At 72.0% G+C, this 56,514-nt stretch carries 56 protein-coding genes, 1 pseudogene and 2 riboswitches (1 of these 59 running past the window's edge); of the genes and pseudogenes, 28 read left to right on the plus strand and 29 right to left on the minus strand.

What is annotated here, in order from left to right:
- On the plus strand, window positions 1-118 hold the 3' end of the coding sequence (locus O3597_RS09785; protein ID WP_281603917.1) for an ABC transporter permease subunit. It extends 881 nt beyond the left edge of the window; the window shows 118 of its 999 coding nt (coding positions 882-999); its start codon lies off the left edge, out of view; the stop codon is at window positions 116-118.
- On the plus strand, window positions 115-1,098 hold the full coding sequence (locus O3597_RS09790) for a carbohydrate ABC transporter permease (protein ID WP_164449851.1): 984 nt from the start codon (window positions 115-117) through the stop codon (window positions 1,096-1,098). Before O3597_RS09785 ends, O3597_RS09790 begins: the two co-directional genes overlap by 4 nt.
- Before the next feature lie 71 nt (window positions 1,099-1,169).
- On the opposite strand, the gene O3597_RS09795 is transcribed toward O3597_RS09790, so the two are convergent.
- Window positions 1,170-3,518 (minus strand): TIM-barrel domain-containing protein, encoded by a 2,349-nt coding sequence (locus O3597_RS09795; protein ID WP_281603918.1) that lies wholly within the window; start codon window positions 3,516-3,518, stop codon window positions 1,170-1,172.
- 166 nt (window positions 3,519-3,684) lie between these two features.
- On the opposite strand from O3597_RS09795, the gene O3597_RS09800 reads away from it, so the two are divergent.
- Both O3597_RS09800 and O3597_RS09805 read left to right on the plus strand, forming a co-directional pair.
- On the plus strand, window positions 3,685-5,706 hold the full coding sequence (locus tag O3597_RS09800) for a beta-galactosidase (protein ID WP_281603919.1): 2,022 nt from the start codon (window positions 3,685-3,687) through the stop codon (window positions 5,704-5,706).
- A 158-nt stretch (window positions 5,707-5,864) separates the two neighbouring features.
- Window positions 5,865-7,046, plus strand: coding sequence for a phosphotransferase (locus tag O3597_RS09805; RefSeq protein ID WP_281603920.1), 1,182 nt, complete (start codon window positions 5,865-5,867; stop codon window positions 7,044-7,046).
- 61 nt (window positions 7,047-7,107) lie between these two features.
- On the opposite strand, the gene O3597_RS09810 is transcribed toward O3597_RS09805, so the two are convergent.
- Window positions 7,108-7,758: a LysE family translocator gene (locus tag O3597_RS09810; RefSeq protein WP_281603921.1), complete on the minus strand. Its 651-nt coding sequence runs from the start codon at window positions 7,756-7,758 to the stop codon at window positions 7,108-7,110.
- A 129-nt stretch (window positions 7,759-7,887) separates the two neighbouring features.
- Here O3597_RS09810 and O3597_RS09815 point away from each other — a divergent pair, with 129 nt between their 5' ends.
- Window positions 7,888-8,343: a DUF1992 domain-containing protein gene (locus tag O3597_RS09815; protein WP_166459192.1), complete on the plus strand. Its 456-nt coding sequence runs from the start codon at window positions 7,888-7,890 to the stop codon at window positions 8,341-8,343.
- A gap of 91 nt (window positions 8,344-8,434) precedes the next feature.
- Entirely contained in the window at window positions 8,435-8,692 is a 258-nt protein-coding gene (locus O3597_RS09820) for a glutaredoxin domain-containing protein (RefSeq protein ID WP_164449855.1), read from the plus strand.
- A gap of 242 nt (window positions 8,693-8,934) precedes the next feature.
- Here the strand turns inward: O3597_RS09820 and O3597_RS09825 are convergent, their stop codons facing one another.
- Window positions 8,935-10,038 carry an NAD(P)-dependent oxidoreductase gene (locus O3597_RS09825; RefSeq protein ID WP_348650342.1) on the minus strand — a complete coding sequence of 368 codons (1,104 nt, stop codon included), beginning with the start codon at window positions 10,036-10,038 and terminating at the stop codon, window positions 8,935-8,937.
- Here O3597_RS09825 and O3597_RS09830 point away from each other — a divergent pair.
- Window positions 9,963-10,904 (plus strand): AraC family transcriptional regulator, encoded by a 942-nt coding sequence (locus tag O3597_RS09830; protein WP_348650343.1) that lies wholly within the window; start codon window positions 9,963-9,965, stop codon window positions 10,902-10,904. The genes O3597_RS09825 and O3597_RS09830 overlap by 76 nt on opposite strands.
- A 313-nt stretch (window positions 10,905-11,217) precedes the next feature.
- Entirely contained in the window at window positions 11,218-11,757 is a 540-nt protein-coding gene (locus O3597_RS09835) for a DUF1062 domain-containing protein (protein WP_281603924.1), read from the plus strand.
- 92 nt (window positions 11,758-11,849) lie between these two features.
- Here O3597_RS09835 and O3597_RS09840 read toward each other — a convergent pair whose 3' ends face one another.
- Window positions 11,850-12,317, minus strand: coding sequence for an HNH endonuclease (locus O3597_RS09840; protein WP_281603925.1), 468 nt, complete (start codon window positions 12,315-12,317; stop codon window positions 11,850-11,852).
- A gap of 106 nt (window positions 12,318-12,423) precedes the next feature.
- Between O3597_RS09840 and O3597_RS09845 the strand changes: the two genes are divergently transcribed.
- The gene (locus tag O3597_RS09845; protein WP_281603926.1) at window positions 12,424-13,422 is read left to right on the plus strand and encodes a tyrosine-type recombinase/integrase; all 999 of its coding nucleotides are present in this window, start codon (window positions 12,424-12,426) and stop codon (window positions 13,420-13,422) included.
- Window positions 13,423-13,431: 9 nt separating this feature from the next.
- Here the strand turns inward: O3597_RS09845 and O3597_RS09850 are convergent, their stop codons facing one another.
- On the minus strand, window positions 13,432-14,214 hold the full coding sequence (locus tag O3597_RS09850; protein ID WP_281603927.1) for an FkbM family methyltransferase: 783 nt from the start codon (window positions 14,212-14,214) through the stop codon (window positions 13,432-13,434).
- 213 nt (window positions 14,215-14,427) lie between these two features.
- Here O3597_RS09850 and O3597_RS09855 point away from each other — a divergent pair, with 213 nt between their 5' ends.
- From O3597_RS09855 to O3597_RS09870, 4 genes are all read left to right on the plus strand, one after another.
- Window positions 14,428-14,898, plus strand: coding sequence for a MarR family winged helix-turn-helix transcriptional regulator (locus tag O3597_RS09855; RefSeq protein WP_164449861.1), 471 nt, complete (start codon window positions 14,428-14,430; stop codon window positions 14,896-14,898).
- A gap of 109 nt (window positions 14,899-15,007) precedes the next feature.
- The gene (locus tag O3597_RS09860) at window positions 15,008-15,424 is read left to right on the plus strand and encodes a DUF6069 family protein (RefSeq protein ID WP_281603928.1); all 417 of its coding nucleotides are present in this window, start codon (window positions 15,008-15,010) and stop codon (window positions 15,422-15,424) included.
- Window positions 15,425-15,538: 114 nt separating this feature from the next.
- Window positions 15,539-15,964, plus strand: a complete 426-nt coding sequence (locus tag O3597_RS09865; RefSeq protein ID WP_164449863.1) for an Hsp20/alpha crystallin family protein — start codon at window positions 15,539-15,541, stop codon at window positions 15,962-15,964.
- A 107-nt stretch (window positions 15,965-16,071) separates the two neighbouring features.
- Complete coding sequence (locus tag O3597_RS09870; RefSeq protein WP_164449864.1) at window positions 16,072-16,530, plus strand: hypothetical protein; 459 nt, start codon at window positions 16,072-16,074, stop codon at window positions 16,528-16,530.
- A 14-nt stretch (window positions 16,531-16,544) separates the two neighbouring features.
- Here the strand turns inward: O3597_RS09870 and O3597_RS09875 are convergent, their stop codons facing one another.
- The 7 genes from O3597_RS09875 to O3597_RS09905 form a co-directional block, all read right to left on the minus strand.
- A complete protein-coding gene (locus O3597_RS09875) occupies window positions 16,545-17,246 on the minus strand; it encodes an ABC transporter ATP-binding protein (protein WP_281603929.1) in 702 nt (233 codons plus the stop codon).
- Entirely contained in the window at window positions 17,243-18,205 is a 963-nt protein-coding gene (locus O3597_RS09880; protein WP_281604510.1) for an ABC transporter ATP-binding protein, read from the minus strand. The genes O3597_RS09875 and O3597_RS09880 overlap by 4 nt, the downstream gene beginning before the upstream one ends.
- A 2-nt stretch (window positions 18,206-18,207) precedes the next feature.
- Entirely contained in the window at window positions 18,208-20,889 is a 2,682-nt protein-coding gene (locus O3597_RS09885) for an ABC transporter permease (protein ID WP_281603930.1), read from the minus strand.
- A 167-nt stretch (window positions 20,890-21,056) separates the two neighbouring features.
- Window positions 21,057-24,263, minus strand: a complete 3,207-nt coding sequence (locus tag O3597_RS09890; RefSeq protein WP_281603931.1) for an FtsX-like permease family protein — start codon at window positions 24,261-24,263, stop codon at window positions 21,057-21,059.
- Between the two features lie 128 nt (window positions 24,264-24,391).
- Window positions 24,392-25,078 carry a thymidine kinase gene (locus tag O3597_RS09895; protein WP_281604511.1) on the minus strand — a complete coding sequence of 229 codons (687 nt, stop codon included), beginning with the start codon at window positions 25,076-25,078 and terminating at the stop codon, window positions 24,392-24,394.
- 126 nt (window positions 25,079-25,204) lie between these two features.
- Window positions 25,205-26,599 carry an MFS transporter gene (locus O3597_RS09900; RefSeq protein WP_281603932.1) on the minus strand — a complete coding sequence of 465 codons (1,395 nt, stop codon included), beginning with the start codon at window positions 26,597-26,599 and terminating at the stop codon, window positions 25,205-25,207.
- A 22-nt stretch (window positions 26,600-26,621) separates the two neighbouring features.
- Window positions 26,622-27,392 carry a glycerophosphodiester phosphodiesterase gene (locus O3597_RS09905; RefSeq protein WP_281603933.1) on the minus strand — a complete coding sequence of 257 codons (771 nt, stop codon included), beginning with the start codon at window positions 27,390-27,392 and terminating at the stop codon, window positions 26,622-26,624.
- A 106-nt stretch (window positions 27,393-27,498) separates the two neighbouring features.
- On the opposite strand from O3597_RS09905, the gene O3597_RS09910 reads away from it, so the two are divergent.
- From O3597_RS09910 to O3597_RS09920, 3 genes are read left to right on the plus strand one after another with little or no spacing between them, the layout of a single operon-like run.
- Window positions 27,499-28,212 (plus strand): hypothetical protein, encoded by a 714-nt coding sequence (locus O3597_RS09910; protein WP_281603934.1) that lies wholly within the window; start codon window positions 27,499-27,501, stop codon window positions 28,210-28,212.
- Window position 28,213: 1 nt separating this feature from the next.
- Window positions 28,214-29,923: a hypothetical protein gene (locus tag O3597_RS09915; RefSeq protein WP_164449873.1), complete on the plus strand. Its 1,710-nt coding sequence runs from the start codon at window positions 28,214-28,216 to the stop codon at window positions 29,921-29,923.
- The gene (locus tag O3597_RS09920) at window positions 29,920-30,285 is read left to right on the plus strand and encodes a hypothetical protein (protein WP_164449874.1); all 366 of its coding nucleotides are present in this window, start codon (window positions 29,920-29,922) and stop codon (window positions 30,283-30,285) included. Before O3597_RS09915 ends, O3597_RS09920 begins: the two co-directional genes overlap by 4 nt.
- A gap of 51 nt (window positions 30,286-30,336) precedes the next feature.
- Here O3597_RS09920 and O3597_RS09925 read toward each other — a convergent pair whose 3' ends face one another.
- Window positions 30,337-31,116, minus strand: a complete 780-nt coding sequence (locus O3597_RS09925; protein ID WP_281603935.1) for a lysophospholipid acyltransferase family protein — start codon at window positions 31,114-31,116, stop codon at window positions 30,337-30,339.
- 176 nt (window positions 31,117-31,292) lie between these two features.
- Between O3597_RS09925 and O3597_RS09930 the strand changes: the two genes are divergently transcribed.
- Together O3597_RS09930 and cydB are read left to right on the plus strand one after the other, a co-directional pair.
- Window positions 31,293-32,708, plus strand: a complete 1,416-nt coding sequence (locus tag O3597_RS09930; protein ID WP_216592347.1) for a cytochrome ubiquinol oxidase subunit I — start codon at window positions 31,293-31,295, stop codon at window positions 32,706-32,708.
- Between the two features lie 15 nt (window positions 32,709-32,723).
- Entirely contained in the window at window positions 32,724-33,722 is a 999-nt protein-coding gene (gene cydB, locus O3597_RS09935; RefSeq protein ID WP_281603936.1) for a cytochrome d ubiquinol oxidase subunit II, read from the plus strand.
- Window positions 33,723-33,767: 45 nt separating this feature from the next.
- On the opposite strand, the gene O3597_RS09940 is transcribed toward cydB, so the two are convergent.
- On the minus strand, window positions 33,768-34,205 hold the full coding sequence (locus O3597_RS09940) for a hypothetical protein (RefSeq protein WP_164449877.1): 438 nt from the start codon (window positions 34,203-34,205) through the stop codon (window positions 33,768-33,770).
- 93 nt (window positions 34,206-34,298) lie between these two features.
- Here O3597_RS09940 and O3597_RS09945 point away from each other — a divergent pair, with 93 nt between their 5' ends.
- Genes O3597_RS09945 through O3597_RS09955 form a run of 3 tightly spaced genes read left to right on the plus strand, consistent with a single transcriptional unit; the run spans window position 34,299 to window position 36,446 of the window.
- The gene (locus tag O3597_RS09945) at window positions 34,299-34,757 is read left to right on the plus strand and encodes a MarR family winged helix-turn-helix transcriptional regulator (RefSeq protein ID WP_164449878.1); all 459 of its coding nucleotides are present in this window, start codon (window positions 34,299-34,301) and stop codon (window positions 34,755-34,757) included.
- Window positions 34,758-34,759: 2 nt separating this feature from the next.
- Window positions 34,760-35,227 carry an OsmC family protein gene (locus O3597_RS09950; RefSeq protein WP_281603937.1) on the plus strand — a complete coding sequence of 156 codons (468 nt, stop codon included), beginning with the start codon at window positions 34,760-34,762 and terminating at the stop codon, window positions 35,225-35,227.
- A gap of 52 nt (window positions 35,228-35,279) precedes the next feature.
- Window positions 35,280-36,446: a GNAT family N-acetyltransferase gene (locus tag O3597_RS09955; RefSeq protein ID WP_281603938.1), complete on the plus strand. Its 1,167-nt coding sequence runs from the start codon at window positions 35,280-35,282 to the stop codon at window positions 36,444-36,446.
- A 62-nt stretch (window positions 36,447-36,508) separates the two neighbouring features.
- On the opposite strand, the gene O3597_RS09960 is transcribed toward O3597_RS09955, so the two are convergent.
- Both O3597_RS09960 and O3597_RS09965 read right to left on the minus strand, forming a co-directional pair.
- A complete protein-coding gene (locus tag O3597_RS09960) occupies window positions 36,509-37,240 on the minus strand; it encodes a hypothetical protein (RefSeq protein WP_164449881.1) in 732 nt (243 codons plus the stop codon).
- Between the two features lie 72 nt (window positions 37,241-37,312).
- The gene (locus O3597_RS09965; RefSeq protein ID WP_281603939.1) at window positions 37,313-37,774 is read right to left on the minus strand and encodes a peroxiredoxin; all 462 of its coding nucleotides are present in this window, start codon (window positions 37,772-37,774) and stop codon (window positions 37,313-37,315) included.
- A 141-nt stretch (window positions 37,775-37,915) separates the two neighbouring features.
- On the opposite strand from O3597_RS09965, the gene O3597_RS09970 reads away from it, so the two are divergent.
- Together O3597_RS09970 and O3597_RS09975 are read left to right on the plus strand one after the other, a co-directional pair.
- Window positions 37,916-38,644, plus strand: a complete 729-nt coding sequence (locus tag O3597_RS09970; RefSeq protein WP_164449882.1) for an SDR family oxidoreductase — start codon at window positions 37,916-37,918, stop codon at window positions 38,642-38,644.
- Window positions 38,645-38,646: 2 nt separating this feature from the next.
- The gene (locus tag O3597_RS09975; protein WP_281603940.1) at window positions 38,647-39,237 is read left to right on the plus strand and encodes a GNAT family N-acetyltransferase; all 591 of its coding nucleotides are present in this window, start codon (window positions 38,647-38,649) and stop codon (window positions 39,235-39,237) included.
- 203 nt (window positions 39,238-39,440) lie between these two features.
- On the opposite strand, the gene O3597_RS09980 is transcribed toward O3597_RS09975, so the two are convergent.
- Window positions 39,441-40,001 carry a cysteine hydrolase family protein gene (locus tag O3597_RS09980; protein ID WP_164449884.1) on the minus strand — a complete coding sequence of 187 codons (561 nt, stop codon included), beginning with the start codon at window positions 39,999-40,001 and terminating at the stop codon, window positions 39,441-39,443.
- A 116-nt stretch (window positions 40,002-40,117) separates the two neighbouring features.
- On the opposite strand from O3597_RS09980, the gene O3597_RS09985 reads away from it, so the two are divergent.
- Together O3597_RS09985 and O3597_RS09990 are read left to right on the plus strand one after the other, a co-directional pair.
- On the plus strand, window positions 40,118-41,116 hold the full coding sequence (locus O3597_RS09985; protein ID WP_281603941.1) for a tyrosine-type recombinase/integrase: 999 nt from the start codon (window positions 40,118-40,120) through the stop codon (window positions 41,114-41,116).
- A 63-nt stretch (window positions 41,117-41,179) separates the two neighbouring features.
- Window positions 41,180-41,263, plus strand: a riboswitch (ZMP/ZTP riboswitch).
- A gap of 14 nt (window positions 41,264-41,277) precedes the next feature.
- Window positions 41,278-42,228, plus strand: a complete 951-nt coding sequence (locus O3597_RS09990) for a tetrahydrofolate dehydrogenase/cyclohydrolase catalytic domain-containing protein (protein WP_281603942.1) — start codon at window positions 41,278-41,280, stop codon at window positions 42,226-42,228.
- An 83-nt stretch (window positions 42,229-42,311) separates the two neighbouring features.
- Here the strand turns inward: O3597_RS09990 and O3597_RS09995 are convergent, their stop codons facing one another.
- On the minus strand, window positions 42,312-43,100 hold the full coding sequence (locus O3597_RS09995; RefSeq protein WP_281603943.1) for an endonuclease/exonuclease/phosphatase family protein: 789 nt from the start codon (window positions 43,098-43,100) through the stop codon (window positions 42,312-42,314).
- 183 nt (window positions 43,101-43,283) lie between these two features.
- Between O3597_RS09995 and O3597_RS10000 the strand changes: the two genes are divergently transcribed.
- On the plus strand, window positions 43,284-44,057 hold the full coding sequence (locus tag O3597_RS10000; RefSeq protein ID WP_164449924.1) for a TSUP family transporter: 774 nt from the start codon (window positions 43,284-43,286) through the stop codon (window positions 44,055-44,057).
- A gap of 33 nt (window positions 44,058-44,090) precedes the next feature.
- A complete protein-coding gene (locus tag O3597_RS10005; RefSeq protein ID WP_281603944.1) occupies window positions 44,091-44,927 on the plus strand; it encodes a GNAT family N-acetyltransferase in 837 nt (278 codons plus the stop codon).
- Here O3597_RS10005 and def read toward each other — a convergent pair.
- Both def and O3597_RS10015 read right to left on the minus strand, forming a co-directional pair.
- The gene (gene def, locus O3597_RS10010; protein WP_281603945.1) at window positions 44,880-45,386 is read right to left on the minus strand and encodes a peptide deformylase; all 507 of its coding nucleotides are present in this window, start codon (window positions 45,384-45,386) and stop codon (window positions 44,880-44,882) included. The two genes, O3597_RS10005 and def, sit on opposite strands and share 48 nt — an antisense overlap.
- A 10-nt stretch (window positions 45,387-45,396) precedes the next feature.
- Window positions 45,397-46,632, minus strand: coding sequence for a chorismate-binding protein (locus tag O3597_RS10015; protein ID WP_281603946.1), 1,236 nt, complete (start codon window positions 46,630-46,632; stop codon window positions 45,397-45,399).
- A 96-nt stretch (window positions 46,633-46,728) separates the two neighbouring features.
- Between O3597_RS10015 and O3597_RS10020 the strand changes: the two genes are divergently transcribed.
- A complete protein-coding gene (locus O3597_RS10020; protein ID WP_093402410.1) occupies window positions 46,729-46,929 on the plus strand; it encodes a DUF5999 family protein in 201 nt (66 codons plus the stop codon).
- A gap of 99 nt (window positions 46,930-47,028) precedes the next feature.
- Here O3597_RS10020 and gcvP read toward each other — a convergent pair whose 3' ends face one another.
- From gcvP to O3597_RS10065, 9 genes and pseudogenes are all read right to left on the minus strand, one after another.
- Complete coding sequence (gene gcvP, locus O3597_RS10025; RefSeq protein ID WP_281603947.1) at window positions 47,029-49,851, minus strand: aminomethyl-transferring glycine dehydrogenase; 2,823 nt, start codon at window positions 49,849-49,851, stop codon at window positions 47,029-47,031.
- Window positions 49,852-49,927: 76 nt separating this feature from the next.
- Window positions 49,928-50,026: riboswitch (glycine riboswitch) on the minus strand.
- 111 nt (window positions 50,027-50,137) lie between these two features.
- Window positions 50,138-50,962: pseudogene (locus tag O3597_RS10030) on the minus strand (NAD-dependent protein deacetylase); the annotation flags it as partial.
- Window positions 50,963-51,071: 109 nt separating this feature from the next.
- The gene (locus O3597_RS10035; protein WP_281603948.1) at window positions 51,072-51,794 is read right to left on the minus strand and encodes a DivIVA domain-containing protein; all 723 of its coding nucleotides are present in this window, start codon (window positions 51,792-51,794) and stop codon (window positions 51,072-51,074) included.
- On the minus strand, window positions 51,791-52,969 hold the full coding sequence (locus tag O3597_RS10040; RefSeq protein WP_281603949.1) for a globin domain-containing protein: 1,179 nt from the start codon (window positions 52,967-52,969) through the stop codon (window positions 51,791-51,793). The genes O3597_RS10035 and O3597_RS10040 overlap by 4 nt, the downstream gene beginning before the upstream one ends.
- 2 nt (window positions 52,970-52,971) lie before the next feature.
- Window positions 52,972-53,370, minus strand: a complete 399-nt coding sequence (locus O3597_RS10045) for a group 1 truncated hemoglobin (RefSeq protein WP_164449893.1) — start codon at window positions 53,368-53,370, stop codon at window positions 52,972-52,974.
- Between the two features lie 302 nt (window positions 53,371-53,672).
- Complete coding sequence (locus O3597_RS10050; protein WP_164449894.1) at window positions 53,673-54,269, minus strand: MerR family transcriptional regulator; 597 nt, start codon at window positions 54,267-54,269, stop codon at window positions 53,673-53,675.
- A 200-nt stretch (window positions 54,270-54,469) separates the two neighbouring features.
- Entirely contained in the window at window positions 54,470-54,934 is a 465-nt protein-coding gene (locus O3597_RS10055; RefSeq protein WP_269741704.1) for a bifunctional nuclease family protein, read from the minus strand.
- 173 nt (window positions 54,935-55,107) lie between these two features.
- Window positions 55,108-55,809, minus strand: a complete 702-nt coding sequence (locus tag O3597_RS10060; RefSeq protein WP_269741703.1) for a MerR family transcriptional regulator — start codon at window positions 55,807-55,809, stop codon at window positions 55,108-55,110.
- A 50-nt stretch (window positions 55,810-55,859) separates the two neighbouring features.
- Window positions 55,860-56,312 (minus strand): FHA domain-containing protein, encoded by a 453-nt coding sequence (locus tag O3597_RS10065; RefSeq protein WP_093402417.1) that lies wholly within the window; start codon window positions 56,310-56,312, stop codon window positions 55,860-55,862.
- Between the last annotated feature and the right edge of the window lie 202 nt (window positions 56,313-56,514).

Raw genomic sequence — 56,514 nt, forward strand, 5'->3', positions numbered from 1 at the left:
ATGGGGGCTCGGTGCGGCGGCGGGCCTGTTCAAGGCGGTGGTCGGGCTGGTGCTCATCCTCACCGCGAACAAGATCGCGCATCGGCTCGGTGAGCAGGGGGTGTACGCGAAATCATGACCGCACAGCTCAGTGGTGCCGGGCCGGTGCCCGCGGCACCGACCACGGCGGGGCCACCGGCGCCACCGCCGCGGCGACGCCACCCCGGTCGTCCGGTGTGGGCGGGCCGCCCGTCGACGTCGCTGACCATCGGCAAGGGGGTCGTGCTCACGCTGCTGGTGGCGGCGGTGCTGGTGCCGCTCTGGGCGGTGCTGGTCACCAGCCTCGCCTCACGCGGCACCATCGACGACGCGGGTGGCATGGTGATGATCCCCCGGGAGTTCGACCCGTCGGCGTACATCACCATCTTCAGCGGCGGGGACGTCACCCGGGCGGTGTGGGTCAGCACCCTGGTCACCGTGTTCGGCACCACGGTCAGCCTGGTGCTCACCGTGCTGGCCGCGTACGGGCTGTCCCGGCCGGGCTCGGTGGCCCACCGGGGGTTGCTGTTCTACTTCCTGCTGACGTTCCTGATCTTCCCGGGGCTGGTGCCGAGCTACCTGGTGGTGACCGGGCTGGGCCTCAAGGACAGCCTCTGGTCGCTGATCCTGCCCAGCGCGATAAGCGTGTTCAACCTGGTGGTGATCCGCGCGTTCTTCATGAACGTGCCGGCCGAGCTGCTCGACAGCGCCCGCATCGACGGCGCGGGGGAGTTGCGCATCCTCACCCGGATCGTGCTGCCGTTGTCCAAGGCGGTGATCGCCGTGGTCGGGCTCTTCTACGCGGTCGGCTACTGGAACGTGTACTTCAACGCGGTGCTCTACATCGACTCCAACGACAAGTTCCCGATCCAGCGGGTGTTGCAGAGCTACATCCTTGCCGGGCAGTCGCCGAACGTCTCCGGCGCGTCGGTGAGCCTGCCCGGGGTGACCGCGTACCCGCCGACGCTCGCGGTCAAGATGGCGGTGGTGGTGGTGACGGTCATCCCGGCGGTGATCATCTATCCGTTCGTGCAGCGGCACTTCACCAAGGGCGTGATCACCGGCGCGGTGAAGGGCTGACCCCACCCGTACCGCGACCCCGTCGCCGCGCGGTGCCCGACTCCGTCCAGTCGGGCGCCGCGCGGCGACGGTCAGCCCGACGTGGGGAAGAGCCCCCCGAAGGGCACGACGGTCACCGCCGCACCGTTGAGCAGTGACCGGGCCGGTCGGTCGGCGTCGCCGACCCCCGCGAGCGCCAACTGCCCCACCAGCAGCGGCCCCCGGGTCGTTATCCGCAACTCGTCGCCGTCGCGGACCGCCTCGATGATCGTGTCGCCGTCCACGTCGTGCACCACGGCTTGCCCGTCCACCGCCCCCCAGCAGACCACGGTGACCTCCCGGAAGGGCCCGTCGCCGACCGTGGCCCCCGGCGTGACCAGCGGCAGCAGCGCACCCCGGCGCACGTAAAGCGGCATCCGGGACAGCGGCGCGCGCACCCGAAGATGCCGGCCGCCCTGATGCAGTTCACCGGTCGCGGCGTCGAACCAGTCGTCGCCGACGGGCAGGTACACGTCCCGCACCCCGGACGCATCGGTGACCGGCGCCACCAGCAGGTCCGTCCCGAGCCGGTACTGCAGGTCGGTGGTCCAGGCCGTCGGATCCTGCGGGGTGTCGACAAGCAGGGCCCGCATCATCGGTACGCCGGTGCGGGCCGCCTGCACCGCCGCCGACCACAGGTACGGCATCAACCGGTAGCGCAGCCGCAGCGCGGCCACCGCGAGTTGTTCCGCCTCGGCCGGGAACTCCCACGGCAGCCGGCTGGTGGTGCCGTGCAGCCGGACCAGTGGCGACAGCGCACCGAACTGCGACCAGCGTACGTACAGGTCGGGTTCCGGGGTGCCGTGGAAGCCGCCGGTGTCGTGGCTCCAGAACGGCACCCCCGACAGGCCGTGCGACAGCCCTCCGCGCAGCGTGCTGGCCAGGGCCGGCCAGGTGGCGTTGACGTCGCCGCTCCACTGCGCGCTGTGCCGTTGCCCACCCAGGTACGACGAGCGCGCCCACACCGCCCGGTGGCCGGCCACCTCCTCGGTGACGCCGGCGACCACGTCGTTGAACAGCAGGGCGTACACGTTGTGCAGCTCGACGCCGCTCATCCCGTTGTGGGCCACCGCGTCGGCGGGCACCCCCTCGGCGAAGTCGGTCTTGAACACCGCCACGCCCTGGCGCAGCAGCGGCCGCAGCAGCCCGGTGAACCAGTCCACCGCAGCCGGGTTGGTCAGGTCCACGATGGCCGAGGCCGGGTAGCTGCCGTGCCACACGTCGGCGACGTACGTGCTGCCGTCGGGTCGCCGCAGGAAGTAGCCCGCCGCGTCGGCCTCGGCGTAGAGCGGACTGGCCGTCATCAGGTAGGGATTCATCCAGAGGCAGACCCGGAAGCCCTGCTCGGACAGGGTCCGCAGCATCCCGGCCGGGTCGGGAAACGCCTCGGTGTCCCAGCGCAGGTCCGACCAGTTGCCGGCGACCTGCCAGTAGCAGTCCAGGTGCAGCACGTCGCAGGGGATGTCGCGCTCGCGCAGGCGTCGGGCCCGCTCCAGCACCCGCTCCTGGCTGTCCGGGTAGAAGCCCGAGGAGACCCAGGTGCCGAAGGCCCAGCGCGGCGGCAGGTACGGCCGCCCGGTCAACTGGCCCAGCCGGTCCAACACCTCGGCGGGGGTCGGCCCGGCCAGCACGTAGTAGTCGAGCAGGTCGTCGGGGACCAGGATCTGCACCGCGCTGTGGGTGGACTGGCAGACGTCGAACTGCACCGGCAGCCCGCTGTCGACAAGCACCCCGTAGCCCCGGTTGGACAGGTAGAACGGCACGTTCTTGTGCGCCCGGTCGGACTCGCTGCCGAAGGCGTCGAAGTTCCACATCAGAGCCCGCTGGCCGCGTTTGTCCAGTGGGGTGAACTTCTCGCCGAAGCCGACGAACCGCTCGTCGCCGGGGGCGACGAAGCTCTCGTGCCAGGCGACCCGGACGCCGTCGGTGGTGGAGTGGCCGAACGGGAGGGTGCGTTGCCGGCCACTGATGTCGACCGTGCCCGGATCCTGCTCCACCAGCAGCGTGCCGTCGGGGCGCAGGAACCGGATGTGCCACGGGTCGAGCCGGATCTCGGCGACCAGCGCGCCGGCGTCGATCCGCAAGTGCCGGTCGTCGACGGTGACGGTGGCCGGGTGGGTACCGGGATGCACCAGCGGCATCAGTCGGGCCGACCGGCTGCGGGCCTGCGGATCCTCGGCGAGCCGTACCCGGATCATGCCGTCGCCGGCCGCGTCGACGCGCACCACCGCCGTCATCCCGTCGGCCAGCACCGCCTTGACGGTGGCTCCGTGTGCGTCGGTGCCGGCGATCTCGGCCCGGCTCACCACGGCCGGGCCACCTTCACCGGGGGTGCGCACCGGCAGGTCGGGTGGGTCGGCGACGAAGGTCTCGTAGGGCACCAACGGCGGTCGGTACGGCATCAGCTCTCCTTGGCGGCGTTCACGGCGGTGCCGACAGTTTCTTTAACTATCCAACGAACTGTCAACGATGAGCGTAGATATGAGCTGGCGCTGGTCTGTTGACATGGGTCGGAGTGATCCATAGTTTGGACGCATCCTCAACTAAACCGGCGGGCTGGTGATGGTGATGTGGACCGACGGCCCGCTCTGCCACGGCGGCGACTACAACCCCGAGCAGTGGCCGGCGCAGGTCTGGTCCGAGGACGTCGCGCTGATGCGCCAGGCCGGGGTCAATCTCGTCACCGTGGGGGTGTTCGCCTGGTCCCGGCTCGAACCGGCACCCGGCCGGTACACCTTCGGCTGGCTCGACCAGGTGCTCGACCTGCTGCACGCCGGTGGCGTACGGGTAGCCCTGGCCACCCCGACCGCCTCGCCACCACCGTGGTTCTCCCTGGCCCACCCGGGCGCGCTGCCCGTCACCGCCGAGGGGATCCGGCTGCACCACGGCAGCCGGGACACCTACTGCGCCGCCACCCCCGCCTACCGCGAGGCCGCGCTGTGCATCACCGCCGCCCTGGCCGACCGGTACGCCCACCATCCGGCGTTGGCCGGCTGGCACGTACACAACGAGTACGGCACCACCTGCCACTGCGAGCACACCGCCCGGGCCTTCCGGCGCTGGCTGGCCACCCGCCACGGTGACCTGGCCGCCCTCAACGACGCCTGGGTCACCAGCTTCTGGAGCCAGCACTACTCCGACTGGACGCAGATCAGCACCCCCCGGGCCACCCAGTACCTGTCCAATCCCGGCCAGCTGCTCGACTTCCGCCGCTTCTGGTCGGACACCCTGCTCGCCGCGTACACCGAGCAACGTGACCTGCTGCGGGCGGCGAACCCGGCGCTCACCATCACCACCAACTACGTGCTCGGCGACTGGGTGCCGGTCGACCACGCCCGCTGGGCCACCGAGGTCGACCTGGTCGCGGTCGACCACTATCCGTCCGCCGTCGACGGCGGCGCCGAGGAGCAGACCGCGCTGGTCGCCGACCTGGCCCGTGGTTGGGCCCGACACGCCGCCGCCCGCCGGCACCCCGGCTCGCATCCGTCTGGCGGTGCGGCGGCATGGCTGCTGATGGAGAGCGCGCCCAACCAGATCCACACCGCCGGACGGATGCACACCAAGGAACCGGGGCGGATGCTGCGGCACAGCCTCGCCCACGTGGCCCGCGGCTCCCACGGCGCGATGTTCTTCCAGTGGCGGGCACCGGTCGGCGGTGCCGAGCGCTTCCACTCCGCCCTGGTGCCGCACGCCGGCCCGGACAGTCGGGTGTTTCGGGAGACCGTCGCACTCGGCGTCGCGCTGCGGCAGCTCGGTGAGGTTCGTGGCCGCGTCGAGGCGGACGTGGCGCTCGTGGTCGACGCGGCCAGCGGCTGGGCGCTGCGCCATCCGGGCCTGCCGTCGACCCTGCCGGACCACCACGACGAACTCGCCGCCGCGCACCGGGCCCTGTGGCTCAGCGGGTACGCGTGCGACACCGTCACCCCGGGCGACCCGCTCGACGGTTACCGGCTGCTCGTCCTACCCGCCGTCTACCTGATCGACGACGCCACCGCCGACTGGCTGCACGGCTACGTCCACGCTGGCGGCCACCTGCTGGTCACCTACCTCAGCGGCGTCGCCGACGAACACGCCCGGGTGCGCCTCGGCGGCTATCCGGGCGCGCTACGGGACCTGCTGGGCGTGTACGCCGAGGAGTTCCACCCCCTCGCCGCCGACGACCACGTCCTGCTCGACGGCGGCGGCACCGGACGGATCTGGGCCGAGACGCTGCGCCTGACCGGTGCCGACACGATCGTCTCCTACGCCGGGGGCGTACTCGACGCGATGCCCGCCGTCACCCGGCACCGGGCCGGCGCCGGAACCGCCTGGTACCTGTCCACCCGCCTCGACGACACCACCTACCGGCGGCTGCTCGGCACCGTCGCCCGGGCGGCCGGCGTCACCACCGTCTGCCCGGACGCACCCGAGGGAGTCGAGGCGGTACGCCGCCGCGACGGCGAGGCGAGCTGGCTGTTCCTGCTCAACCACACCGGTCACGAGCAGCGCGTGCCGGCACGCGGAATGGAACTGCTCACCGCGACACCGATCGACCGGGCGGTCACCCTGGCACCCGGCGGTGTCGCGGTGCTCCGCGAGCACAAGGGTTGATCCGTCGGCACCGACTGGCTAACCTCGCACCTGCGCGTCGGGAACGCGCCGAGACTCGCCGGTAGGCTCGAAGCCACCCCCCTCACACCACCCGTCGAGCGACGGACACCGAAGCTCAGTTCCGCCCGTGCGAGTCCGGGCGAGGAGTGAGGTGCCCCGTGAAGGACCTGCCCGACAACCCCAGCCTCGACCACCTGCGTCAACAGGCCAAGAACCTGCTCGCCGGTCTGCGCGACATCGACCCGGCCGCGACGCTGACCACCGCTCAGGCGCGGCTCGCCGAGCAGTACGGCTTTCCCACCTGGGCAGCGTTGAAGACCGAGGTCATCCGGATGCGGGGCCGGGCCGAGGCCGCCGAGGCGTCCCTGGCCCACGCGATCGCCGCCAGCTACGGCCTCGGTGACGTCGTCGGCCAGATGCGCACCGTCGCCCGTGCCGACGACATGGGACGTCGCTGGTCGCTGGTGACGGACCGGGGCCGCTGGGCGGTGCGGACGATGGACACCTGGTGGCCCATCGTCGACGCCGAGACCGACGTGGCGTTGCAGCAGGCCGCCGCAGCCGCCGGTGTCCTGCTGCCCGCGCCGGTGCGCAGCCGTGCGGGCCGGATCGTCGAGACCATCGGCGGACACCGCTGGCGGGTCTACCAGGGGCTGCGTTCCGGGCCACCGCTGCTCGCCCCGGCCCGCTCGTCGGTCACCCGCGCGGTCGGCGGTGTCCTCGCCACGATCCACGGGCTCCGCCTGCCGGTCGATCGGGTCAGCCCGTGGCACGGCACCCGGTTGGCCACGGGGAACTGGCCCGAACTCGCCGCCGTCGCCGCGGCTCGCCAGGCCAGCTGGGCCGCCGCGCTCGGCGCGGCGGTGGCCACCCTGACGGACCTCGACGGCATCGGCAGGGTCACCGGGACGCCGGAAGCTGTGCTCTGCCACAACACCCTCGGTCCGGCGAGCACCCGGCTGGCCGCCGACGGCCGCCTCGTCGTCGTCGGCTGGGAACATGCCGGCGGTCAACCGCCGAGCTGGGAGCTGGCCAACGCGCTGCTGGACTGGGCGGTGGTCCCCGGTGGGTCGGTCAACGTGGCCGGCGCACGCGCGTTGCTCGACGGGTACCGCGCGACGGCGGGCACCCTGCCGCCGCTGGATCTGACCGCGTTCCGTGGCGCGGTCACCAGCCTCGCCAACTACGTCTTCGGTCAGGTGGACGCCGCCCTGGAGGCAACCGACGACGAGGAGCGGCGGTACGCCGACCGCAGCGTCGCGCACCTACTGACGCACCTGCCCACCCGCACGGTCCTGGAACAGCTGCTGGACGTGGCCACCGGGGCGGTACGCCGCTGACCGTGACCGGGCAGCTCAGCCCGGTCACGGCTGCGGTCGAGGGCGGTGCGCGACGGCGGGCTCAGCCGGTGGCGACGGCGGCGCGGGAACGGTCGGCGGCGATCCGCACCGCCATCGCCGCCAGCACCGTGCCCATCAGCATCCGCTGGACGCGCAGCCACAGTGGCCGCCGGCTGAGGAAACCGGCGATGCCACCGGCGGTGAGCACGATCAACGTGTTCACCGTCAGCGCCACGGCGATCTGGGTCAGACCGAGCAGCAGGCTCTGCCCGGCGACGTTGCCGCGTGCCGGGTCGATGAACTGCGGCAGCAGCGACACGTACAGGATGGCGATCTTCGGGTTGAGCAGGTTGGTGACCAGACCCATGGTGAACAGGCGGCGGGCCGGATCCGGTGGCAGCGGCGCCGGGTTGAACGGCGACTGCCCGCCCGGGCGCAACGCCTGCCACGCCAGCCACAGCAGGTACGCCGCGCCGGCCAGCTTGACCGCCGTGTACAGCGCCGGTACCAGCACGAACACGGTGGCGATGCCGGCGACCGCCGCACCCAGGTAGACCGCGAAGCCGGCGGCGACCCCGAGCAGCGAGATCAGCCCGGCTCGTCGGCCCTGGGTCACCGACCGCGACACCAGGTAGACCATGTTCGGCCCTGGCGTCAGCACCATCCCGAGAGCGACCAACGCGATGCCCACAATTGCGGCCGTACCGACCATGTCCGTGACCCCCGTCCCACCGTGAACCTGAGCCTAGGGCACCGGGGAATGCCGGCCGGGCCCGTGACGCTGCCCCATCGGGAGACGGTGGTCACGTTACGGTTGTCCGGGGAGGTGGCGAGGGTGGAGATGCGGTGGGAGGCGTCGGTCGAGGCGCAGATCCGGGCGGCGCAGGAGCGCGGCGAGTTCGACAATCTGCCCGGTGCGGGCAAGCCGATCGCCGGTCGGGGTCTGCCCTACGACGAGTCCTGGTGGATCAAGAGTTTCCTGGAGCGCGAACAGGTTCCGACCAACCTGTTGCTGCCCACCCCGCTGCTGCTGCGTCGGCGCATCGAGCAACTACCCGACGAGGTCCGGGATCTGCCCACCGAGCAGGCGGTGCGGGCGGTCGTGGCCGATCTCAACGCCGAGGTGCTGGCCTGGCTGCGTAACCCGTCCGGCCCACGGGTCGTGGTGCGTCCGGTGGACGCCGACGCGGTGGTGCGCCGGTGGCAGGACGAGCGGCGCAAGGCCGCACCGTCGACACCCGCCGCCCAGTCGCCGGCGCCACGTCGGCGTTCCTGGTTCCGTCGCCGGGCCACGTGATGGCAACGCTGCGCGTCCTGCTCGGCAAGTCCGCTGTGCAGGTCGACCACCGGCGAGCCGACCGATTCGCCGAGACCGGACGGGACCGCCCATGAACACCGCCCCCGGGGAGCAGTTGCCGATCACCGTCTATAGCCGGCCTGGCTGCCCCTACTGCTACCTGCTGCGCCGCGGCCTCAAGCGGCGCAAGCTGGCCTTCACCGAGGTCGACATCTGGGCAGATCCGGCCGCGGCGGCAGCGGTGCGGGCGGTGGCCGACGGCAACGAAACCGTTCCCACCGTGCACGTCGCCGGGCAGTGGTTGGTCAACCCGCGTGCGGCGCTCGTCGCCACCCTCGCCCGACCCTGACACCGGGCACCGGTCGGCTCGGCCCGCGTTTCTCGCCGCGCCACGCATCGCCAGCTCGCTGAACCGGTTTCAGCTCGGGCTCGATCTTCGCCCGGTAGATCGCACGGGTTTCGTGTCGGCGACCTTCATCGAATTATCGAATTACCGTTTACAAAAACACTCTAATTATCGTCCACCAATCGGACATAACGTGCGCACATCATAATGACTGTTAAGATGCGTAAGGATTCAAGCTGGTGTCGTCAGGTGGCTGTGGCGGTGCGGAAGAGCTGGACGACCCCGGTGATGTTGTCCTGGCCGTGGCCTTTGCTGATCGCCCGCTGGAAGGTGTCGGCGGTGGCATTGGTCAGGACGACGGTGGCCTGACGTGAGGCCGCGTCCGCGACGGCGTACCGCAGGTCCTTGGCGACCAGATCGATCGGAAAGGCCGCCGGAAAGGCACGGCCCAGCATGGCGGTGGCGGCGGTGGCGGCTGCCGGGCTCGCCACCGGGGTGGCGGCGAGCACCTCGACGGCGCGGGCCGCCTCCAGGTTCGTGCCGTGCAGTGCGCTGAGAAGCTCGGCAACGGCGGCGACCTGCACGGCGAACAGCGAGTTGACGAGCAGCTTCATCCGGGCGCCGGTCCCGGCGGGTCCCATGTGGTGCACGGCGCCGCCGATCTGCCGCAGCACCGGCTCGATCCGGCGGCCAACCGCCGGATCCCCGCCGACGAGAAAGATCAGTGCGCCGGAATCGGCCTGGGGACGTGAGCCCAACACCGGTGCGTCGAGAAACTCCACACCGCACTGGACGCACCGCTCGGCGAGTTGGTCGGAGAAGGCCGGGGTCACGGTGGAACAGTCGACGGCGATGGTGCCGGGTGCCATGGCTGCCAGCGCGCCGGTGCCCGGGGTCAGCCAGACCGCACGGCCGGCGTCGTCGTCGCGCACCATGCTGAGCACGAGGTCGCTCTGCACCGCAGCGGCTGCCGGGGTCGCCGCTGCGGTGGCGCCGGCCTCGACCAGCGGCTGTGCCGCCTCGGCCGTGCGGTTCCACACCCTGACCTGGTGTTCGCCCGTGGCCAGCAACCTGCGGGCCATCCGCGAGCCCATCGCGCCGAGTCCCAGTACGGCGATTCTCATGCTGCTCCTTCGGTGGTAGCAGTGCTTCCGATGATCTTCATGCCAATCACTCTGCCGCTCACCGGTGAGGTTATGAATGCCCGCGCCGCTCAGTTGTTTGTCCGCCACGCTCACCTCGCCTGCCGGTGTGCGCCTCGCCGTCCTACCTTGTGGGGATGGACGTTCTCGGTGACGTGCTGGCGATGGCCCGGGTCGACGCGAGCCTGATGGCCACCTTCGACGCACGAGCTCCCTGGGCCATCGAGCTGCCGGCCCGCCGGGGTGCCTCGTTCCACGCCGTGATTGCGGGGACCTGTTGGCTCACCACTGACAGCGCACCGCCCCGTCACCTGGCCCCGGGTGACCTCGTGCTGCTGCCCGCCGGGGCGCGGCACCAGTTGGCCACCGATCCGGCCCTGCCGACACGCCGGTTCGACGAGGACCTCAAACGCAGCCTCATCAGCCCTGACGGCGAGTTGGTGCTCGATGGGCCCGGCGCGCGAACCCGGATCCTCTGCGCGGGTTACAGCTACCAGACCGACATCGCCCATCCGGTGCTGAGCCTGCTGCCACCGGTGCTGCACGTGGCCACCGCGCAACCCGAGAGCGGACCATGGCTGCGCTCCGTCCTGGACCTGTTGGCCCACGAGACCCGCAGCGGTGCCGCCACCGGCTCCGCCACCGCCGCCGTACGCCTGCTCGACCTGCTGCTGATCCACGTCGTCCGGACCTGGCTCGACACCGACGATGGCACCACGAGCGCCTCCTGGCTGCGCGGACTTCGCGATCCGCTCACGGCACACGTACTGGCCGTCCTGCACGAACGACCCGGCCACGATTGGACACTCGACACCCTCGCCGCAACCGTCAACGTCTCCCGAGCCACTCTCGCCCGACGGTTCACCCGCCAGGTCGGTGAACCCCCACTGACCTACCTGACCCGGTGGCGCCTCAACCTCGCAGCCCGCAAGCTACGTGACACCGCCCTCCCGGTCGCGGCCATCGCCCACCAGGTCGGCTACACCTCCGAATTCGCCTTCAGCCGCGCCTTCACCCGCGCCCACGGTCGCCCACCCGGCCGCTACCGCCGGCTCACCGCCACGAACGGCTGAGCAACCACGGACAACACGCCAGCGAACAGCTACCAGCGGTCCGAGCAGCCGTTCGAGCGGAGCCGATGGAAATCCGTTTGAGCCCTTCCCGCCGCTGCCATAGGTTGCCGACGACCCCTGGCAGCGTGGCAGAGGACAACCGCGTGACCCCGCCTGCTCTCTAGACCTGACATTAACCGCTCACTGGTGGCCGACGCTTCCGTCGGCTCTGCCGGGCTGCGTCTGTGCGCCCGGTCGTACCGCGTTTGAGGCCGCGCTCATTCGGCCTCGTGTCAGGTCTTTCGGAGCAATCGTGTCTTCACAACCTCATATCGTGCTGCCCTGGGTCGTCCGTCGGACCAGGCTGCCGCTGCTGTCGCTGCGATGTGTCGACTGCCGGTCGGAGTCGGCCACCACCGGCGCGGGCAGGTTCCGCGTCAACGCCAACCACAAGTTGCTGGACGTGTGGCTGCTGGTCCGCTGCGTGTCCTGCGACCGGACCAGCAAACTCACCGTGCACGAACGCACCCCGGTCAGATCCTTCGATCCGGCCGAGTTGCGCGGATACCGCCTCAACGATCCGGCGCTGGTGGCGTCGCGGCTGCTCGATCCGCAGCTCGCCCGCCGCAACCGCTTCGCTCTCGACTGGACGGGGGCCTGGCGGCTGGTCACCCCGTCGGAGTGGCCCGACCAGACGTGGCCGGTCCAGGTGGCGGTCGTCTTCGACGATCCGGTACCGGTGCGTCCGGAACGGCTCATCGCGTACGGGCTCGGCCTCAGCAGGGGCGAGGTACTGCGTCGGATCAAGTGCGACATTCCGTTGCGTCGTCCGCGGAGTACCGGGTTCACCTTCACCGTGACGGCCGGGGACTGACGCGGGTGGCCGGGCGGGGTCCACTCGACCCGCCCGGCCACGGAATACACGCGCGGCCGTCACCGCCCCAGCGGGCGGCGCAGACGGCCGGGTCAGCAGGAAGGTCGCCCGTACGCCGCGCGGGCCCGCGCCACCTCGGCCGCCTGGCGCTCGCGCCAGCGTTGCTGCGCCAGGCGGTTGCAGGTCCGGCAGACCCGCCGGAGGCGCCCCGTCGCCGGATCGGTCTCCCGCTCGTGCCCGTTGCGGCAGCGTGGACGTTGGGTCCGTGCCCGGCAGTTGTCCGCATGGCTGAGCTGGCGCAGATGGGTCGGCTCGATGCAGTCCGGCGCGCCGCAGTCGTGGTGGACTTCCAGGGTGGGGTCGTAGCCGCCGACGAACACCACGTACGCCGCGATGTGTGCCCAGGCCCGTCCGGCGAGCTTCTGGTACCCGCCGCGCCGGCTGCCGTATCCGCGCACGATCAGGCATCCGTTGTCGGCCCGTGTCGAGCGGGCGAGCAGATACGCCCGCAGGGTGTCCTCGGTGAAGTGTCGGGACAGACCGGTGACCTGAGACAGCACCGGGCCAGCGTAGGGGTCGGGTGCGACGCGATGTACCGTCCTGCCGATCATGATGTGTCGGCGCGCCTGATCGTCTACCCACACCAGGACTGAGAGCATTTTTCACATGCGTCCGCACGACACTCCGGTGCAGTACCGCCCGTCGGCCTATCCGGCCCTGCCCGACGGACCGATGGCCGTCACCGACGCATGGTTGCGCAACCGACGGTTGAGCGAGCACACCCGTGACGCGTACCGCCGGGACGTCGCCGGCTGGCTGGCCTGGTGTGCCGCCCGGCGACTGGACCCGCTGCGGGCGAACTTCCTGCACGTCAACGAGTACGGGCGGGCGTTGGAGAACACCGTCTCCGCCCGGACCGGCCGTCCGTTGACCCCGGCGACGGTGGCCCGGAAGCTGTCCGCGCTGTCGAGCTGGTACGACTTCCTGGTCAAACTGCGGGCGGTGGAGCTGAACCCGGTGGCCGGGGCCGACCGGCCACGGGTCGACCGGGACCATTCCGGCACGGTCGGTCTGGCCCCGGACGAGGTGGACGCGTTGCTCTCGGCGGCCGAGGCCGAGACGGGGCCGACCGCCGCCCGCAACCGGGCCGCCGTCGCGCTGCTGGCCGATCTGGGACTGCGGGTGGGGGAACTGGTCTCGCTGAACCTGGACGACCTGGGCGCCGAGCGGGGGCACCGCAGCGTGCGCTTCGTCGGCAAGGGCGGGCGGGCACGCCGCCGGGCGTTGACCCCGGGCACGGCGTACGCCGTCGACGCGTACCTGGCCGAGCGGGCCGCCGTCCAGCGGGTGCCGGTGGCGGAGCTGACCGGTCCGCTGCTGGTCACCGCCAGCGGTGCCCGCCTCGACCGGCACTCGGTGTTCCGGTTGGTCCGGCGGCTCGCCCGTGTCGCCGGGATCGCCGCGTGGGCCCGGCTGTCGCCGCACTCGCTGCGGCACGCCTTCGCCACCACCGCGCGCTCCGAGGGGGTGCCGCTGGAGGACGTGCAGGACGCGATGGGCCACGCCGATCCGCGTACCACCCGGCGCTACGACCGGGACCGGCACAACCTGGACCGGGATCCGGCGTACGCCATCTGGGCGGCGCGGGCCCGCCGCCGCGGCTGAGTGGTGGAATCAACCGCGCGTCGTGCGCACGCAGTACACGTCGCCGGAGTTGGCCTCGTGGGGCAGCGCGAGCAGGTGCGCGGCCATCTCCTCGGCATCGACCCAACGCCCCAGCGTCAGCGACTTGTCGTCGCCGAGGGCCACGTCGAAGCCGGCGAAGCCGAGGGCGGCGAGCCGGTCCAGGCAGCGGACCGCGACCGCCCGTCCGATCGTGGTGAACTCGAAGGACAGGGCGGGCAGGGGATGGCTCAGGCCGGCGAGCACGGCGTCCTCGAAACCCTCCACGTCGATCTTGACGAAGTTGGGCGTGCCGTGTTCGGCGATCAGCGTGTCGACGGTGGTCACCGGCACCTCGATCTGGCCGTCCCATACCTGGCCCTCCCAACCGCCGGCCCCGGCGGCGGCCGCGACGAAGTCGGTGGAGGCGGTGGAGACGGTGGGATTGGCCGAGTTGACCAGGAAACCGATCCGACCGGCCTGGGCACCGCAGGCCGCCTCGATCAGCGTGACCTGGTCGTCGTCGGCGTAGATGGCCCGCAACGCCCGCAGGCACAGCGGTTGCGGCTCGACGGCGATGACCCGGGCACCGAGCCGACGGAAGCTGCCGATGTGGTCCCCGACATGCGAACCGATGTCGAAGACCAGGTCGCCGGGGCCGACGAAGCGGGCGTAGAAGGCGTCCATCGCCGCGTCCCGGTCCGGGTTGCCGTAGTAGACCTCTAACGATCGGCGCAGCGAGGCGGTGCGTGGGTCGGTCTTGAGCGCCTCGACCGCGGCGGAGTGGGTACCCATCGCAGCACCTTAACCCGCACCCCGCGCCCGTCGTGGCCGTCCGCGCGCCCGCTGGTCACCCGCGGTGACGCACTCCGGTGTCCCCGGTTGTCGGCCCACCGACGCCCTACCCGTGCGACGCTCGCAGCAGCGGCTGCCACCAGGTCGGATACCGCTCGCCGGCTGCCGAGCCGGTGATGATCCCGCTCCGGAGGATCTTGTTAGCCTCGGTGTATGGAATCCCCGTCGCCGGGTCGCCCGTCGGACCTGATGTTCCTGCTCAGCTGGGCCAGTCACGCGCTGCGCGCGGAGCACGCCGCCGGCATGGCCGAATTGGGGATCTCGCCCAGGGCGTACGGGGTGCTACTACGCGCCCGCGGCGGTGACCTGACCCAGCGCCAGATCGGCGAGTTGTGCGGCGTGGACAAGACCACCATGGTGGTGACCCTGGACCAGTTGGAGGCCAGCGGCCTGGCCCGACGCGTGCCCGCGCCGAGCGATCGCCGGGCCCGGCTGGTCGAGGTGACGCCGCAGGGGGAGCGGGTGCTCGACCAGGCCCGGCAGATCGCCGCCCGCCTCGAAACGGATGTGCTCGCGACACTGCCAGAGGCCGATCGCGAGGTGTTCCTCCGGGCCATCCGGCGGCTGGTGGACGAGCGGCTCTCCGGTGCCCGCACGTCCGGAGTGGCCGGCTCAGTCTGCTGACGGTCCCACGATCGGGAGTCCGCACCATTCCGTCCCGCATCAGATAGTCCCGTGCGGGACTATCTGATGCGGTCGCTGTTCAGATACCCCCTGCTTCGAGGAGTGGTTCATGAGCAGCGCCGCCGCGCATCCCGTCAGCACCGCCACCCCCCTCCGCCGTCGGGCCCTCGGCGTGCTGGCGGCCGTCGCGGCCTGCGTCGCGATCTGGCTCGTCGGCGCGCTCGGCGGTGTCGACTACGCGGTCCGCAGCCCGGGGCAACCCGAGGTGGTGGTCAACCTCGTTCCGGTCGTCGTCGTCTCCCTCGGGTCGGCCCTGCTGGGCTGGGCGGCGCTGGCCATGCTGGAGCGGTTCGCCGGGCGACGGGCCACCACCATCTGGATCAGTCTGGCGGCGGTGGTGACGCTGCTGTCGTTCGTGCCGTTGTTCCAGGTCGACGCCACCGGCGGTGCCAAGATCACTCTTGGTCTGATGCATCTGGCGGTGCCGGCCGCCCTGGCCGCCCTGCTGCCGAAGCGCGGTCACTGACCACGCGCCGGACGACTTGACGGCGGGCGCGGAGCGCGTTAAATAAGGAAGTGGAAGTTGAGTCGGATGGACTCAACTAGGGACCTTCGGCCAGGAGAACCGAGGAGGCACACGATGCTGATGCGCACCGACCCGTTCCGTGAGATCGACCGGCTCGCCGAGCAGTTCTTCGGCAGCACCAGCCGCCCGGCCGTCATGCACATGGACGCCTACCGCGACGGCGACTTCTTCTACGCCGCCTTCGACCTGCCCGGAGTCGACCCGGAGAGCATCGACTGCACGGTGCAGCGCAACGTGCTGACCGTGCGCGCCGAGCGGCGCCGTCCCGCCGGCGACAACGTCGAACTCGTCGCCGCCGAGCGCCCGATGGGCGTCTTCAGCCGCCAGCTGTTCCTCGGCGACACCCTCGACACCGACAAGCTCGAAGCAGGCTACGACAACGGCGTGTTGACGCTGCGGATCCCGGTGGCCGAGCGGGCCAAGCCCCGCCGGGTCACCATCAGTGCGACCGGCAACGGCCGCAAGGAGATCAAGCCCTGATCGACGACCTACCCCGGGCGTGGCCGGGCGGGACGCGGTAGCCGCCCCGCCCGGCCACGTCTGCTTTTCCGCCCGCCGCGGCGGCCGATTCTCTACCGTCGAGTGGTGTGGGCGCTGCGCAGCCGTGGAGCAGACCGGCCCGGCGACGCCATCCGATGCGGGTCGGCCTCGTCGTCGCCGCAGCCGGGACGGCGCTGTGCTGTGTCGGGGTCGCCGGCCTGGGCGCCTGGAACCTGCAACTGGTCACCCAGGCCGCCGCCCCGGTGCGCCAGACCGCCGAGGGATTCCTGCGCGAAGTCACCACGGGCGACACCGGCAGCGCCTACGAGCGGCTCTGCGACGACGCGCGTACCCGGTGGAGCGAACTCGGTTTCGCCAGCTGGGTACGCACCCCGCCGGTGGTGCGCGACTACGAGATCGTGGACGTGTCCGTGGCCACCCGCGGCGGCCGACCCCACGGCAAGGTCACCGTGCTGCTGACCCGCGACAGCGGCAGCACCGAACAACGGAACCTGTCGGTGGTACGGGAGGACGGTGGCTGGCGCGTCTGCGGCGACCCGTACTGACCCGGCCACCGCAGTCACGCCGGGACCGGCTCGGCCGCCTCGACGAGCCGGCCGTCACGCAGCACCAACACCCGGTCGGCCAACTCCACGAGCGTCGGGTCGTGCGTGGCGACCAGGGCCGTCATCCCCCGGGCACGCACCACCGCCCGCAGCAGGTCCAACACCGCCCGGCCGGTCTCCGAATCCAACTGGCCGGTCGGCTCGTCGGCGATCAGCAGCGCCGGGTCGTTGGCCAACGACCGGGCGATCGCCACGCGCTGCTGCTGCCCGCCGGACATCTCGTACGGCCGCTGCGCGGCGTGCCCACCCAACCCGACCAGTTCCAGCAGCACCGACACGCGCTGCTCACGATCCGCCGCCGGCACCTTCGCCAGCCGCATCGGCACCCCCACGTTCTCCGCCGCGGACAGGATCGGCACCAGTCCGAAGGACTGGAACACGAACCCGATGGTGTCCCGACGCAGCCGCAGCAGCTCCCTCTCGCTGGCCGCCGTCACCTCCTGCCCGGCCACCCACACCCGCCCCGAGGTGGGCCGGTCCAGGCCACCGATCAGGTTCAGCAACGTGGTCTTGCCCGCCCCGGACCGGCCCCGCACCGCGACCAGCTCACCGCGACCGGCACGAAACGACACCTCCCGCAACGCGTGGACGACCCGGTCACCACCGCCGTAGTCGCGGCTGAGCCCCTCGACCCGGATCAGCTCCTGCTCGCTCACCGCGCACTCCTTCCGTCACCGGGACGGACCTGCACGTGGTCCGGCTCCAGGGTCAACCGCACCCGGTCGCGCAACGCCAACGCGTCGACGAAACCCGCCGGCAACTGCATCCGCCCGGCCCGGTCCAGCACCGCGTACTCCTCGGTCACCAACTCCTCGACGCCGTCGGCGCCGACCCGCGCGGTGCGGTGCACCTCCGAGGCGGTGCGGCCGTCGCGGATCGACACGGTACGGCGCACCTGCGAGGCGACCTGCGGGTCATGGGTCACCACCACCACGGTCACCCCCAGCTCGGCGTTGATGGTGCGCAGCGCGGCGAAGACCTCCCCGGCCGTCGCCTCGTCCAGCTCACCGGTCGGCTCGTCGGCGAAGAGCACCTCCGGGTCGTTGGCCACCGCCACCGCGACGGCACAGCGCTGCTGCTCGCCGCCGCTCATCTGCCCCGGCCGACGGTCCGCGCAGTAGCCGACGCCGACCATCTCCAGCAACTCCACCGCCCGCCGCCGCGCGGTCCGCCCACCCCGACGCGCCAGCCGCATCGGCAACTCCACGTTCTCCCGGGCGGTCAGGTACGGCAGCAGGTTGCGTGCGGTCTGCTGCCACACGAACCCGACGGTGTGCCGCCGGTAGCGCAGCCGCTTGGCCGCCGACATGGTCAGCAGGTCGAACCCGGCCACCCGGGCGATGCCCGCGGTCGGTGTGTCCAACCCGGACAGGATGTTCAGCACCGTCGACTTGCCGGAACCGGACGCCCCCACGATGGCGATCAGCTCACCACGGTCCACGACCAGATCGAGGCCCTGCAACGCGACGACCTCCACCCCCTCGCTGGTGAAGATGCGTACCAGCCCGTCGCAGACGATGTGCCCACGCAGCCGGTCGGCGCCACCGGCCCGCGCGGCGGCCCGCTCCGCCGCCCGTCGTTGCAGCGTCGCCAGGTCCGGACCATCAGACACCATCGTCACGGGTTCTCCTCTCCCAGCCGCAGCACCTCACCGAGGCGCATCCGCCGGTTCATCAGGTTCTCCACCACCAGCCCGGTCACCAGGCCCAGGACCACCAGACCCAGCACCGAGGCCAGCACCAACGGATCCAGGTGATCGCGCACCGGCACGCCGGGCACGAACGCGGACAGCCCGAGCGTCGGCCCCAGGATCCGGGGCAGGGCCGCACCCACCGCCGCCCCGGTCAGCGCCGCGACCAGGACCAGCGGCACCAACTCGTACACCAGCAGCCGCCGGCCACGGCCGGCGGACAGGCCCAGGGTGCGCAACCGGGACAGCATCCGGCCTCGCCCGGCAGCGTCGGCGACCACCGCGAACCCGACGGCCAGCACCGCCAGCGCGATGCCGCCGGCCGCGCCGGCGGTGAACGCCAGGGTCAGCACGTCGTTGGCGCCGGTGCGGTCAAGGTCCTCGCGGTACCCCCGCCACGTCTGCAACGACGCCGGCACCTGCGTCCGCGTCACCTCCACGCCGAGCACCGCGGACTGCCGCCGCCGCTGCGCGTCGTCGGCCACCCCCAACAGGTCCGCCTCGTCGATGTCGTCACCGGCCACCAGATACCGGTTCGGGATGATCGGCGTGTACTCGTACTCCGGCAGCGCCTGCCACGGCAGCACCACGAACCGCTCGGTGCCCAACCCCACACCCGGGAAGGCCTCGACCACCTCGGCGACCCGGAACTCGTACAACCTGCCCTGCACGTCCACCGCAGCCTGGTCACCGACCTGCGTGGCCACCTGCGACGACACCACCGCCGGCACCGGCCCGTCACCCCGCGCGGCAGCCCGCAGGGCCGCCGGCACGTCCACCTCGACACCGCTGCGCGCCACCACCTGCGCGAACGCCGGGCCGTCCACCACCAGCACCCGGGCCGTGCCGATCTGCCGCGACGGCGACCCCGCCTCCGGCACCAGCCGCCGATTCGAGGCCACCCACACCCGAGCCACCGCCGTCACCCCGGACACCCTCGACAATGCGTCCTGCGCGTCGGGGGAGAAGGTGTACCCGGACAGCCAGGCGTCCGCCGGCACCGTCAACGTGGCCGCCCGGTCCCGGGCCGCCGCGACGGTGGAGGTGACCACCCCGCCGAACACCCCGGTGCTGACCGCGACGATCAGCACCGCCAGCGGACCCAACGCCACCGGCGCACCCCGTCCGGCGCGGGCCACACCGAGGAACAGCACCGCGCCCCGGGCCCGCGCGGCCAACCTGCCGGCCGCCCGCAGCGGCCACGGCACCAGCCGCACCGCCACCAGCGCGGCGGCGACCGCCACCAGCACCGGCACCGAACTGAGGTACGCGTCGACACCGGCACCCGGGTCGAGACCACGACGGCGCAGCAGCACCACCCCGAGCGTGGCCAGCACCAGCACACCCGCCTCGACGGTCAGCCGCCGCGCCGACGGACGACGAAACGCCACATCGGCACGCCCCCTGACGACCCCGACCCGCCGCTGCGAGTGCATCGCCAACACCGGCACCACCGCGGTGGTGAGCACCGCCAACGCCAGCACCGCCCAGGGGAACCCATCGTCGCGACCCGGCACCCGGCTGCCGACGAGCCAACCGACGAGCACCGCCAACGGCTGCACCGGCGCGGACTCGGCCAGGGCCCGCAGCCCGACGGCGCTCAGGGCGGCACCCCGGGCCCGCAGCAGGGCGAACTCGTCACGTCGCCGCAGCACCGTCAACCGCGCCGCCAGCACGATCAGCCCGAGCAGGCTGGCGACCAGCCCCGCCTGCACCACCGCGAGCAGGGCCTGCACGGCGCGCAACTGCCCCGCGAACCGCGACAGCGCGCCGTCCAGCGACGTCTGCACCGTCGCACCCGAACTCCACGACATGCGGCGGGCCTCCGCCACCGCCGCCGTCACCGACTCCAGCGTCGCCGCGTTCAGCCGCCGCTCGTCGAGGCGGTACCGCCAACCGCTGACCGCGGCGACCCCACTGCCGGCGGCGACGACGTCCACGCCGACCCAGTCGGTCACCCCCGCCACGACGTACGGCTCGCCGTCCAGCACCGGGACCACCGGCTCCAGCGCGTAGCCCAGATCGTCCCAGACCGGGTCACCGGCGTCGCGCGGCTCGAACACCCCGACGATGCGCGCATCCGCCTGACCGTCGCGTCCGGCGAACCGCAGCCGCTGACCGGCGCGCAGGGACAGCGTCTCGGCCACCGCCCCCGACACCACCACCTCCGCCGGGCCGCCCGGGCGGGTGCGGGGCCAGCGTCCGGCGGTCAGCTCGGCCGCCTCCGCGACGCCGGTCTGGGCGCGCAGGCCGAACATCTTGCGGGCACCACCGTCCATCGGCGGTTCGTCGCCGACGGCGAACAGGTGCTCCTCGTCCAACGACGCCGCGTACCACCGACGCTGCACCAGGCTCGGCAGCGGCTGCGGCAACTCGGCCGCGTAGCGGCCCAGATCGGCCTGCCCGGCCGCGGCCGGCGCGGGTCGCGGCCCGGCCAGCGACACGTCCCGCACCAGGTGCGGCAGCCGGGCCACGTCCGCGCGCAACCCCCGGTCGGCGTACTCCCCGGTCAGCCGGGGCGCGGCGGTCAGCAGCAGCGCCGCCACCAACCCCAGCACCGCCAACAGGCCCACCTGACCGCCGTACGCCCGGATCCGCCTCGCGCTCACGGTGCTCGCCTTTCGTTCGCGACTGCGGGGCTCGCAAGCTCACTCCTCGCGCTCACGGTGCTCGCCTTTCGTTCGCGACTGCGGGGCTCGCAAGCTCACTCCTCGCGCTCACGGTGCTCGCCTTTCGTTCGCGACTGCGGGGCTCCGCTGCGCTGCACTCCTCGCGCTCACTGGGCCTCCCCGGCACGTAGGTGCGCGGCGGTGAGTCGTCGCCGCACGCTCACCGACACCGCGGCGCTGAACGCCAGGGCCAGCGCCAGCAGTCCGATGCCGGTACCCAGCACCGGCACCCAGTCGACGCTCAGCAGCGGCGGCGGATCGGGGCGGTCCGCCGACGGGGTGAGGATGACGAGCGGGGCCATCGTCGCCGCCACACCGACGCCCACGGCCAACCCCACCAGCACACCCTGGCCGGCGAGGAACGACTGCTCGGCCAGCAGCGACCGGGCCACCAGGCGGTGACCCGCGCCGAGGGTGTGCAGCACGGCCAGTTCCCCGGCCCGGCGCCGCGCCGTGGCACTGACGTCCACGGCCACCCCCACCGCGGCCAGCAGCACCGCCGCGAGGGCGGCGACGAAGAGGGCACCGCGGGCGCCCACGCCGAACGGGTCGCGAGCCAACTGGTCGGCGACGTCCCGGCGATCCAGCACGGTCAGACCGTCGAGCGCGGCGGCTGCCCCGGCCACCTGCGCCGCCGCCTCGGGCTGGGCGGCCACCCACCACTCCTGCGGTGAGCGGACGATGCCGTGTTCGTGGAACAGCCGGGTACGCAACGACGGCAGGTCGACAAGCAACGCGGCGTCCTCGACGTCACCGGGCAGAGCCGTGGCCCGGTCGACCATGACGACATCGACCTCGGCGCCGCCCAGGAACAGCCTGGTCTGCGCCCCGACGTCGACGTGCAGCGTGTCCAGCGCCGCCGCGGTGGCGACCACCGGCACCGGGTTCGTTCCGGCCGGCCGGGTGACGGCCAGCTGCACCGGCGTGTCCGGGGCATTCCAGCTCACCGGCATGTCACGTGCGTAGCGGCCGGACAGGGTGGCACCGGAGCCGGTGGACGCGGTGGCGGTTCCCGCGCGGTCGACCACCTGCCACGGTCCGTCCGCGCCCAGATCGACCGGGGTGCCGGTGCTGGTGTCCGGGCTGGCCCGCAGGTCCGACAACCGCCAGTCGAGGCTCAGCCGGGGGCCACCGCGGGTATCGGTGGTGAAGCCGGCCAGCCGCCACGGCCCGTCGCCGGCCGGCAGTTCGACGGAGAACCGTAGCGGCTGACCGTCCCAGCCGGTCGAGCCCAGGACCACCCGGCGGTGTTCGCCCCGGGCGTCGCTGAGCACGACCTCATGGCGGATGGGCCCACCCGTGCCGACGTCGACGACGCCCCGGGTACGCAGCTGACCGGTCAGTCGCCGGGTGCCGGTCGGCAACACCGTCGCCGGTGCCGGCACCCGCGCTTCCGCGAGGCCGCCGAGCAGCCGACCGGTGGATCCGCCGGCCAGGTCGGACCGCAACCGCAACACCCCGTCCGCGGCACCGGCGTCCACCGCCATCATGGTCGCCGGCTCGGCGCCGGCGCCGAGCCGCACCGGCTCCCGCCAGGCGGGCAGGACCGCCCGGGTACCCGGCAGGTCGGCGAGCTGCTCGGCGCGGCCGTCCGGGGCGGCACCGGTGGTCTCGGTCAGCCGCAGGTCGGCGCCGACCCGGTGGGCGGCCTGGTCGTCGAGGGACCGTTGCGCTGTCCCGGCGAGGGACCAGGCCAGGGTGCCGACCGCCACGGCGAGGGCGAGCAGCAGCACCGGCCCGGCGTGCGGGCGCCGGCCGGCCTGCCAGGTGCCGAGCATCACGGCGGTCCACGGCCGGCGGTCCACCCAGCGTTCCGTCAGCCGCACCAGCGGCGGCAGCAGCCGCAGTGCGAGCACCGCCCCGGCCAGCACACCGAGCGTCGGCGCGGCCGCCAGCAGCGGATCGACGCCCAGCTCACCGCCCCGGGAGCGGGACAGCGGGGACGAGTATCTGCTCAACTGGTACCAGCTGAGCAGGGCCAGGCCGACGAGCAGGACGTCCAGGCCGGCCCGCTGCACCATGCCTCGCCGGCTCGGTCGGGACCGGCTGGCCAGGTCAGCGACGTAACTGCCGCCGCGGCGCAGACTCGGGCCGATCATCGCGGCCGCGCAGCCGGCGGCCGCGAGCCCGGCCACCAGCCACACCGTCGGGTCCGCCCGGTCCGGTCGTAGTGAGACGGCGGCGAGTCCGGGCAGCCGGTCGGCCAGCCCGAGCAACTCCACGACGAGCGGTGGGGCGAGGACCACGGCCGGCAGCACGACCAGGGTGGCCTCCCTTGCGGTCAGCCCGGCCACCTGCCAACGGGCGGCGCCCCGGGCCCGCAGCAGCGCGGTCTCACCCCGGCGGTGCTCGGTGAGCAGGATCGCCACGAGCAGCAGCGCGTACCCGCCGAGCACCACCACCAGCAGCATCGGCGTGACCAGGGCGGACCGGCCGACGAGGGTGGCCTGGCGCAGTCGTTGCACCAGGTCCACCAGGTCACCGCTGACCACCGCGGAGTCACCGAGGCCGGCGTCGGCCGAACTGCTCGTGGTGATGCGGGCGGCGGCGTCGGCGAGCCGGTCCAGGGCGGTCGGACCGATCCCGGTCAGGTCGGGTTCGACAAGCCAGCCGGCGGAGGCGTTGGCCAGGAAGTGGGTGGCGAAGTCGTCCCGGGACACCGTCATCGGGCCGTAGGTGGCCGCCTGCGACAGCGAACCGGTGCTCGTCTCCGGCGCCAGCCGCCAGTACGCGGCGTCCGGGTCCACGGGGCTGAACACGCCCGTCACGACGACCTCGGTGACCCGCCCGGTGAGCCCGTCGGTGATCGGGATGCGGTCGCCGACCCCCACCCGCAGCGTCGTCGCGGCGGCCTCGCCGATCGCGGTCTGCACCGGATCGGCCCCGGTACGCGGCCACGTGCCGGAGGTCAACCGGGCGTGCGCGGGCAGATCGTCGAGGAACATCACCGACGCGTAGGTGACTCCGCTGCGGTCGGCGACAGCGTCACCGGTGTCACCGCGCAACTGCCGACCAGCCGCGTACCCGGCGGCGCTGACCCGGGCCGGCAGACCGGCCAGGTCGGCTTCGACCCGCTGCCGCAACGCGCCGTCCCGGTCGCGCAGCGCCGCATCGGTACGTCCGGCGGACGCGCGGACCAGGACCGACCGTTCCTCGGCGGTGGCCGCCGCCAGCACGTTGCGGGTGCCGGAGTCGACGACGTCGCGGTTGTACGCGGCCAGACCGGTGAGCGCGACGGTGGCCACCAGCGCCGCCCCGGCGGCGGCCAGCAGCAGACCCCTGGTGGCTCGGGCACGCCGCAACGCGAACCTCATCTGTGGTGTACCCCCGCCGGTTCGCGGGCCGGTGCGGCCCCTGGTTGGTGCTCCCGTCATGCACCAGAAGGGGCCGGGGTCGGGGAAAGGTTCGCAGCGGTGATCGTTTCGTTATGCGGGGCGCGGGCTCAGGTTCCGGTGGCGGCGCTGCCGGGACCGAGGTCACCGGCGCGGTGGTGCCGGCGGCAGAGCACCTGGTACCGCACGTCGGCGGTGTCGGCGGTGTCGCCGATGACGACCTGTGCGCCCTCGCGGGCCACCCGCCCGTCGGCGACGCGGGCGTTGAGCAGCCCCTCGCGGCCGCACCAGCAGAGCACCTCGACCTGGATCCGGGCCACCGAGTCGGCCAGTTCGAACAGCCGCCGCGCCGCCGGGAACATGCTGGAGCGGAAGTCGGTGGCCAGGCCGAAGGCGTACACGTCGACGTCGTAGCTGTCGACCAGGTCGGCCATCTGCTCCACGTGCTCGACGGCGTAGAAGCTGGCCTCGTCACAGATCAGGTAGTCCACCCGCACCCCGTCGGCCCAGGCGTCGCGGACCAGGGTGCGCAGGTCCAGCTCGTCGGTCACCTCGACGGCCTCGTGGGCCAACCCGATGCGGGTGGTCACCTGCGGGCCGAGTGAGCGGTCGATGCGGGTGGTGACCAGCCCTCGACGTCCCTGCCGGGCATGGTTGTAGTTCATCTGCAACGCCATCGTGGACTTGCCGCAGTCCATCGGCCCCCAGAAGAACCGCAGCGCGGCGGCGTGCGCCGGTCGTCCGTCGACGCCACGGGCGGCGACACACCCGGCCGGGTTGTCGGCCGCACCGGGCAGGGTCGGGCGGGCCAGGCAGGTCGGTACGGCGTCGTCGGTCGTCACGGACCGGCAGCCTAGTGCGCGGTGAGGCGGGCCCGCGCGGTTGCCCCGACCGGGGTGTCGATCATCGCATCGCCGCCGGGATCAGAGCACCCGCGGCGGGGTGTTGCCGGCGGCGATGATGGCCCGCCGGATCGGCACCGCCGCCAGCAGCAGGAACCCGACCACGAAGAAGATCAGCAGGGAGACCAGGCCGACGCGGTAGGAGTTGGTGAGCTGGAACACCAGACCGAACGCGAGGGGGCCGAGCCAGCTGGTGCCCTTGTCGCTGATCTCGTAGAAGCCGTAGTACTCGCCCTCCTTGCCAGCGGGGATCAGCTGGCTGAACAGCGACCGGCTCAGCGCCTGGCTGCCACCGAGGACCAGACCGATGGCCGCGCCGAGCACCATGAACGGCAGCGGCGCCTCGGCGGGCAGCCGGAACGCCGCGACGATCACCCCGGTCCAGAGCACCAGGCTGAGCAGGACCGTCTTCCAGGCCCCGATCCGCCCGGCCAGGGCACCCAGCCCCAACGCGCCCCCGAAGGCCAGGAACTGCACCAGCAGGATCGTCACGATCAGGGTGCTCTGTCCCAGCCGCAGCTCCTCGGTGCCGTACTGGCTGGCCAGGGTGATGACGGTCTGGATGCCGTCGTTGTAGACCAGGAACGCCAGCAGGAAGAACAACGTCAGCGGGTACGCCTTGATCTCCCGCAGGGTGCGGCCGAGTTGCCGGAACCCGTCGGTGAGCACGTTGCCGCGGCCGGCGGCGGCCAGCGCGGCGGCGGTGGGATGCTCCCGCAGCCAGCGCAGCGGCACCAGGGTGAACGCCGCCCACCACAGCCCGGCCGAGACGATCGACCAGCGGGCCATGTCCAGGTCGCGCTCGGCGGTGCCGTTGTCGAACGACTGCACGGCGACCAGGTTCAACGCCAGCAGCAGGCCGCCGCCCAGGTAGCCCAGCGCCCAACCCCGGCTGGAGATGGCGTCGCGCTCGTCCGGTCCGCCCAGTTGCGGCAGGAACGAGTTGTACACCACGATCGCCGCGCCGAAGCTGATGTTGGCGATGACGAACAGCGCCCCGCCGAGCAGGTACCGGTCCCCGGTGACGAAGAGCATCCCGATGGTCGCCGCGGCCCCGGTGAACGCGGTGGCCGCCAGCAGCCGCTTCTTGTGCAGCGACCGGTCGGCGATGGCGCCGATCACCGGCAGCACGAAGACCGTCAGCAGCACCGACAGCGAGATCAGGTACGGGTAGTAGGAGCCGGCGGCCACCTTGATACCCAGCGGGTACACGTACCCGACGCACTCGTCGGCGCCGAGTTCGCATCCGGCGGCGACCTCGGCGACGCTGGTCAGGAACGGCCCGAGGAAGACCGTGATGACGGTGGTCTGGAAGGCCGAGTTCGCCCAGTCGTAGAAGTACCAGCCGGTGCGCTCGCGGCGGGTGCTCCTGGGCGGTGGCGCGTCCTGCGCCGCCGGGGTGACCGTCTCGGCCATGGGGGGTCCTCCGCCCAGGTGTTCAGGCGGCCCAGTGGCCGCGGCTGCGGTAGACGTCGCGCAGCACGCCGACGTGGTCGGTCATGATGCCATCAACCCCAAGATCAAGTAACTCGTGCATCTCGGCAGGTTCGTCGATCGTCCAGACGTGCACCTGCAGACCGAGCCGGTGAGCCGTCCGTAGGAACCGGCGGTCGACCACCGGCACCCGGCCGTAGCGCACCGGCACCTGTGCGGCCACCACCGACGGCGGCAACCGCAGCGGCCGGCCGGTCCACGAGGCCCACCGCAGCCGGGCCACCCCGCGTACCCCGAGACTGGTGGCGACCCGCCCGCCGGTCAGCGCCCGCAGCCGGGTCAACCGGGCGTCGCTGAACGAGGCCAGCAGCACCCGGTCTATGGCGCCGGCCCGGTCGACCGTGGTCACCGTCGGGGTCACGCCGGCGTCGGACTTGACGTCGATGTTGAACCGCACCTGCGGCCACGCGTCGAGCACCTCGTCGAGGCGCGGCACCACGGCGGAACCGCCGACCCGCACGCTGGCCAGGTCCGCCCAGCGCATCGCGCCCACCCGGCCACGCTGCCCGGTGACCCGTTCCAGGGTGTCGTCGTGGAACACCACGGCCACCCCGTCGGCGGTGCCGTGCACGTCGGTCTCGACGTACCGGTAGCCGAGTTCGACCGCTCGGGCGAAGGCCGCCACGGTGTTCTCGTCGCCGTCGGCGGCGCCGCCGCGGTGGGCGAAGGCCAGCGGCGCGGGCGCGTCGAGGTAGGGGTGCGCGGTCGTGGGCACGCGGCGCAGTATGCCTGGCCCGGGTGACCGCGCGGTGGCGGGCCGGCGGCACGCCGGGTGCGTCTCGTCGTCCACGCCACAACCGGTACCCGTTGGTGACTGCCGGATGCCGGACAGTAACCTTCCCCGCTTGGTCGGCACCGGTGACGATGCCCGGGTGATGGCGTGGACGAACCCCGTACCGCGACGCGACGACCCGCCCTCGACGCCGGCGGCGCTGACCATCCGCCCGGTGCATCCGCTGCCCGGACGCGTCGCGCCGCCGCGCCGCCCGGCGACCCGCGGCCTCCCGACCGGGTTCGGGGCGCTGCTGGTCACCACGCTGGTCGCCGGCAGCCCCTGGGGAGACGAGCTGCTGCGGGAGCTGAGGGTCAACCTGCCCCGCGTCGACGGCCCGGCCGGCATCGTCACGACCGTGGTCGACGCGCTGCTGCTGGGGCTGTCGTGGCTGCGGTGGGGCGGCCCGGACACACTGTCCAGCTACCACCTCGCCCGCACTGCCCAGGTGGCGCTGTTCGTCGTGATCGTGCTGGTGATGCTGCGCAGGCTGGCCGCCGGGGGCACGCCGCCTGGGGCGTACCGGTTCCTCGGCACGCTCGGTGCGACGGTCCTGGCGGCGGCGCTCGCCACGGTTGGCGGTGCCCTGGCGCACCTGGCCGTCGACAGCGGCGTCTACGTCGGGTCGGAGATTCGTGCGGAACTGCTCAACGAACTGGTACGGGCCCTGCTGTGCGGCTTCGTCGTCGGCCTGCTGCTGGCGGCGGTGCCGGCACGGCGGCACCGGTCTCGACCGGCCGTTCCCGGTCTGGGAGGCGACTGACATGGTGATCCGGCAGGGCACCCCCGAGGCCTCGACGGAGGGCCCGGCGGACGCCACCAGCGAGGCGACCCGCTACCTGTGCGTGGCGGCGCACACCGACGACACGTTCGCCGACTCGGCCCTGTCCGAGGTCTTCGACGACGAGCTGCGGGCGGTGGCGCCCTCGGTCGGCTTCGACCTGACCACCGTGCTGCGGCACTGCCTTGAGGCACGCCAGCGGCGAATCCGTCGCGACGCCGGCCTGATCATCGCCGGAGGTATGGCCCTGCTGCTGGCGCCGCTGTGGACGCTGCTGGTAGCGGCGGTGCTGGCGATCGTCATGTCGCTCACCCGGACCAACCGGCAGGGCCCGCTCGGTCCACTCGTCTCGGTGCTGGCCCTCGTGGCGGCCACAGTGGTGTCGGTGTGGCTGCTGGTGCAGTTCGTCGGGATCGACACCGGCGAGGGGGAGAGCACGCTCAGCTGGACGGTGGGCCTGCCGTGGCTGGCGCTGGTGGCCGGCCTGGTCGCGTACCTCATCCTCGTGCTGCACCTGTTCGGCACTCGGCAACTGCTGGTGGAGCGGCTACGGCGCGGGCACTTCCAACCTGCGGCCTCCGGCACCAGCCCGGTGCCGCAGCGCTACGCCGCACGCCTGGCGGCTGTCGACACGGCGCAGCACGGCAACGTGACGATCTACAGCGGGTACACCCCGTTCGTCGGGCATGGCGCCCCGGTGGCCGGCTGGTCGTTCGCCCTGCCGATCCACCGGGCCGAGCCGCAGCTGTCCGGATCGTCGGGCGCCGACGCCGACGTACGGTTCGCCGTGGTGGACCTGATCGACCATGTACGGCGCCGGCTGGCGGCGATCCGGCTCGACCCGGCCGGCGATCCGGAGCTGAATCCGGAACGGCTCGCCGGGCTGGTGCTGGAGGACCGGGTCTTCGTGCACGGCGGTCTGCTGAGCGACGATCCGCAGCTGCTGCCCGACCGCGGCCGGATGCCCCGGCAGCGCTGGTCCGACGAGCGGCTGCGGGCGGTGGCCAGCCGGCCGCAGGGCGCCGCCCGGCACTTCCTGTGCGCCCTGGTTCCGTCCTGGGGCGGTGAGGTGGTGGCCTGCACGTTCCTGCACTTCTCCACCGATGGTCGGGTGCTCTACCTGGAGTGCGCCCGGACCTTGCTGGAACCGCCGCGCATCGAGTACCACGACGTGGACCGGTTGACCGAGTGGCTCCCGGTGCGCCAGTTCGTCCAGTTGTTCACCGGCGCCGCCGAGCAGTTGGTACGTACCGCCCTCGGCGCGCCGGTGCGCCTGGTACGCGACGGCGTCCGGGTGGTGCGTCACCAGATCCGGCAGGCGCGGTCGCGCCGGATGGCCCGTGAGGACCTCGGCTACGACTACGGCGCCCGAGCCGGCGTACGGGAGCTGGCCACCGGCATCACCTACCACAACTACTTCCAGGTGCTCGACGCCGCGAAACACCTCAAGGTGGTCGAGCGGCACGTGCTGGCCGCCATCGTCGACTTCCTGGAGGACAGGGGTGTGGACACCGCCGAGTTCCGCACCCGGCAGACGATGATCCTCAACCAGGGTGTGATCCAGACCGGCGGCCTCAGCGTCGTCGGTAACCAGGCGGTCGGTGCCGGGGCGCGAGCGGAACAGCAGAGCACCACAGAGCAGCCGTCGCCGCAGGGCACGAGCCGTCGAGCCGGCACCGGGAGGCCGTCATGACCACGTCCGACAACTCGATCAACTTCGGTGTCCAGCAGTCGGGTGGGGTGAGCCAGGTCGGCAACCAGGCAGTGGGACCGGGAGCACACGCCGTCGGTGGGGGACTGTGGGCCACCGCACCGGGGGTGGACCTGCCGGCCCTGATCACGCAACTGGTGCAGACCCTCGACCGGCATCGTGACGAGTTGCCGGAGCCGGCTCGGGCGGTTGCCGCGGAACTGCGGGTCCAGCTGGCGCGGCCGGTTCCGGAGCCGGCCCGGGTCACGGCGCTGTTGCAGCGCCTGGCGGCGCTGGCCGCGCCGGTGGCACCGGTGGCCTCGGCCGTGACGGAGGTGTTGCGGGCGGTGCAGCAGGCGACCTGAGCCCGGGAAACCCACGCAGCCCGGCGCGCGCCCGGGGTTTGCGGCGAGCGCTCAGCCAGCGGTGGGACGACGCCGGTGTACGCGCCCGAGGTCGACCGGACGGCCGGGGTCGACGTGGCGGGGCCGGTCGGGTTCGTCCGGCCGCAGCGGGGCGAGGGTGTCGGTGATCGCGTCGATGATCCGGTCGGTGGCCCGTCGGGCCGCGCCCGGCGTGCCAAGGGTCAGGTCGGTCAGCTCCACCGGGTCGCCGAAGTGCACCCGGACCGTCGGGCGACGGACCAGCGCGCGGACGATGCCGCCGAGCAGACCCTTGGGGGTCTGGTAGGGCAGCACCTCGTGGGATCCCCACTGGGCGACCGGCACGACGGGCGCACCGCAGGCCAGGGCGAGACGGGCGGCGCCGGTCTTGCCGCGTTCGGGCCACATGCCCGGGTCCAGGCCGATGCGTCCCTCCGGGTAGACCAGGATCGGCGCGCCGGCGGCCACCGCGGCGGCGGCGTCGTCCAAGGCCCGGTGTACGCCGCTGGTGCCCCGGTCGACGCGGATGTGCCCGGCGCGGCGCATCGCGACGCCGATCAGCGGGGCCCGGAACAGCCCGCCGGTGGCCATGATCCTGGGTGCCACCCGGCGGGCCCGGCAGGCCGCGGCGAGCACGATCGGGTCGAACGGGCTGATGTGGTTGGCGGCCAGGATCAGCGGTCCGCCGCGCAGCCGGGCCGGTATGTCGCCGGTGACCCGCAGCCGGGCCAGCATCCCGACGACGAGGCGCGCCAGCAGCAACGCGACGCGCCAGATCAGCGGCGGACGCCAGGGGGAGTGGGCTGCTTCCATCAGCGGGACATGATCGCACGGGGAACCGACGACGCGGCGCCCAGGGCGGGTCCTACGGCAGGAGTGAGCAGGGTCATTGGTCCCGGTCCGGTTCGGGCCACCCGCCCCTGCCGATCCCTGTACGACACGCAGTAGTATTTACTACGTCTTGTAGTATGACTGGCTGGGGGTCGCAGGTGGACGCGTTGGACGTCGCCCGCTGGCAGTTCGGTGTCACCACCGTCTACCACTTTCTCTTCGTACCGCTGACCATCGGCCTGTCCGTCCTGGTCGCCATCCTGCAGACCCTCTGGCACCGCACCGGAGACGAGAAGTACCTCAAGCTCACCAAGTTCTACGGCAAACTCTTTCTGATCAACTTCGCCATGGGCGTCGTCACCGGCATCGTGCAGGAGTTCCAGTTCGGCATGAACTGGAGCGACTACTCCCGCTTCGTCGGCGACATCTTCGGCGCCCCCCTGGCCATCGAGGCCCTCGTCGCGTTCTTCCTCGAATCCACCTTCATCGGCCTGTGGATCTTCGGCTGGGACCGGCTGCCCAAACGCCTGCACCTGGCCAGCATCTGGGCCGCCGCCATCGGCACCAACCTGTCTGCGTACTTCATCCTCGCCGCGAACTCGTTCATGCAGAACCCGGTCGGCTACCGCTACAACCCGGACACCGGACGGGCCGAGCTGACCGACTTCGTCGCCGTGCTGACCAACAAGGTCGCCCTGATCACCTTCCCGCACACCATCGCCGGCGCCTTCCTGGTCGCCGGATCGCTGCTGGTGGCCGTCGCCCTGTGGCACCTGATCCGCAACCGCGACAGCGCCGACACCCCCGCCTACCGCTTCGCCGCCCGCTTCGGCGCCTGGGTCACCCTGGCCAGCGCCACCCTCGTCGTCATCACCGGCGACATCCAAGGCAAGATCATGACGCAGGTGCAGCCGATGAAGATGGCCGCCGCCGAGGGCCTCTACACCACCGAGAGCCCCGCCTCGTTCTCCGTCCTGACCATCGGCAGCCTCGACGGCAGCCGGGAACTGTTCGCCCTCAAGATCCCGTACCTGCTGTCCTACCTCGGCACCGGCGACCCCAACGGCACCGTGCAGGGCATCAACGACCTCCAGGCCCTCTACAGCGCCCAGTACGGCGCCGGCAGCTACACCCCGATCATCCCGGTCACCTACTGGAGCTTCCGACTCATGATCGGCTTCGGGCTCGCCGCCGCCGCCATCGCCCTGCTGGTGCTCTGGACCCAACGAAAGGGCCGCACCGTCCCGAACAGCAAGTGGCTGCTGCGCGCCGGCCTGGCCATGCCGATCCTGCCGCTGCTGGCCAACTCCTTCGGCTGGATCTTCACCGAGATGGGCCGCCAACCCTGGATCGTCTTCGGCGAGATGCTCACCCGTGACGGCGTGTCCCGCAGCGTCTCCCTGACCGAGGTGCTCACCTCCTTCACCGCCTTCACCCTCATCTACGCCGTCCTCGCCGTCATCGAGGTGAAACTGCTGATCCGCTACGCCAAGGCCGGCGTACCCGAGGTCACCCCGGCCCCCGAACCCGACGACACCGACGACGCCGAGCGTCCGCTCGCCTTCGCCTACTGAGCCCGGAGCCCCATCGTGGAACTGACCACCATCTGGTTTCTCCTCGTCGCCGTGCTGTTCACCGGCTACTTCATCCTCGAAGGCTTCGACTTCGGCGTCGGCATGCTGCTGCCCGTGCTCGGCCGCGACGACAAGGAACGCCGCGTCATGATCAACACGATCGGGCCGGTCTGGGACGGCAACGAGGTCTGGCTGATCACCGCCGGAGGCGCCATGTTCGCCGCCTTCCCCGAGTGGTACGCCACCCTCTTCTCCGGCTTCTACCTGCCGCTGCTGCTCATCCTGCTGGCCCTGATCGCCCGCGGCGTGGCCTTCGAGTACCGCCACAAGCGCCCCGAGGCCTCCTGGAAACGCCGCTGGGACAAGGCCATCTTCTTCGGCTCGCTCGTTCCGGCGATCCTGTGGGGCGTGGCGTTCGCCAACATCCTGCGCGGCGTACCGCTCGACGCCGACCACGAGTACGTCGGCGGCCTGCTCAACCTGCTCAACCCGTACGCCCTGCTCGGCGGCGCGACCACCGCGGCGCTGTTCGCCACCCACGGTGCCGTCTTCGTCGCCCTCAAGACCGTCGGCGACATCCGCGAGCGGGCGGCCACGCTGGCCGTGCGCCTGGGCGTGGCCGCCGCGGTCCTCGCGGTGGCGTTCCTGAGCTGGACGCTGACCATCCGCTCCAGCGCGGCCGCCGTCGTGCTCGCCGTCGCCGCCGCGCTCGCCCTGCTCGGCGGTCTCGCCGCGGCTCTGGTACGCCGCGAGGGCTGGGCCTTCACCGGCACCGCCACGGCGATCGGGCTGGCCGTGGCCACCCTGTTCGCCGCCCTGTTCCCGAACGTGCTGCCTTCCACGCTCGATCCCGCCGGCACGCTCACCGCCACCAACGCCGCCTCCACCCCGTACACCCTGACGATCATGACCTGGGTGGCGGTGTTCTTCACCCCGATCGTGCTGGCCTACCAGGGCTGGACGTACTGGGTGTTCCGCAAGCGCATCGGCGTGACCCACATCCCGCAGCACTGATCGGGCGGCGGGCGGGAATCCGGAAAGCCCGGGCCCGCCCGTCCGTCACGCCGCCGCCAGGGTCTGCTCGGCGCGGCGGCGCACCACCTCCAGCACCCGGACCGCCGCCGCCAGGTCGTCGGCGGAAAGATCGGCCCACAGCCGGGCGCCGATCTCGGCGGAAGCTGCGGCGACCAGCTGCTGCGTGTGCCGTCCGGTCGGGGTCATCGCGACCCGGGAGGCGTCGGTGGGCAGCGGTGCCACAAGCGTCGCCGCGATCAGCTCGGCCAGCGTGGCGTGCGCCGTCGCGGTCGACACCTTCAGCGCGTCGACCAGCCGGCGGGCGGCCTCGACGCGGGGGAGCGGAGCATCGGCGGCGGCCAGCGCGTTGAGCAGCAACGCCTGCGCGAAGGTCAAGCCGAGGCGGCCCAACTCCCGCTCCAGCACCGCCCGGGCGGCGTAGTGGGTCCGGCCGAGGATCTGCCCGTTGAGGGTGGTGGACATGTCAACCCCTATTCATTGGCAACGCCAACATTGGCATGGCCAACATAACACGGGTCGTGGGTGCCGCCAACGAAATCGCGTACAGTCACCCCCATGGAGCACCCCAGCGCCCCCACCCCCGGCCGACTACGCACCACCCCCAGCTGGCTGCTCACCCAGACCGCCACCCACGCCGCGCGCCTCGTCACCACCGCACTCGGCGCCCACCACGCCCGCGGCTACCACTACCGACTGCTGGCGACCCTCGCCGAAACCGGCCCCGCCAGCCAGGCCGACCTCGGCCGGCACAGCGGCATCGACCGCAGCGACATCGTCGCCACCCTCAACGACCTCGCCGACCGCCACCTCGTACGCCGCCAACCCGACCCCACCGACCGGCGCCGCAACATCGTCCACATCACACCCGCCGGCCGACGCGAACTCACCACCCTGCAACACGCCCTCGACACCGCCCAGGACACCCTGCTCGCACCACTGGACCCCACCGACCGCCGCGAACTCGTCCGCCTACTCGACCTCCTGCTCACCCACCACAACGAACCGAAAGGCTGAGCATGCCCCGCACCCACCACTACGCCACCACCGTCACCTGGACCGGCAACCTCGGCACCGGCACCAGCGGCTACCGCGACTACCGACGCGACCACGACATCACCACCGACGGCCGCCCACCCATTCCCGGCAGCTCCGACCCCACCTTCCACGGCAACCGGACCCGCTGGAACCCCGAACAACTCCTCCTGGCCGCCCTGTCCCAGTGCCACATGCTCGCCTACCTGCACCTGTGCGCCGACAAGGGCATCGTCGTCACCGACTACGTCGACCACGCCACCGGCACCATGACCACCGACAACACCGGCAACGGCCACTTCACCGAGGTCACCCTGCGACCCCGGGTCACCGTCGCCGACCCCACCACCACCGACATCGCCACCGCCCTGCACGACGACGCCCACCACACCTGCTTCATCGCCAACTCGGTCAACTTCCCGGTCCGCCACGAGCCCGTCACCACCACCTGAACCCACCGGAAAATGCGGTCGACCGCACCACCACGACCGCTATCGTCGGCCCGTGCCCGACGTGCGTGAACTCACCCCCGACGACCTGAACGACGCCTGGCAGCTCGGCCGGCTCGCCTTCGGCTCCGACCCGCAACCACCCCCACCACCGAACCCCACCGGCCGCACCCTCTACGGCGCCTTCGACCCCACCGGCACCCTCATCGGCAAAGCCGTCGACCTGCACGACGACCAGTGGTGGACCGGACACGCCGTACCCGCCGCCGACGTCGCCGGCGTCGCCGTCACCCCCGAGGCACGCGGCACCGGAGTAGGCCGAGCCCTGCTGAAAACCCTGCTCCGCAACGCCCGCGACCGCGGCGCCGCCGTCAGCACGCTGTTCCCCACCACCGCCGCCCCCTACCGCGCCTGCGGCTGGGAGATCACCGGACAGCTCCGCACCCTCGACCTGCCCACCGCCACCCTGCCCCGGCACCGCCCCGACCCACGGCTGACCGTCCGCGCCGGCACCACCGCCGACCTGCCCGCCACCGCCGAGCTCCACCGCCGCGTCGCCCACCACCGCAACGGCCTGCTCACCCGCACCCACCCCCGGTTCACCGCCACCGACGAGCTGCCCTACGACGGGCTCACCCTCGTCGAACACGACGGACACCTGCTCGGGTACGCCGGCTGGGACCGTGGCCGCGGCTACGGCCCCGACGCCGTCCTCACCGTCGAAGACATCCTCGCCACCACCGCCGACGCCGCCCGCGCCCTCGTCGGCGTCCTCGCCAGCTGGCACAGCGTCACCCCGACCCTGCGCCTGGCCCCGCTACCCGGCGACACCATCAGCACCCACCTGCCCCTGGAACGCGCCCGCGAACACGAACGCGACGCCTGGATGCACCGACCCGTCGACGTCGTCCGCGCCGTACAGACCCGCGGCTGGCCCACCCACACCCACGGCCAGGTCACCTTCACACTCACCGACAACCTCGCCGACTGGAACACCGGCACCTGGCGACTCACCGTCGCCGACGGCCACGCCGACCTGCACCACACCACCGACGACGCCGACCTGCACCTGACCGTACGCGGCTTCGCCCGCCTCTACACCGGCACCGCCACCGCCCGCACCCTCGCCGAAACCGGACTGCTGCACCACACCACACCCGACCCGAGCGCCCTGGACCTGCTCGCCGCCGGACCCACCGCCCACCTCATCGACTACTTCTGACAGACGCCGATGGCCCGGCCCGGCAGGGGATGCCGGACCGGGCCACCGGTCGGATCGAAACCTCAGCCCGCCTCGCGCAACTCCGCCAACCGGGCCTCGATCTCCGCCAACTCCGCCCGCAACTTCTCCGCCTGCCGCTCCGCCTCCGACCGCTCCGCCGCCAGGATCTGCTCCACCGCCTCGTGCACCCCCGGCACGTCCACCAACGCCACCATCCGCAGCGCCTCCGCCGGCTTGAGCACGTACGGCTTGGCCAACACCTTCCCACCCTGCTGCGCCGCGACCGTCCACTCGCCCTCGGCATAGGCCAACGTGACCGTCAGACCCGCCGGCCCCTTCGGCTTCGTCGCCTTCACCGCCCGCCGAGCCGGCTTCGCCTCCACCTTCGACCCCACCGTCTCGTCCACCCTCGGCTCCTCCCGACCCGACTGCTCCTCCCGACCCGGCTGCTCCTCACGGCGCTGCTGCGGTGCCCGGTCCAACACGAACTCCGGCGCCACCGCCGCCGGCTCGACCGGCGCCGACTCCACCTTCGGCTCCGCCGGCCGCCGACCCGCACCCCGCGGCGCCACCGCCACATCGGCGGGGGAGAAGGGCAACTCGTCGCGCCCGAACCGCACCACCACGAACTCGTCGGACTCCGCCGGATCGGTCAACTCCACCACCTGACCCAGCTGACCGGCGACCTGACCCGCCGCCGCCGTGAACACCACCTTCGGCTTACGGCCCGCGGCCAACGCCTCCCGGATGCCGCGCACCTCGTCCTCGGACAAACCCTGACCAGCGGCACCCATCGCCCAACCTCATTCCTCGTACACGTGTTCAGCCGCCTGCCTTGATACCAGCCGCCAGCGACAACACGAAGATCAGCCCCCCAACGCCCGCAACGCCCGATCGGCATGCTCGTGCATGCCCAACTCGCTGTGCACCACCTCGACGACCCGCCGATCGACCCCGATCACGAACGTCATCCGCCGCGTACTCAACGAACCCAACGGCAGCCGCCGCCGCACCCCGAACCGATCCGCCACCACACCGTCCGGATCCGACAACAACGGATAGTCGAACCCGTGCAGCCGCGAGAACTCCGCCTGACGCCGCACCGAATCCCGACTGATGCCCACCCGCTGCGCACCCACCGCCGCGAACTCCGCCGCCAGATCCCGGAAGTGACAACTCTCCGCCGTGCACCCCCGCGTCATCGCCGCCGGATAGAAGAACAACACCACCGGCCCCGCCGCCAAGAACTCCGTCAACCGCCGCGGCCGACCCGTCTCGTCCGGCAATTCGAAATCGTCGACCAGATCACCGACAGCCACACCCGCCACAGGCCCTCCCCACCGACACGGTCGCCGCGAGCGTATGCCATCACCCACCACCGGCCGTGCGCTCCACCACACCGCGCTACCCGCCACCGTGACCACGCCGGTAACGTCCCCGACACCGGCTCGGGGCAGGGGAGAGGTCCATTGACCAACGTCACCATCATCACCGGCGGCAGCCGCGGCATCGGCGCCGCCACCGCCCGCCGCCTCGCCCACACCGGCCACCACATCGCCCTCGGCTACCGCCGAAACCACACCGCCGCCGACACCGTCGTGGCCGACCTGCGCGCCACCGGCGTACGCGCCATCGCCGTACCCGCCGACACCCGCGACCCCGACCAGGTCACCGCCCTGTTCGACGCCGCAGCCGACCTCGGCACCCTCACCGGCCTGGTCAACAACGCCGGCATCACCAGCCCGATCGGGCCCTTCACCGACCTCGACCCCGACGACCTGCGCCGCGTCGTCGACGTCAACCTCATCGGCTACGTCCTCTGCGCCCAACAGGCCGCCCGCCGCATGGGCGACGGCGCCGCCATCGTCAACCTCTCCTCCGTCGCCGCCACCCTCGGCAGCCCAGGGGAGTACGTCCACTACGCCGCCGTCAAAGCCGCCACCGACACCCTCACCATCGGCCTGGCCAAGGAGCTCGCCCCCCGGGGCATCCGCGTCAACGCCGTCGCCCCCGGCATCATCCGCACCGAAATCCACGCGCTGTCCGGCCAACCCGACCGACCCGAGCGCGCCGCCAGCCGCATCCCACTCGGCCGCCCCGGCGAACCCGACGAGGTCGCCGCCGCCATCGCCTGGCTGCTCAGCCCCGACGCCTCCTACACCACCGGCACCATCCTCCGCGTCGGCGGCGGCCTCTGACAGTGCCCGCGCTCGTGCCACCGGCCCTGCCGCCCGGCAGCCTGCACCGCCACCGGCAACCCACCATCGACGGCGACGGACTGCGTCTGCGTCCCTGGCAACCCGGCGACCGACCTGCCGTCCTCGCCGGCTACGCCGACCCCGCCATCCAACGCTGGCACTGCCGCACCATGACCGACGAGGAGGCCCACGCCTGGCTCGTCTCCTGGCCACAACGTTGGCAGGCCGAGAGCGGAGCCGGCTGGGCCGTCACCGACAGCACCGGCGTCCTCGGCCAGATCAGCCTGCGCCGGCTCGACCTCGCCGACGGCATCGCCGAGGTTTCGTACTGGGTCCTGCCGTACGCTCGCGGCCGGCGAGTCGCAGTGCGCGCCCTCACCGCCCTCACCACCTGGTCGTTCGACACCGGACTGCACCGTCTCGAACTCAACCACTCGACGGCCAACCCCGCTTCCTGCGCCGTCGCCCGACGTGCCGGCTACCCGGCCGAGGGGACCGCCCGCCGCGAAGGCCACCACGCCGACGGCTGGCACGACACCCACCGCCACGCCCGGCTGCGCATCGACCCACCGGTCGCTCACCGCCCGCGGTAAGCGACCGAACCATCCAGCGCCCAACAACGGGCACCCGAGCGCGCAGCACTCGTCCTCGGGGCAGTGTCGGCAACAGGCGCTCTTGGTCACGTCGCGAGCCACTGCCCGCCGACTCCTGAAGCGACATTCGATAATGTACATTATGTAAAGTTGAGTGAAGTACCCTACGCCCCTGCCGGCTGGACCCCGCGAGGCGCGGACGGTCAGTCGGTCGAGCCGAAGCTGACCTCCGCGGTCTCGACGGTGCCGCCCTGACGACCGGGTGCCTTCTGGAAGCCCCAGTAGAGGTTGGTGTGGGCGACGACCTGCTCCGGCGGCGGCGCGCCGTAGGCGGTCAGGTCCTCGGTGGTGTGCGCGTCACCCACGAGCGTCGTGTCGTACCCCCGGACGAGCGCGCCGTGCAGGGTCGACCGGATGCAGGCGTCGGTCTGCGCGCCCGTGACGATCAGCCGGCCCACGCCACGCTCGGCGAGCACCGTCTCCAGCTCGGTGTCCTCGAACGAGTCGCCGTAGCGCTTGTGCACCAGCGGCTCGGTGTCCTCGCGGACCAACTCGGGCACGTACTGCCAGGCATCGCTGCCCTGTGGAAGGCTCTCGTCGGAATGCTGCACCCAGACGACCGGCACACCCTCGGCGCGGGCCCTGCCCAGCAGAGTGTTGATGTTGGCGATGACGCCGTCGCGGTTGTGGCTGCCCGCCACCACCCCGTTCTGCACGTCGATGACGAGCAGGGCCGTGTTGGGCCGCTCGGGCAGGGTCGTCATGGTGCGCCTCCGTTGCCAGTGGGGTCGGTGCACGCACCGTAGACCCGCCCACCGACAGAAAGGCTCCCCTCCCCTCGGAGGCGCACGGAATGCGAATATCATGCATAATATCCCTTATGCATGACAAACCGGACGGATCGGTGGTGGCACTGATCGAGGAGTTCCTGACCGCCCGGGCCACCCGCAAGCCCTCCCCCCACACCCAGGCCGCCTACCGGCGGGACCTGACCGCTGTGGCCGCGCTCGCCGCAGAGCTGTCCACCCCTCCCCTCCCCCTGGCCGACCTGCCGGTCGAGGCGCTCTCCCTCAGGCTGATGCGGGCCGCGTTCGCCCGGTTCGCCGCCGGCCGGGCGGCCAGTTCCGTCGGTCGGGCCTGGTCCACCTGGAACGGCTTCTTCTGTTTCCTGGTCGCCGAGCAGGTGGTGCCCGGCAATCCGATGCCGGCCGTGGGGCGTCCCCGTACTCCCCTGCCGACGCCGAAACCGCTGCGCGGTGAGGGCACACCCGAACACCTGCTCGCCTCGGCGGCGCGGGCCGAGGGCCGGCAGCGGGATCCGTGGCCGGAGCGGGACGTGGCGGTGCTGGCGCTGGCCCTGTGTGCGGGGCTGCGGCTGTCGGAGTTGCTGGCGTTGCGGGTCGGTTCGCTCGGTGGTCGCCCCGGTGAGCGACGCATTGAGGTGACCGGCAAGGGTGGGCGTCCCCGGGTGCTGCCGGTCGAGCCGGATCTGGACGCGGTGCTGGCGAACTACCTCGACAGCCGTGCCCGCCGCTTCGGCTCCCGTACGGTGCGCCAGGTGTCGCCGCTGCTGGTGGACCGGCAGGGCGAGCCGCTGCGCCGGGGTGGTCTTCAGTACCTGGTGGAGTCCTGTTACCGGCGGGCCGGGATCGGTGACCGGGTGCCGCGTGGAGCGCGGTTGCACGCGCTGCGGCACACGTTCGCCACCCGGTTGGCCGAGGACGGTGCCGGGGCTGCCGAGATCATGCGTTTGCTGGGGCACGCGTCGTTGGCGTCGTCGCAGACGTACATCGAGGTGACGTCGGGCCAGCAGCGGGAGGCCGTACGGGCCAACCGTACGTACCGGGCGTTGGCGGGGCTCTTCTCGCCTCCTGACTGATCTGGCGCCGGTGCTGTCCGGTGGCCGTGTCGGGGTGATGACGTGGCCGGTGGTATGGCAGGGTGGCGGGGACGCGACTGGCGGCATCAGGGATGGGATAGACCATCGGGAAGCTCGTCGTGGGGGTCGTCCGCCTGGGCCCGCCACGGGCGAGGTGAGCCATGTCGACGACGATGACGAACGCACGGCTGCTGCCGGGCGCGCCGGTGGCACAGGCGATCTTGGTTCAGGTGGCCGAAGGCGTGTCGGAGCTGCGGACGGCGGGGATGACCCCGGCGTTGGCAACGGTGCTCGTGGGTGACGACGAGGCCAGTGCCGGCTACATCCGGATTAAGCAGCGGCAGGCGGCGGAGCTGGGCTTCGCGTCGCCGCACGTGCGGTTGGCGGCGACGGCGTCGCAGGCCGACGTGCACGCGGTGCTGGCGGAGTTCAACTCCGATCCGGGGGTGCACGGGGTGTTGGTGCAGTACCCCGTACCCGGCGGTCTGGATTACGACCGGGCGTTGCAGACCCTCGACCCGGATTCGGACGTGGACGGGATGCATCCGGTGAACATGGGGCGGCTGGCGTTGGGGTTGCCGGGGCCGCTGCCGTGCACGCCGGCGGCGATCGAGGCGTTGTTGGCCCACCACGGGGTGCCGGTGGCCGGCCGTGAGGTGGTGATCCTGGGTCGTGGGGCGACGTTGGGGCGGCCGTTGGCGATGCTGCTGGCGCAGAAGCGGTCGACGGCGAATGCGGCGGTGACGGTGGTGCACACCGGGGTGGCGGACTGGCCTCGGTATACGCGTCGGGCGGAGATCCTGGTGGCGGCGGCCGGAGTGCCGGGCATCGTGCGGCCGGAGCATGTGCGTCCGGGTGCGGTGGTGGTCGGTGCTGGGGTGCGGTACGCGGGGCGCCGGTTGCTGCCGGATGTGGACGAGTCGTGTGCGCGGGTGGCAGGAGCGATCACGCCGAGGGTCGGTGGGGTGGGTCCGGTGACGGTGGCGATGCTGTTCCGCAACGCGCTGCGGGCGGCCCGTTCGGCGGCTGACCTGGCGGCGCATCCGCAGTGCGACGGTCGTGCACTGTTCCGCCTGCCGCACCCCGAGTTCAGGAGGCAGCAACAACCCTGATGTTGCCGCCTCCGATGGCACGGACACCGCAACAACCCTGATGTTGCTGTGTCCGACGCGCGAGGCGTGCTGCGCGGCGGCGGTCAGGGGTGGGTGCCGAGGTCGACGACCAAGGGGCGGTGGTCGGAGATGGTCGACAGCGGGGTGCGGACGGCCGCGACCGGGGGTAGCTGGTCGAAGCCGTGCCGGTCGGCGAGGATGTGGTCGAGCTGGACGCGGGGTTGTGCGGCCGGGTAGGTGGGTCGGCGGGCCAGCAGGTGCCAGCCGGAGACGGCGCGGGTGGCCCAGGCGGGCAGGTTCAGGTCGCCGAGCAGGATGCGGGGGGCGGGCAGGGCGCGCAGGGCGCGGATGACCTGGCGGAGTTGGCGGACGTTCCAGCCGGCGACGAAGGACAGGTGGGTGGCGGCGACGGTGAGCGGGCCGTGTGGGGTGTCCAGCACGGCGGCGAGCACGACGCGGGGTTCGTCGCGGAGCAGGATGAGGCCGCCGCCCGGGCCGGGCACGTAGACCGGGGAGCGTACCGGGGCGGGGTGCAGTCGGGTGACCCGCCAGCTGGTGACCGGGTGGCGGGAGATCAGGCCGACGCCGTAGCAGGGTTCGCCGTGGCCGTCGTCGTCGTGGGTGAGGGGGCGGAACGCCTCGCCGGGGGTGCCGACGACGGCGGCGGCGAAGCGGTGCTCGGGTGCGCCGATGGCCTGGGCGGCGATGGCGGTGAGGTCGAGGTGGCCGCTGCGGGACTGGTCGCGGTCGACCTCCTGCAGGGCCAGGACGTCGGCGTCGAGGGCGGCGACGGCGGCGGTCAGCCGGGCCGGGTCGACCAGGCCGTCGGCGAGGGACCGTCCGTGCAGCAGGTTGAACGTGGCCAGGCACACGCTGTCACCTTAGCGACGGCGTGGGAGAGTTGCCCGATGCTGCGGGCGTTGTGCTGTTCGATGCTGGTGTTTGTGGCGATTGGTGGGGTGGGGATCTGGGTGCGGCGTCGTCGGGGCCGGTGAGGCTGGCCACAGCCGGCGGTGTGGGGTGGCCGGCAGTGGGAAGAATGGCGGCTCGTGGAGGTGGACCCGGCGACCGTGGTGACGCTGCTGACCGCCGCCGCCCTGGCGGGCTGGGTGGACGCCGTGGTGGGTGGTGGTGGGCTGCTGCTGTTGCCGGCGTTGCTGGTGGCGGCTCCGGGGCTGCCACCGGCGACGGCGTTGGGGACGAACAAGTTGGCGGCGATCGCCGGCACGTCGACGGCGGCGGTGACGTACGCCCGCCGTACGAAGATCGACTGGGTGGTGGCGGGGCCGGCGGCGGCGTTGGCGGTGGTGTGCGCGGGCCTGGGTGCGGCGTTGGCCGGGGCGGTGCCGCCGTCGGCGTACCGGCCGGTGGTGCTCGTGGTGCTGGTGTCGGTGGCGCTGTTCGTGGTGCTGCGTCCCTCGCTGGGGGTGCTGGCGGTGCCGCAGCGGCGGACCCGGGTGCGGGTGGTGGTGGCGGTGCTGGTGGCCGGGGTGGGCATCGCCGCCTATGACGGGTTGATCGGTCCGGGTACGGGCACGTTTCTGGTGCTGGCGTTCACCGCGCTGGTGGGTGCGGATTTCGTGCACGGTTCGGCGATGGCGAAGGTGGTCAACGCGGGTACGAACGCCGGTGCACTGGCGGTGTTCGCGGTGACCGGGCATGTGTGGTGGCTGATGGGTGCGGCGATGGCGGTGTGCAACATCGCGGGGGCGTCGGTGGGCGCGCGGATGGCGTTGCGGCGTGGTTCCGGGTTCGTGCGGGTGGTGCTGCTGGTGGTGGTGCTGGCGTTGGTGGCGAGGTTGGGTTACGACCAGTGGGTGGCCGGGTGAGGGTGCCGGCGCGGTGCGTGTGATCATCGGCGGGTGGTGGTGCGTGCGGAACACGACCGGGCCGTGCTGGCGGGTCTGCTGAGCCGGGATCCGGTGTTGCACGCCTATCAGTTGGGTGATCTGGACGACTTCTTCTGGCCGTACACGTCGTGGTTTCGGCGTGGCGAGTCGGTGGTGCTGCTGTATCACGGTGCGGTGCCGCCGACGCTGCTGGCGTTCGCGCGGCCGGCGCAGGTCGGTGCGGTGGCGGCGTTGCTGGGTGAGGTGGCGCCGGTGCTGCCGGCGCGGTTGTACGCGCACCTGTCCCCCGGCCTGGAGTCGGTGTTGGGTGGCGCGTTCCGGGTCACCGCGGCGGGGCCGCATCTGAAGATGGCGTTGACGGACCGGGGGCGGTTGGCGGCGGTCACGCCGGCCGGTGAGGTGCTGGGTCGGGCGGACCTGCCCCGGTTGCACGAGTTGTACGCGGCGGCCTACCCGGGTAACTGGTTCGATCCGCGGATGGTGGACACCGGCCGGTACGTGGGCATTCGTGACGGTGGGCTGCTGGTGGCGGTGGCGGGGGTGCATGTCGTCTCCGCGGCGCACCGGGTGGCGGCGGTGGGTAACGTGACGACCCGGCCCGGCTGGCGGGGTCGGGGGTTGGCGGGGGCGGTGGTGGCTCGCCTGTGTGGGCTGTTGGCCGCCGAGGTAGACCATGTGACGTTGAACGTGGCGGCGGGCAATCCGGTGGCGGTGCGGTTGTACGAGCGGTTGGGGTTCACCCGGGTGGCCGACTACGGCGAGTTCACGCTCGTGGCGCGTAACGAGTCGCGGACGGCTGGTTCAGCCGCGGCGGGAGGAGTCGAAGCGGCCGGCGCGGATCTCGCGTAGGGCGCGGCGGCGGGTTTCACCGCGCAGGGTGTCGACGTAGAGGCGGCCGGCGAGGTGGTCGGTCTCGTGTTGCAGGGCTCGGGCGAGGAAGCCGCTGCTGGCGATGGTGAGGGGTTCGCCGTGCTGGTCGTAGCCGTGGGCGGTGGCGTGCAGCGCGCGGGGGGTCGGGAAGTACAGCCCGGGGATGGACAGGCAGCCCTCGTCGTCGTCGTGGAGTTCGTCGGACAGCTCCAGCGTCGGGTTGACCATGTGGCCGCGGTGGCCGTCGGCGTCGTAGACGAAGACCTGGACGTTGACGCCGATCTGGGGTGCGGCGACGCCGGCGCGGCCGGGTGCGCCGAGCAGGGTGTCCATCAGGTCGGTGACCAGCGCACGTAGTTCGGTGTCGAAGCTGGTGACCGGTTCGCTGGGGGTGCGCAGCACCGGGTCGCCGATGATTCGGATGTCCCGCATCGTCATGTCGGCAAGGTTATCCGGCGGTGGCGTCAGGTGGGCGTCGGAGGGCGGCGCGTACCGGGGCGGTCTTGGCGGCGGCTTCGGCGACCTCGGCGGCGGGGTCGCTGTCCCAGGTGATGCCGCCGCCGGCCCAGACGTGTACGGCGGTGGCGTCGACGGCGGCGGTGCGGATGGTCAGGCCGAGGTCGATGTGGTCGGGGCCGATCCAGCCGAGGGCGCCCATGGCGGCGCCGCGGCCGACGGGTTCGAGGGCGGCGATGTGGTCGAGGGCGGCGAGTTTCGGGGCGCCGGTGACCGAGCCGCCGGGGCAGACGGCGCGTAGCAGGTCGGCCAGGCCGAGTCCGTCGGCGACCTCGGCGCGGACGGTGGATTCGGCCTGCCACAGGTCGCACCAGCGGCGTACGGCGAACAGTTCGTCGACGCGGACGCTGCCGGTGCGGGCGACGCGGGCCAGGTCGTTGCGTTCCAGGTCGACGATCATGATGTGTTCGGCGCGTTCCTTGGCGGAGGTGAGCAGGTCGACGCGGCCGGCGGTGGTGGCCGGTCGGGTGCCTTTGATGGGTCGGGTGGTGAGGGTGCCGCCGTGGACCTCGACGAGGGTTTCCGGGCTGGCGCAGCCGATGGCCCAGCCGGGGCCGGTGAGGACGCCGCCGTAGCGGGCTCCGGGCAGCCGGCCGAGGCGGGCCAGGGCGGGGATCGGGTCGCCGGTGTGGGGGGCGCTGGCGTGTCCGACGAGGTTGACCTGGTAGACCTCGCCTCGGCCGATGGCCTCGCGGATCGCGGTGACCGCCTCGGCGTGCTGGCGTGGGCTCCAACTCTCGGTCCAGGCGCCGCGCCACCATGACGTCGGCGGGTCGGGCCGCGTCGGGGCCGCCTCGGTGTGGCCGTAGACGACGACGGCCACCTCGGGCAGGTCGGCGGGGTTGGGTGCGCCGGGTGCGCCGCCGGTCAGCAGGGCTGCGGCGGCGGCGGACACGTAGAGGGCGGCCCCGCAGACGCCGTGCCGGTGGTGGTGGCGTGCCGGGCGGGCCAGGTTGTGCAGGTGCAGGCCGTGCTCGGCGAGGAACTGTTCGGCGTACGCGGCCGGGTCGCCGCCGTCGGCGGGGCGCCACTGCCAGCGGGCCCGTTCGACGAGCCGGCCGCGGCAGGACGCGGGAACCGCGGGCGGATCGACAGCCATCCGTGGGAGCGCTTCCACGACGTCTGGGCGGTTCATGCTCATCCGTTCAGCGGATTTCCCGCGCACCACGCGGACATCCGGTCGATGCGGCGCGCTTCCGCTTGGTACTGTGCGTCACTGGTCATGTGAACCATGACACAGTGCCCCCACAGTCCGGAGAACCCGATGTGCCAGCACCAACCCACCTGTCCCTCCGCCGAAGCCACCGACCGGGAAGCCGCCAGGGTCATCGCCTGCTTCCGTGAACAGGGCTGGAGCCTGCTCTGCAACGGAGTCATCGTCTTCGAGGACACCGGCGAGCTGCTGCCCGACGGCAGCAGCATCGCACCGCACCGAGGCCCCGCCCGACACGCCCTCGCCGCCTGAGGCGCCGTAACGGTCCGTCACGACGTCTTTCCCGCGCCGACCCAGGCTAGTCCCCCGGTCAGGGACCGCCACGACCAGGTCGGCGCGGCACCGGACCGGTCAACTCTCGTAGGCCTGCGGTGACGGGCACGAGCAGACCAGGTTCCGGTCGCCGTACCCGCCGTCGACCCGACGCACCGGCGGCCAGTACTTCCCCTCCCGGTCCACCCCGGCCGGCCACGCACCCACCGACCTGGGGTACGGGTGCGGCCAGTCGTCGCCGCCGACCATCGCCGCCGTGTGCGGCGCGTTCGCGAGGGGGTTGTCCCCGGCCGGCCACTCACCCGAACCCACCTTGTCGATCTCCGCCCGGATCGCGATCATCGCGTCGCAGAACCGGTCCAGCTCGGCCAGGTCCTCGCTCTCGGTCGGCTCCACCATCAACGTCCCCGCCACCGGGAACGACATCGTCGGCGCGTGGAACCCGTAGTCGATGAGCCGCTTGGCCACATCGTCGACGCTCACCCCGGTCGCCTTCGTCACCGGCCGCAGATCCAGGATGCACTCGTGCGCGACCAGGCCCTTGTTGCCCGCGTACAGCACCGGGAAATGCTCCCGCAGCCGCGCCGCCACGTAGTTGGCCGCCAGCACCGCCACCCCGGTCGCCCGCGCCAGGCCGTCGGCACCCATCATCCGCAGGTACGCCCACGGGATCGGCAGGATCCCCGCCGACCCGTAGCGGGCCGCCGCGATCGCCGGCCGCCCGTCCACCGGGGCGCCGGCCGGATCACCCGGCAGGAACGGCGCCAGATGCGCCCGCACCGCCACCGGACCCACCCCCGGCCCACCGCCGCCGTGCGGAATGCAGAACGTCTTGTGCAGGTTCAGGTGCGACACGTCCGCCCCGAACCGGCCGGGCCGGGCGAACCCGACAAGCGCGTTGAGGTTCGCCCCGTCGACGTACACCTGCCCGCCGGCGTCGTGCACCTTCGCGCACAACTGCGCGATACCCGTCTCGTACACCCCGTGCGTCGACGGATACGTCACCATGATCGCCGCGAGGGTGTCCCGATGCGCGTCGATCTTCGCGTCCAGGTCCACCAGGTCGACGTTGCCGTCGGCGTCGCAGCCGACCACGACCACCCGCATCCCCGCCATCACCGCGCTGGCCGCGTTGGTGCCGTGCGCCGACGACGGGATCAGACACACGTCGCGGTGCCGCTCACCCCGGCTGCGATGCCACGCCCGGATCGCCAGCAGCCCCGCCAGTTCACCCTGCGAACCGGCGTTGGGCTGCACACTGACCGCGTCGTAGCCGGTCACCTCCGCCAGCCACTCCTCCAACTTGCCGACCAGTTCCCGGTAGCCGGCGGTCTGCTCCGCCGGCGCCAACGGGTGGATGTTCGCGAACTCGGCCCAGCTCACCGGCTCCATCTCGGTGGTGGCGTTCAGCTTCATCGTGCACGACCCCAACGGGATCATGCCCCGGTCCAGGGCGTAGTCGAAATCGGCCAGCCGCCGCAGGTACCGCAGCATCGACGTCTCCGACCGGTGGGTGCGGAACACCGGATGGGTGAGGAAGTCACTGGTGCGGGCCAACGCCGCCGGCACCGCCTCGGGCACCTGTCCGTCGACGCCGTCGACACCGAACGCCGCCCACACCACCGCCACCTGCTCGACCGTCGTGGTCTCGTCGCAGGAGACACCGACCCGGTCGGCGTCGACCAGCCGCAGGTTCACCCCACGCCGCCGCGCCTCGGCGACCACCTGCGCGGCCCGACCCGGCACCCGCGCGGTCACCGTGTCGAAGAACGCGACGTCGGTGACCTCGACGCCACCGGCACGCAGCCCGGCGGCCAGCCGGGCCGCCATCCGGTGGGTACGGGCCGCGATCTCCCGCAGCCCGTCCGGACCGTGGTAGACGGCGTACATGCCGGCCATCACCGCCAGCAGCACCTGCGCGGTGCAGATGTTGCTCGTCGCCTTCTCCCGCCGGATGTGCTGCTCACGGGTCTGCAACGCCAACCGGTACGCCGCTGCGCCGGCCGCGTCCCGGGACACCCCGACCAGCCGGCCCGGCAACATCCGCTCCAGCCCGGCCCGCACCGCCAGGTAGCCGGCGTGTGGCCCACCGAAGCCCATCGGCACCCCGAACCGCTGGGTGGTGCCCGCGGCGATGTCCGCGCCGATCTCCCCCGGCGGCCGCAGCAGCGTCAACGCCAACAGGTCCGCCGCGACCGTCACCAGCGCACCGGCCGCGTGCGCGGCCTGCACCAGCGGGGCGTGGTCGCGCACCGCGCCGGACGCCCCCGGGTACTGCAGGTGCAGACCGAAGAACTCCGCCGGCAACGGCTCGACGTCCAGGTCCAGCACCCGCACCTCGATGCCGAGCGGCTCCGCCCGACCGGCGAGCACCGCGATGGTCTGCGGCAGGGCATCGGCGTCGACCACGTACACCCGGCTGCCGGCCTTCGACGCCCGCCGCGCCAGGGTCATCGCCTCCGCCGCCGCGGTGCCCTCGTCGAGCATCGACGCGTTGGCCGTCGCCAGGCCCGTCAGATCCGACACCATGGTCTGGAAGTTCAGCAGCGCCTCCAGCCGACCCTGGCTGATTTCCGGCTGATACGGCGTGTACGCCGTGTACCAGGCCGGATTCTCCAACACGTTACGGCGGATCACCGCCGGGGTGTGGGTGCCGTGATACCCCAACCCGATCATGGACACGGCGACCGTGTTACGGGCCGCCAGGGCCCGCAACTCCGCCAGGGCGTCCGGTTCGCTGGCCGGCGGCGGCAGGTCCAGCCGGCCGTGCCAGCGGATCACCTCGGGAATCGCCGCGTCCATCAACTCGTCGATCGAGGCGTACCCGACGGTGTCCAACATGCGGCGCTCGTCGTCGGGACCGGGACCGATGTGACGGTCGGCGAACTGCTCGGCGGTCATGGGCGCTCCTGCACGGGCGGGGGGTCGACAGGTCGGCCCTCCCCCTCTGTCACACCCGCGGGCGCTCCACAGTGCCTGACCCGACGTGGTCCTTCTGCCTGAGAGGTTCCGGGGAGGATTTGCCCCTTCGGCGCCGCCCCGGTGATCGCCAGGCGGTCTCTCCCACGTCGGTGCTACCGGCGCGATCAACGCTACCAGCGTGCCCGACGGCCCGCACCGAACCCCCTGACCTGCCCCCGCTCACCCGCCGACCGGACTCGGCACCGCCGGCACCGTCGACGGTGCCGGCGCCGAGCAGCCGGTCGGCCACCGCCGGCAACACCCGCCCCAACGGTGCCGGAACCCGCAGGCACGCGTACCCGTCGCCACGGGTCGGCCCCTGGTTCACGATCACCACCGGCACGTTCCGCTTCGCCGCCCGGATCACGAACCGGCGCCCCGACATCACCGTCAACGACGACCCCAGCACCAGCAGCAGCCGAGCCTGCTCCACCAGGGCGAAACACGACTGCACCCGCGTCGCCGGCACCGTCTCACCGAAGAACACCACGTCCGGCTTGAGCAGCCCACCGCAGGCCGAACAGTCGACCGTGCGGAACGCCGCCACCTGAGCGTCAGCGAGATCCACGTCACCGTCCGGGTTGACCTCGACGGCGTGGGCGCCGAACGCGGGATTGGCCGCCCGCAGTCGCCCGTCGACCTCCGCCCGCGACGTACGACGCCGGCACCCCAGACAGACCACCTCGTCGAGCCGCCCGTGCAACTCCGTCACGTCACGGCTACCGGCCGCCGAGTGCAACCCGTCGACGTTCTGCGTGATGATCCCCGTCACCAGCCCACCCCGCTGCAGGCGGGCCACCGCGCGGTGCCCGTCGTTGGGCTCGGCCCCGGCGATCACCCGCCACCCCAGGTGACTGCGCGCCCAGTACCGCCGACGCGCCACCGCGTCGGCCAGGAACGTCTGGTACGTCATCGGCGTGTGCCGGCGCGCGACCCCACTGGGCCCCCGATAGTCGGGAATGCCCGACTCGGTGGACAACCCGGCGCCGCTGAGCACCACCACCCCACCGGCGGCCACCAGACCCGCCAACGGCTCGATCAGCTCCTGCACCCACCCATCGTGCCCCAGCACCACCGTCAGCGACGAACGCCACCGGCGGTGAAACCGCCACCGCCGGTGGCACCCACGGCGAGCCGGGCACCGCCGGACGGGGCTCGCGTCAGCGCTGCTGATGCCGAGGCAACGACCGGGCCGTCGCCGCACCGGCGGCCGCCGGCTGCGCGCCGATGCGCTCCATGGTCCGGGACAACTGCTCACTGCCGTCGTCCAGATGCCGCGCCGCCGCCTGCATGTGCGAGATCATCATCTCGCCGTAGATCCGCAGTGCCTCCCGCGCGGCCACTCCGTCGTCGAACGTCGGTCCCGCCGCCACGTGGTAGTCCTGCACCGCCCGCTCCGCCTCCTGACGGGCCTCCTCCACCGCCGCCCGCACATAGCTCTCGTACTGGGTACGGGCATACTCGGCGACCCGCCGCGCGTAGTCGTGCGCCTGCGCGATGATCTGCTCGGCCTCCCGCTGCGCCGCCGAGAGCAGATTCACCTCCTTGGCCGCCGGCACCTTCGACGCCGGCTCCGAACTCGGAATCACCCCGTGACGATGCAACTCCACATGGTCGTTGAGCCGCTCGTTCTCCGCCCGCAGGTTCGCCACCTGCGTCGACAGCAGATCCAACTCATCGGCCACCTGCACCCGGAACCGGTCCACGTCGTTCTGGTCGTACCCGCGCCGCCCGAACGACGACGACCCGAACTCCCACCGGCGCACCCGGTCGGCGGTCATCCGCACCTGCGCACCAGTGGTGACCTGCCCACCGTCGTACCTGCCGACCGGGACGCCACTCACCGCACCGGCCCGCCACTCGCGGCCACGAGGCTCACTCACCGGGCACCTCCGGAATCGTCAGAGACAGCGGGGCCTCCCACCGCCGTCCGCCACGAGGGGCCGTACCACTGCCTACCCAGGCCCTCGTGATGCACCTGCCCGGCGTGGAAGCCGGACCGGGTCAGAATCGCCACCGTGTGCGACACCATCTCGTCGGAACCACACACGTACACATGCCGGGACCGCCAGTCACCGTCGGCCAGCGCCCGGTCCACCGGATACACGAACTCCCCCGGCCGGTTCAGGTCCAACCCGACCACCTGCGTCACCGACAACCACGGATACGAGGCGGTCAACTTCTCCAACGCGTCACCGTCGTAGAACTCACTGCGCGAACGCGCCCCCACGTACACGTCGACCCGACGCCGGGAACCCTCCGCGGCCACCTGCTCCACCAACGCCTTCAACGGCGCCCAACCGGTACCACCGGCCAACAGCAGCAGATCCGCCGAACCGGCCGCCCGCAACGTCAACCCATCACCCACCGGAGCGGCCAGATGCACCTGGTCACCCACGGCACATCCGTACACCAGCCGCGACGACACCGCGCCACCCGGCGCGGCCCGAACATGCAACTCGACGGTGCCGTCCGCGCGTGGCGCGTTCGCCGGCGAGTAGTACCGCCACGACCGCACCGCCGGATGCGACACCCCGATCGACTGACCCGCGGTGAACGGCAACAGATACTGCGGACGCAACGTCAGCACCGCCACGTCGAACGCCCGCCGCTCGTGCCCCACCACCTCCGCGGCCCACCACGGTGGACTCGTCGCCTCAGCGGCCTGCGCCGCCTCGGTCATCACCTGCGCCACCAGCCCGTACGCCGCCGTCCAGTCCTGCGCCAACTCGTCGGTCCACTGGTCGGCGAGGAAATGCCGCAGCGTCGCCAGCAACGCCTCACCCACCGCCGGGTAATGCTCCGCCCGCACCGCGAACTTACGGTGGTCGACGCCCAGATCCTGCAGGAAACCCACCAACCGGTCCACCTGGTCCACCTGGGACACGATGTGCCCGAGCGCGGTCACCAGCCGATCCCGCTGCCCCGCCATGTTGGTCGGGAACATCTGCCGGGTCTCCGGATACGCCAGGAACAGCGTCGAATAGAAGTAGAGCGGCACCTGGTCGCCGTGCGCGGCGACCAGCGACCAGCTCTGCTTGAGCCGGGGCACGTCCACGCTCAGGCGCCCGCCTGGTCCCCGCCGGCCACCACCTGGTCCTGCACCTGCGCCAGCACCGCCTGCACGTCGGCGATGATGTCACCCGGCACACCCAGCTGCGTCAACGTCGCCGTCAGATGCTCACCCACCTTGACGTAGTGCGCCACCGGGATGTTCAACGGCTGATGCGCCGACGCCAGGTCCCGGCCGGTGTACTCGTTCGGACCACCGAGCACCACCGCCAGCATCAACGCCAGGTGCCGCCGCTGCCCCGCCATGTCCACCTCGGCGAAGTAGCCGGCAAGCTCCGGATCGGCGAGCACCCGGTCGTAGAACAGCTCGACAGCGGCCTTCACCGCCGCCGCCCCGCCGATGCGCTCGTAGTGCGAGACCGGAGCGGTCTCTTCGGTAACCGTCACGGTTGTTTCCTTCCGTCGTGAGGGGACGCGCGGCGTCAGCGCACGCGACGACAACCCGCCGACGTCTCCACCACCCCACGGCAGCGACGGCCGACAGACCGTGTCGGACGATAGCGTGCCCCGCCCGCCCCGTTACCGCCGACCCATCGGATTCCCGACAACAACCAGACACGAAGAGTCACAAAACCCACCCAGGATCGTCACCCCGGGACACCAACGCCCTCACCGAGAGTGCACACCCCGGACCGACGGGACAACGTCACCAGCGGCAGCGCGACCGCGGGACACCACAGTGGACCGACTCAACCCGCCCGCCGCCGGGCCCGCCGCGCGGCCAACTCGTCGCCCACCGCGCCGCCCTCGGCAACCTCAGCCGGACCCGGCTCCACCGACACCGCCGCCGGCTCCGCCGGCAGATGCGACAACGAACCCTGGATCTCCTTGAACGCGCCACCGATCGCGATGCCGAACACCCCCTGGCCGCCCTGCAACAGGTCGACCACCTCCTCCGGCGAACGACACTCGTACACCGTCGTCCCATCAGAGATCAACGTGATGCCGGCCAGATCCGCCACGCCACGCGACCGCAACGCCTCGATCGCCTTGCGGATGTTCTGTAGCGACACCCCGGCGTCCAGCAGCCGCTTCACCACCTTCAACACCACCAGGTCGCGAAACGAGTACAACCGCTGGGTGCCCGAACCCGAGGCGTCCCGCACACTCGGCACCACCAGAGCCGTACGCGCCCAGTAATCCAGCTGGCGGTAACTGATCCCCACCGCGTGGCACGCCGTCACACCCCGGTACCCCACCGCACCGTCACCGTCAGTTGCCGACCCGGGCATCCCACCCGGCTCACCCGACACCGCACCCTGATCGGAATCCCGCGGCTCGTACATCCGGACAACCTCCCCGTCAGTGCGGTGCCACGCCACTTCCGGAACGCGCACCCCTCGACACGGCAACCCTATAGCGACCGCCAGGAGTTACCACGGAGAAACCGTCGCGACACGCCGCGCATCGACAGCGATGACCATCACCATAACCGACAGTCACCGCCCACACGGCCTTCCCACCGACACCGGCAGGGCCGAACCTCTCAGCCGGCGAAATCTTCCGGGCGCACCTGATCCAGGAACTCCCGGAACTTCTCCACCTCGTCCTCCTGCTCGTCGGGAATCACGATCCCCGCCTCGCTGAGGACCTGCTCGGCACAACGAATCGGCGCACCCACCCGCAACGCCAATGCGATCGAATCACTCGGCCGAGCCGAGACCCGCACCCCATCACCGATCAACAGATCAGCGAAGAACACGTTCTCCTTCAACTCGGTGATCTCCACCGCCCGCAACGGCGCCTTCAACGCCGCCAACACATCCCGCAGAAGATCATGGGTCAACGGGCGCGCCGGCTTGACACCCTGCTGCTCGTAAGCGATCGCCGTCGCCTCGACCGCGCCGATCCAGATCGGCAGATAGCGGTCCCCCTCGACCTCCCTGAGCAGGACGATCGGCTGGTTGCTGGGCAACTCAACCCGAACCCCGACCACGCTCAGCTCGCGCACCGCCGCCTCCGTGTCGTTGTCACCTACGCCGCACCGCGCCCTTCCCTGCACGGTACACGGACCGCGACACGGCCGTCTCATGCGCTGCACGCACCCACGCCCGCGCCAGAAGAGGGGTTACCCCCGCAAGCCTACGCCACTCACGAACCGGCCGATCAGCACGCACACGCACCTCACCGCCCCAACGTCGAGCGCAAACCCACCCGCACCAACGCCGCATGCAACTGCTGCGACAACGCCACCAACTCCCGCGCCGTCTCCGCCGCCCGCGCCCGCGCCGCCGGATCACTCTGCCGCACCAACGGCGCCACCAACTGCGCGAACAAACCGACCTCACGATCGGCCGCCGTCCGATAACCCCGCAGATGCCGCGGCTGGAACCCGTACGCGGCCAGACCAGCCACCGCCCGCGCGATGATCAACGCATCGCCGTCATACCACCCCGGCGGATCCGACACCACCAGGCCGAGCCGCTCCAACTCACCCAACGTCGACTCGTCCAGCCCACTACGCGCCACCAACTCGGCACGATCCAACCGGACCTGCGCCGACTCGACCGCCGACGCCGCACCACGACCCGGCACCGCACCGTCAGGCCCCACCGCCACCAACGCCGGACGCGACCCCTCCGGCACCTCACCGTCGGTGTCCCAGCGCGCCAACTGCTCACGGATCACCCGCAACGGCAGATACTGATCCCGCTGCGCGGTCAGCACGAACCGCAACCGCGCCACATCGTCCCAGCCGTACTTCCGGTAACCCGCCGCCGTACGCTGCGGCTCCACCAGGCCCTCAGCCTCAAGAAACCGCAACTTCGAAATCGTCACGTCCGGAAAATCCGCCCGCAACTGGGCCAGCACCTCGCCGATACTCATCAACGGCGGGGCGCCACCCACCCCGGACGGCCTGGAGGCCGCAGGCTCGTTCACCCCCGGCCGGCCTCACCCTCCGGGCGCGGACCGGCGATGAACACCACCCGGAACTTACCGATCTGCACCTCGTCACCGTTGCTCAAGGTCGCCGCCTCGACCCGCTCCCGGTTCACGTACGTGCCGTTCAAACTGCCCACGTCCCGCACCGTGAACGTCCCACCATCCCGGTGGAACTCCGCGTGCCGACGCGACACCGTCACATCGTCGAGAAAGATGTCACTGTCCGGATGCCGCCCACTGGTCGTCACGTCATGATCCAACAGGAACCGGGCACCCGCGTTCGGCCCCCGCCGGACCACCAGAAGTGCCATCCCCGGCGGCAGCGAACCGGACATCCGGCTCGGCACCACATCGGTGTCCGGCCCCTCCAGCGCTTCCTCGAGCGAACCGAGATTGAGCGTCGACGTGACGTCGAGCGGGGGGAACTCGTCGCCTGGGCGAGTCATGGGGACCACCTCACGGAATCTGTTTCGGTCGGCGTCGGGAGACGGCGGGTCTGGCCGCCGGGCTCTCATCCACCCGGCGGCTGGCTCTCCGTGCCCCGAAAGGCTGTCCGCGACGCTCAACTAATGGGTTCTCGGTCGACTGGGCGAGCCTAGCCAGCGCCGAAAAACAGGGCAACCGGACGCGCGGCACACACCGCCCCGC

Origin of the sequence: Verrucosispora sp. WMMA2044, assembly GCF_027497155.1 — a bacterium.
In the GTDB taxonomy this organism is placed as follows: Bacteria; Actinomycetota; Actinomycetes; order Mycobacteriales; family Micromonosporaceae; genus Micromonospora; species Micromonospora palythoicola.

Excerpts from the sequence above, each read along its gene's own strand:
- O3597_RS10065 (WP_093402417.1), bottom strand. The coding sequence starts at position 56,312 with ATGACTCGCCCAGGCGACGAGTTCCCCCCGCTCGACGTCACGTCGACG.
- O3597_RS09900 (WP_281603932.1), bottom strand. The coding sequence starts at position 26,599 with ATGGCCGAGACGGTCACCCCGGCGGCGCAGGACGCGCCACCGCCCAGG.
- O3597_RS09860 (WP_281603928.1), top strand. The coding sequence starts at position 15,008 with ATGAGCAGCGCCGCCGCGCATCCCGTCAGCACCGCCACCCCCCTCCGC.
- O3597_RS09815 (WP_166459192.1), top strand. The coding sequence starts at position 7,888 with ATGCGGTGGGAGGCGTCGGTCGAGGCGCAGATCCGGGCGGCGCAGGAG.
- O3597_RS09950 (WP_281603937.1), top strand. The coding sequence starts at position 34,760 with ATGCCCCGCACCCACCACTACGCCACCACCGTCACCTGGACCGGCAAC.
- O3597_RS10060 (WP_269741703.1), bottom strand. The coding sequence starts at position 55,809 with ATGAGTATCGGCGAGGTGCTGGCCCAGTTGCGGGCGGATTTTCCGGAC.
- O3597_RS09795 (WP_281603918.1), bottom strand. The coding sequence starts at position 3,518 with ATGCCGTACCGACCGCCGTTGGTGCCCTACGAGACCTTCGTCGCCGAC.
- O3597_RS09820 (WP_164449855.1), top strand. The coding sequence starts at position 8,435 with ATGAACACCGCCCCCGGGGAGCAGTTGCCGATCACCGTCTATAGCCGG.
- O3597_RS09990 (WP_281603942.1), top strand. The coding sequence starts at position 41,278 with ATGTCGACGACGATGACGAACGCACGGCTGCTGCCGGGCGCGCCGGTG.
- O3597_RS09850 (WP_281603927.1), bottom strand. The coding sequence starts at position 14,214 with ATGGGTACCCACTCCGCCGCGGTCGAGGCGCTCAAGACCGACCCACGC.
- O3597_RS09800 (WP_281603919.1), top strand. The coding sequence starts at position 3,685 with ATGTGGACCGACGGCCCGCTCTGCCACGGCGGCGACTACAACCCCGAG.
- O3597_RS09925 (WP_281603935.1), bottom strand. The coding sequence starts at position 31,116 with ATGGAAGCAGCCCACTCCCCCTGGCGTCCGCCGCTGATCTGGCGCGTC.
- O3597_RS09890 (WP_281603931.1), bottom strand. The coding sequence starts at position 24,263 with ATGAGGTTCGCGTTGCGGCGTGCCCGAGCCACCAGGGGTCTGCTGCTG.
- O3597_RS09940 (WP_164449877.1), bottom strand. The coding sequence starts at position 34,205 with ATGTCCACCACCCTCAACGGGCAGATCCTCGGCCGGACCCACTACGCC.
- O3597_RS09980 (WP_164449884.1), bottom strand. The coding sequence starts at position 40,001 with ATGACGACCCTGCCCGAGCGGCCCAACACGGCCCTGCTCGTCATCGAC.
- O3597_RS09985 (WP_281603941.1), top strand. The coding sequence starts at position 40,118 with ATGCATGACAAACCGGACGGATCGGTGGTGGCACTGATCGAGGAGTTC.
- O3597_RS09915 (WP_164449873.1), top strand. The coding sequence starts at position 28,214 with ATGGTGATCCGGCAGGGCACCCCCGAGGCCTCGACGGAGGGCCCGGCG.
- O3597_RS09845 (WP_281603926.1), top strand. The coding sequence starts at position 12,424 with ATGCGTCCGCACGACACTCCGGTGCAGTACCGCCCGTCGGCCTATCCG.
- O3597_RS09945 (WP_164449878.1), top strand. The coding sequence starts at position 34,299 with ATGGAGCACCCCAGCGCCCCCACCCCCGGCCGACTACGCACCACCCCC.
- O3597_RS09880 (WP_281604510.1), bottom strand. The coding sequence starts at position 18,205 with ATGGTGTCTGATGGTCCGGACCTGGCGACGCTGCAACGACGGGCGGCG.
- O3597_RS09855 (WP_164449861.1), top strand. The coding sequence starts at position 14,428 with ATGGAATCCCCGTCGCCGGGTCGCCCGTCGGACCTGATGTTCCTGCTC.
- O3597_RS09790 (WP_164449851.1), top strand. The coding sequence starts at position 115 with ATGACCGCACAGCTCAGTGGTGCCGGGCCGGTGCCCGCGGCACCGACC.
- O3597_RS10020 (WP_093402410.1), top strand. The coding sequence starts at position 46,729 with ATGTGCCAGCACCAACCCACCTGTCCCTCCGCCGAAGCCACCGACCGG.
- O3597_RS09865 (WP_164449863.1), top strand. The coding sequence starts at position 15,539 with ATGCTGATGCGCACCGACCCGTTCCGTGAGATCGACCGGCTCGCCGAG.
- O3597_RS09920 (WP_164449874.1), top strand. The coding sequence starts at position 29,920 with ATGACCACGTCCGACAACTCGATCAACTTCGGTGTCCAGCAGTCGGGT.
- def (WP_281603945.1), bottom strand. The coding sequence starts at position 45,386 with ATGACGATGCGGGACATCCGAATCATCGGCGACCCGGTGCTGCGCACC.
- O3597_RS09910 (WP_281603934.1), top strand. The coding sequence starts at position 27,499 with ATGCCGGACAGTAACCTTCCCCGCTTGGTCGGCACCGGTGACGATGCC.
- O3597_RS09810 (WP_281603921.1), bottom strand. The coding sequence starts at position 7,758 with ATGGTCGGTACGGCCGCAATTGTGGGCATCGCGTTGGTCGCTCTCGGG.
- gcvP (WP_281603947.1), bottom strand. The coding sequence starts at position 49,851 with ATGACCGCCGAGCAGTTCGCCGACCGTCACATCGGTCCCGGTCCCGAC.
- O3597_RS10050 (WP_164449894.1), bottom strand. The coding sequence starts at position 54,269 with ATGTACGAGCCGCGGGATTCCGATCAGGGTGCGGTGTCGGGTGAGCCG.
- O3597_RS09960 (WP_164449881.1), bottom strand. The coding sequence starts at position 37,240 with ATGGGTGCCGCTGGTCAGGGTTTGTCCGAGGACGAGGTGCGCGGCATC.